The sequence below is a fragment of the Actinomadura sp. 1N219 genome, assembly GCF_044326405.1.
In the GTDB taxonomy this organism is placed as follows: Bacteria; Actinomycetota; Actinomycetes; order Streptosporangiales; family Streptosporangiaceae; genus Spirillospora.
Map to the genome: position 1 here is coordinate 56,870 of NZ_JBIRAY010000021.1, position 53,558 is coordinate 110,427.

At 73.7% G+C, this 53,558-nt stretch carries 55 protein-coding genes and 2 pseudogenes (1 of these 57 cut by a window edge); 22 read left to right on the top strand and 35 right to left on the bottom strand.

Annotated features, from left to right (window positions below; all coding sequences use genetic code 11):
* From ruvB to pgsA, 13 genes are all read right to left on the bottom strand, one after another.
* Positions 1-965 carry the 5' portion of a Holliday junction branch migration DNA helicase RuvB gene (gene ruvB / locus ACH35V_RS38805; RefSeq protein ID WP_395979877.1) on the bottom strand. Its footprint begins 112 nt before the window's first position, so only the first 965 of its 1,077 coding nucleotides appear in the window; its start codon is at positions 963-965; its stop codon lies off the left edge, out of view.
* Entirely contained in the window at positions 962-1,567 is a 606-nt protein-coding gene (gene ruvA, locus ACH35V_RS38810) for a Holliday junction branch migration protein RuvA (RefSeq protein WP_395979878.1), read from the bottom strand. Before ruvA ends, ruvB begins: the two co-directional genes overlap by 4 nt.
* Complete coding sequence (gene ruvC, locus ACH35V_RS38815) at positions 1,564-2,139, bottom strand: crossover junction endodeoxyribonuclease RuvC (RefSeq protein ID WP_395979879.1); 576 nt, start codon at positions 2,137-2,139, stop codon at positions 1,564-1,566. Before ruvC ends, ruvA begins: the two co-directional genes overlap by 4 nt.
* A gap of 100 nt (positions 2,140-2,239) precedes the next feature.
* On the bottom strand, positions 2,240-3,391 hold the full coding sequence (eis, locus tag ACH35V_RS38820; protein ID WP_395979880.1) for an enhanced intracellular survival protein Eis: 1,152 nt from the start codon (positions 3,389-3,391) through the stop codon (positions 2,240-2,242).
* Positions 3,392-3,429: 38 nt separating this feature from the next.
* Positions 3,430-4,182: a YebC/PmpR family DNA-binding transcriptional regulator gene (locus tag ACH35V_RS38825; protein ID WP_395979881.1), complete on the bottom strand. Its 753-nt coding sequence runs from the start codon at positions 4,180-4,182 to the stop codon at positions 3,430-3,432.
* 4 nt (positions 4,183-4,186) lie between these two features.
* Positions 4,187-4,804 (bottom strand): pyridoxal 5'-phosphate synthase glutaminase subunit PdxT, encoded by a 618-nt coding sequence (gene pdxT, locus ACH35V_RS38830; protein ID WP_395979882.1) that lies wholly within the window; start codon positions 4,802-4,804, stop codon positions 4,187-4,189.
* 107 nt (positions 4,805-4,911) lie between these two features.
* The gene (locus ACH35V_RS38835; RefSeq protein WP_395979883.1) at positions 4,912-5,526 is read right to left on the bottom strand and encodes a DUF6928 family protein; all 615 of its coding nucleotides are present in this window, start codon (positions 5,524-5,526) and stop codon (positions 4,912-4,914) included.
* 142 nt (positions 5,527-5,668) lie between these two features.
* The gene (pdxS, locus tag ACH35V_RS38840) at positions 5,669-6,592 is read right to left on the bottom strand and encodes a pyridoxal 5'-phosphate synthase lyase subunit PdxS (protein ID WP_395979884.1); all 924 of its coding nucleotides are present in this window, start codon (positions 6,590-6,592) and stop codon (positions 5,669-5,671) included.
* Positions 6,593-6,652: 60 nt separating this feature from the next.
* On the bottom strand, positions 6,653-7,693 hold the full coding sequence (locus ACH35V_RS38845) for a DUF3048 domain-containing protein (protein WP_395979885.1): 1,041 nt from the start codon (positions 7,691-7,693) through the stop codon (positions 6,653-6,655).
* 133 nt (positions 7,694-7,826) lie between these two features.
* Positions 7,827-8,363: a hypothetical protein gene (locus ACH35V_RS38850; protein WP_395979886.1), complete on the bottom strand. Its 537-nt coding sequence runs from the start codon at positions 8,361-8,363 to the stop codon at positions 7,827-7,829.
* Positions 8,364-8,373: 10 nt separating this feature from the next.
* A complete protein-coding gene (locus ACH35V_RS38855; RefSeq protein ID WP_395979887.1) occupies positions 8,374-9,552 on the bottom strand; it encodes a glycosyltransferase family 4 protein in 1,179 nt (392 codons plus the stop codon).
* Between the two features lie 16 nt (positions 9,553-9,568).
* Positions 9,569-10,495 (bottom strand): phosphatidylinositol mannoside acyltransferase, encoded by a 927-nt coding sequence (locus ACH35V_RS38860; protein ID WP_395979888.1) that lies wholly within the window; start codon positions 10,493-10,495, stop codon positions 9,569-9,571.
* The gene (gene pgsA, locus ACH35V_RS38865) at positions 10,492-11,199 is read right to left on the bottom strand and encodes a phosphatidylinositol phosphate synthase (protein WP_395979889.1); all 708 of its coding nucleotides are present in this window, start codon (positions 11,197-11,199) and stop codon (positions 10,492-10,494) included. Before pgsA ends, ACH35V_RS38860 begins: the two co-directional genes overlap by 4 nt.
* Positions 11,200-11,501: 302 nt before the next feature.
* On the opposite strand from pgsA, the gene ACH35V_RS38870 reads away from it, so the two are divergent.
* The 4 genes from ACH35V_RS38870 (at position 11,502) to ACH35V_RS38885 (ending at position 16,101) form a co-directional block, all read left to right on the top strand.
* Entirely contained in the window at positions 11,502-13,667 is a 2,166-nt protein-coding gene (locus ACH35V_RS38870) for an elongation factor G-like protein EF-G2 (RefSeq protein ID WP_395979890.1), read from the top strand.
* Positions 13,668-13,832: 165 nt separating this feature from the next.
* Entirely contained in the window at positions 13,833-14,693 is an 861-nt protein-coding gene (locus tag ACH35V_RS38875; RefSeq protein WP_395979891.1) for a polysaccharide deacetylase family protein, read from the top strand.
* Complete coding sequence (locus ACH35V_RS38880) at positions 14,693-15,148, top strand: hypothetical protein (RefSeq protein ID WP_395979892.1); 456 nt, start codon at positions 14,693-14,695, stop codon at positions 15,146-15,148. The genes ACH35V_RS38875 and ACH35V_RS38880 overlap by 1 nt, the downstream gene beginning before the upstream one ends.
* Positions 15,145-16,101, top strand: a complete 957-nt coding sequence (locus tag ACH35V_RS38885; RefSeq protein ID WP_395979893.1) for a hypothetical protein — start codon at positions 15,145-15,147, stop codon at positions 16,099-16,101. Before ACH35V_RS38880 ends, ACH35V_RS38885 begins: the two co-directional genes overlap by 4 nt.
* Here ACH35V_RS38885 and ACH35V_RS38890 read toward each other — a convergent pair.
* The gene (locus ACH35V_RS38890; RefSeq protein WP_395979894.1) at positions 16,077-16,508 is read right to left on the bottom strand and encodes a thiol-disulfide oxidoreductase DCC family protein; all 432 of its coding nucleotides are present in this window, start codon (positions 16,506-16,508) and stop codon (positions 16,077-16,079) included. The two genes, ACH35V_RS38885 and ACH35V_RS38890, sit on opposite strands and share 25 nt — an antisense overlap.
* The gene (locus tag ACH35V_RS38895; RefSeq protein WP_395979895.1) at positions 16,505-17,074 is read right to left on the bottom strand and encodes an HIT family protein; all 570 of its coding nucleotides are present in this window, start codon (positions 17,072-17,074) and stop codon (positions 16,505-16,507) included. Before ACH35V_RS38895 ends, ACH35V_RS38890 begins: the two co-directional genes overlap by 4 nt.
* Positions 17,075-17,253: 179 nt before the next feature.
* Here ACH35V_RS38895 and ACH35V_RS38900 point away from each other — a divergent pair, with 179 nt between their 5' ends.
* Entirely contained in the window at positions 17,254-17,859 is a 606-nt protein-coding gene (locus tag ACH35V_RS38900) for an Asp23/Gls24 family envelope stress response protein (protein ID WP_395979896.1), read from the top strand.
* Here the strand turns inward: ACH35V_RS38900 and ACH35V_RS38905 are convergent.
* The 4 genes from ACH35V_RS38905 to ACH35V_RS38920 form a co-directional block, all read right to left on the bottom strand.
* Positions 17,838-18,515 (bottom strand): hypothetical protein, encoded by a 678-nt coding sequence (locus tag ACH35V_RS38905; protein WP_395979897.1) that lies wholly within the window; start codon positions 18,513-18,515, stop codon positions 17,838-17,840. The genes ACH35V_RS38900 and ACH35V_RS38905 overlap by 22 nt on opposite strands.
* Positions 18,516-18,536: 21 nt before the next feature.
* The gene (thrS, locus tag ACH35V_RS38910) at positions 18,537-20,513 is read right to left on the bottom strand and encodes a threonine--tRNA ligase (RefSeq protein WP_395979898.1); all 1,977 of its coding nucleotides are present in this window, start codon (positions 20,511-20,513) and stop codon (positions 18,537-18,539) included.
* Between the two features lie 309 nt (positions 20,514-20,822).
* Complete coding sequence (locus tag ACH35V_RS38915) at positions 20,823-22,286, bottom strand: sugar porter family MFS transporter (protein ID WP_395979899.1); 1,464 nt, start codon at positions 22,284-22,286, stop codon at positions 20,823-20,825.
* Between the two features lie 54 nt (positions 22,287-22,340).
* Positions 22,341-22,973, bottom strand: a complete 633-nt coding sequence (locus tag ACH35V_RS38920; RefSeq protein ID WP_395979900.1) for a class I SAM-dependent methyltransferase — start codon at positions 22,971-22,973, stop codon at positions 22,341-22,343.
* A 217-nt stretch (positions 22,974-23,190) separates the two neighbouring features.
* On the opposite strand from ACH35V_RS38920, the gene ACH35V_RS38925 reads away from it, so the two are divergent.
* Positions 23,191-24,447, top strand: a complete 1,257-nt coding sequence (locus ACH35V_RS38925) for a sensor histidine kinase (RefSeq protein WP_395979901.1) — start codon at positions 23,191-23,193, stop codon at positions 24,445-24,447.
* 23 nt (positions 24,448-24,470) lie between these two features.
* Positions 24,471-25,145: a response regulator gene (locus tag ACH35V_RS38930; RefSeq protein ID WP_395979902.1), complete on the top strand. Its 675-nt coding sequence runs from the start codon at positions 24,471-24,473 to the stop codon at positions 25,143-25,145.
* Positions 25,146-25,166: 21 nt separating this feature from the next.
* Here ACH35V_RS38930 and ACH35V_RS38935 read toward each other — a convergent pair whose 3' ends face one another.
* Both ACH35V_RS38935 and ACH35V_RS38940 read right to left on the bottom strand, forming a co-directional pair.
* On the bottom strand, positions 25,167-26,123 hold the full coding sequence (locus ACH35V_RS38935) for a zinc-binding alcohol dehydrogenase family protein (RefSeq protein ID WP_395979903.1): 957 nt from the start codon (positions 26,121-26,123) through the stop codon (positions 25,167-25,169).
* A 37-nt stretch (positions 26,124-26,160) separates the two neighbouring features.
* Complete coding sequence (locus tag ACH35V_RS38940) at positions 26,161-26,907, bottom strand: SDR family oxidoreductase (protein ID WP_395979904.1); 747 nt, start codon at positions 26,905-26,907, stop codon at positions 26,161-26,163.
* Positions 26,908-26,953: 46 nt separating this feature from the next.
* Between ACH35V_RS38940 and ACH35V_RS38945 the strand changes: the two genes are divergently transcribed.
* Complete coding sequence (locus ACH35V_RS38945; RefSeq protein WP_395979905.1) at positions 26,954-28,177, top strand: acyl-CoA dehydrogenase family protein; 1,224 nt, start codon at positions 26,954-26,956, stop codon at positions 28,175-28,177.
* On the top strand, positions 28,174-28,875 hold the full coding sequence (locus ACH35V_RS38950) for a TetR/AcrR family transcriptional regulator (RefSeq protein ID WP_395979906.1): 702 nt from the start codon (positions 28,174-28,176) through the stop codon (positions 28,873-28,875). Before ACH35V_RS38945 ends, ACH35V_RS38950 begins: the two co-directional genes overlap by 4 nt.
* Here ACH35V_RS38950 and ACH35V_RS38955 read toward each other — a convergent pair.
* Complete coding sequence (locus ACH35V_RS38955) at positions 28,872-29,885, bottom strand: ROK family transcriptional regulator (RefSeq protein ID WP_395979907.1); 1,014 nt, start codon at positions 29,883-29,885, stop codon at positions 28,872-28,874. The two genes, ACH35V_RS38950 and ACH35V_RS38955, sit on opposite strands and share 4 nt — an antisense overlap.
* A 73-nt stretch (positions 29,886-29,958) precedes the next feature.
* On the opposite strand from ACH35V_RS38955, the gene ACH35V_RS38960 reads away from it, so the two are divergent.
* Positions 29,959-31,140 (top strand): MFS transporter, encoded by a 1,182-nt coding sequence (locus ACH35V_RS38960; protein ID WP_395979908.1) that lies wholly within the window; start codon positions 29,959-29,961, stop codon positions 31,138-31,140.
* 6 nt (positions 31,141-31,146) lie between these two features.
* Here the strand turns inward: ACH35V_RS38960 and kynU are convergent, their stop codons facing one another.
* The 7 genes from kynU to ACH35V_RS38995 all read right to left on the bottom strand — a co-directional run bounded on the left by kynU (position 31,147) and on the right by ACH35V_RS38995 (position 37,539).
* Positions 31,147-32,400, bottom strand: coding sequence for a kynureninase (gene kynU, locus ACH35V_RS38965; RefSeq protein ID WP_395979909.1), 1,254 nt, complete (start codon positions 32,398-32,400; stop codon positions 31,147-31,149).
* 16 nt (positions 32,401-32,416) lie between these two features.
* Complete coding sequence (locus ACH35V_RS38970) at positions 32,417-33,451, bottom strand: amidohydrolase family protein (protein ID WP_395979933.1); 1,035 nt, start codon at positions 33,449-33,451, stop codon at positions 32,417-32,419.
* A gap of 13 nt (positions 33,452-33,464) precedes the next feature.
* A complete protein-coding gene (locus ACH35V_RS38975) occupies positions 33,465-34,037 on the bottom strand; it encodes a 3-hydroxyanthranilate 3,4-dioxygenase (protein WP_395979910.1) in 573 nt (190 codons plus the stop codon).
* Positions 34,034-34,489, bottom strand: coding sequence for a RidA family protein (locus ACH35V_RS38980; RefSeq protein WP_395979911.1), 456 nt, complete (start codon positions 34,487-34,489; stop codon positions 34,034-34,036). Before ACH35V_RS38980 ends, ACH35V_RS38975 begins: the two co-directional genes overlap by 4 nt.
* Positions 34,486-35,229, bottom strand: coding sequence for a 2-keto-4-pentenoate hydratase (locus ACH35V_RS38985; protein ID WP_395979912.1), 744 nt, complete (start codon positions 35,227-35,229; stop codon positions 34,486-34,488). The genes ACH35V_RS38980 and ACH35V_RS38985 overlap by 4 nt, the downstream gene beginning before the upstream one ends.
* Before the next feature lie 76 nt (positions 35,230-35,305).
* A complete protein-coding gene (locus tag ACH35V_RS38990) occupies positions 35,306-36,091 on the bottom strand; it encodes a 2-keto-4-pentenoate hydratase (RefSeq protein ID WP_395979913.1) in 786 nt (261 codons plus the stop codon).
* A gap of 11 nt (positions 36,092-36,102) precedes the next feature.
* The gene (locus ACH35V_RS38995; protein ID WP_395979914.1) at positions 36,103-37,539 is read right to left on the bottom strand and encodes a 2-hydroxymuconic semialdehyde dehydrogenase; all 1,437 of its coding nucleotides are present in this window, start codon (positions 37,537-37,539) and stop codon (positions 36,103-36,105) included.
* A gap of 110 nt (positions 37,540-37,649) precedes the next feature.
* On the opposite strand from ACH35V_RS38995, the gene ACH35V_RS39000 reads away from it, so the two are divergent.
* Positions 37,650-38,585: a LysR substrate-binding domain-containing protein gene (locus ACH35V_RS39000; protein ID WP_395979915.1), complete on the top strand. Its 936-nt coding sequence runs from the start codon at positions 37,650-37,652 to the stop codon at positions 38,583-38,585.
* On the opposite strand, the gene ACH35V_RS39005 is transcribed toward ACH35V_RS39000, so the two are convergent.
* Both ACH35V_RS39005 and ACH35V_RS39010 read right to left on the bottom strand, forming a co-directional pair.
* Positions 38,586-39,449, bottom strand: coding sequence for an alpha/beta hydrolase (locus ACH35V_RS39005; protein WP_395979916.1), 864 nt, complete (start codon positions 39,447-39,449; stop codon positions 38,586-38,588).
* Between the two features lie 75 nt (positions 39,450-39,524).
* Complete coding sequence (locus ACH35V_RS39010) at positions 39,525-41,120, bottom strand: ABC-F family ATP-binding cassette domain-containing protein (protein WP_395979917.1); 1,596 nt, start codon at positions 41,118-41,120, stop codon at positions 39,525-39,527.
* A 75-nt stretch (positions 41,121-41,195) separates the two neighbouring features.
* Here ACH35V_RS39010 and ACH35V_RS39015 point away from each other — a divergent pair, with 75 nt between their 5' ends.
* Complete coding sequence (locus ACH35V_RS39015; RefSeq protein WP_395979918.1) at positions 41,196-41,855, top strand: TetR/AcrR family transcriptional regulator C-terminal domain-containing protein; 660 nt, start codon at positions 41,196-41,198, stop codon at positions 41,853-41,855.
* 8 nt (positions 41,856-41,863) lie between these two features.
* Here the strand turns inward: ACH35V_RS39015 and ACH35V_RS39020 are convergent, their stop codons facing one another.
* The 4 genes and pseudogenes from ACH35V_RS39020 to ACH35V_RS39035 form a co-directional block, all read right to left on the bottom strand.
* A complete protein-coding gene (locus ACH35V_RS39020) occupies positions 41,864-42,334 on the bottom strand; it encodes an NUDIX domain-containing protein (protein ID WP_395979919.1) in 471 nt (156 codons plus the stop codon).
* Complete coding sequence (locus ACH35V_RS39025) at positions 42,331-42,969, bottom strand: response regulator (protein ID WP_395979920.1); 639 nt, start codon at positions 42,967-42,969, stop codon at positions 42,331-42,333. The genes ACH35V_RS39020 and ACH35V_RS39025 overlap by 4 nt, the downstream gene beginning before the upstream one ends.
* Positions 42,957-43,259: a sensor histidine kinase gene (locus ACH35V_RS39030; RefSeq protein WP_395979934.1), complete on the bottom strand. Its 303-nt coding sequence runs from the start codon at positions 43,257-43,259 to the stop codon at positions 42,957-42,959. The genes ACH35V_RS39025 and ACH35V_RS39030 overlap by 13 nt, the downstream gene beginning before the upstream one ends.
* Before the next feature lie 87 nt (positions 43,260-43,346).
* A pseudogene (locus ACH35V_RS39035) lies at positions 43,347-43,991 on the bottom strand (sensor domain-containing protein); the annotation flags it as partial.
* Positions 43,992-44,029: 38 nt separating this feature from the next.
* Here ACH35V_RS39035 and ACH35V_RS39040 point away from each other — a divergent pair.
* From ACH35V_RS39040 to ACH35V_RS39085, 10 genes and pseudogenes are all read left to right on the top strand, one after another.
* Positions 44,030-45,520 (top strand): FtsX-like permease family protein, encoded by a 1,491-nt coding sequence (locus ACH35V_RS39040; RefSeq protein ID WP_395979921.1) that lies wholly within the window; start codon positions 44,030-44,032, stop codon positions 45,518-45,520.
* 26 nt (positions 45,521-45,546) lie between these two features.
* On the top strand, positions 45,547-45,717 hold the full coding sequence (locus tag ACH35V_RS39045; protein ID WP_395979922.1) for a hypothetical protein: 171 nt from the start codon (positions 45,547-45,549) through the stop codon (positions 45,715-45,717).
* 138 nt (positions 45,718-45,855) lie between these two features.
* Positions 45,856-46,692, top strand: a complete 837-nt coding sequence (locus tag ACH35V_RS39050; RefSeq protein ID WP_395979923.1) for a DUF4253 domain-containing protein — start codon at positions 45,856-45,858, stop codon at positions 46,690-46,692.
* A gap of 190 nt (positions 46,693-46,882) precedes the next feature.
* Positions 46,883-47,761, top strand: a complete 879-nt coding sequence (locus ACH35V_RS39055) for an STAS domain-containing protein (RefSeq protein WP_395979924.1) — start codon at positions 46,883-46,885, stop codon at positions 47,759-47,761.
* Positions 47,761-48,204: an STAS domain-containing protein gene (locus ACH35V_RS39060; protein ID WP_395979925.1), complete on the top strand. Its 444-nt coding sequence runs from the start codon at positions 47,761-47,763 to the stop codon at positions 48,202-48,204. Before ACH35V_RS39055 ends, ACH35V_RS39060 begins: the two co-directional genes overlap by 1 nt.
* Positions 48,201-48,683, top strand: coding sequence for an anti-sigma regulatory factor (locus ACH35V_RS39065; RefSeq protein ID WP_395979926.1), 483 nt, complete (start codon positions 48,201-48,203; stop codon positions 48,681-48,683). The genes ACH35V_RS39060 and ACH35V_RS39065 overlap by 4 nt, the downstream gene beginning before the upstream one ends.
* A complete protein-coding gene (locus tag ACH35V_RS39070; RefSeq protein ID WP_395979927.1) occupies positions 48,671-49,741 on the top strand; it encodes an ATP-binding protein in 1,071 nt (356 codons plus the stop codon). The genes ACH35V_RS39065 and ACH35V_RS39070 overlap by 13 nt, the downstream gene beginning before the upstream one ends.
* Entirely contained in the window at positions 49,738-51,525 is a 1,788-nt protein-coding gene (locus ACH35V_RS39075; RefSeq protein WP_395979928.1) for an ATP-binding protein, read from the top strand. The genes ACH35V_RS39070 and ACH35V_RS39075 overlap by 4 nt, the downstream gene beginning before the upstream one ends.
* A gap of 5 nt (positions 51,526-51,530) precedes the next feature.
* A complete protein-coding gene (locus tag ACH35V_RS39080) occupies positions 51,531-53,111 on the top strand; it encodes a SpoIIE family protein phosphatase (protein ID WP_395979929.1) in 1,581 nt (526 codons plus the stop codon).
* Between the two features lie 107 nt (positions 53,112-53,218).
* A pseudogene (locus ACH35V_RS39085) lies at positions 53,219-53,558 on the top strand (hypothetical protein); the annotation flags it as partial.

A 53,558-nucleotide genomic window follows, 5' to 3' on the forward strand; every position in this document is an offset into this window, starting at 1 on the left:
GTGGCGACCCGTCCGCGCGGCGTCCTGGCCAGCAGGCCCTGCCGGACGAGGAACGGCTCGGCGACCACTTCCACGGTCTCCGGCTCCTCCCCGACCGCCACGGCCAGCGTCGACAGGCCGACCGGACCGCCGCCGAACTTGCGCAGCAGCGACCCGAGCACGGCCCGGTCGAGCCGGTCCAGGCCCCGTTCGTCCACCTCGTACAACGCCAGCGCGGCCTGCGCCGATTCCCTGGAGACCGTCCCGTCGCCGCGGACCTCCGCGTAGTCGCGGACGCGGCGCAGCAGCCGGTTGGCGATGCGGGGGGTGCCGCGGGAGCGCCCGGCGACCTCGGCGGCGCCGTCGTCGCTGATCTCCACGTCCAGCAGCCGCGCCGACCGCCGGACGATGATCTCCAGCTCGGCGGGCTCGTAGAAGTCCATGTGCGCGACGAACCCGAACCGGTCGCGCAGCGGCCCGGGCAGCATCCCCGCCCGGGTGGTGGCGCCGACCAGCGTGAACGGCGCGATGTCCAGGGGGATCGCGGTGGCGCCGGGGCCCTTGCCGACGACGACGTCGACGCGGAGGTCCTCCATCGCCATGTAGAGCATCTCCTCGGCGGGACGCGCGAGGCGGTGGATCTCGTCCAGGAACAGCACCTCGCCCTCGGCGAGCGTCGACAGCACCGCCGCGAGGTCGCCGGCCCGCTCGATCGCGGGCCCGGACGAGATCCGCAGCGGCTGCCCCAGCTCCGCCGCGATGATCATGGCGAGGGTGGTCTTGCCGAGGCCGGGGCCGCCGGACAGCAGCACGTGGTCGGGCGTACGGCCGCGCCGCAGCGCGCTGTGCAGGACCAGCGAGAGCTGCTCGCGGACGCGTTCCTGCCCGATGAAGTCGTCGAGCTTCTTGGGCCGGAGCGCGGCCTCGATCACCTGCTCCTCTGGCCCGCCCGCGTCCGCCGCCACCAGCCGCTCGGGTTCGCTCATTTGCTGAGCTTCTTCAGGGCGGACCTAAGGAGGGTCGCGACGGGGGGCGTCTCGGAGCCGTCGAGGTCGGCGGCGACGGCGGTCACGGCGGCGTCGGCGTCCTTGGCGGACCAGCCGAGATTGATGAGGCCCATCTGGACCTGCTCGCGCCACGGCTCGGCGCGGGCGGGCGCGCGGACGTCGGCGGCGCCGTCCCCGACCGGGCCGCCGAGGCGGTCCCTCAGCTCCAGGACGATGCGCTGCGCGCCCTTCTTGCCGATGCCGGGCACCTGGGTGAGGGCGGTCACGTCCTCGGTGGCCATGGCGCGGCGCAGCGAGTTCGGGGTGTGCACGGCGAGCATCGCCAGCGCGAGGCGCGGCCCGACGCCGCTGGCCGTCTGCAGCAGCTCGAAGACGGATCGCTCGTCGTCGTCGGCGAAGCCGAACAGGGTGAGGGAGTCCTCGCGGACGACCAGCGACGTCGGCACCTTCGCCTGCTCGCCGACCCGCAGCCCCGCGAGCGTGGCGGGGGTGCACTGCACCGACAGGCCGAAGCCGTGCACGTCGATCACCGCCCCGTCGGGCCCTGCGGCGGCGACCCTGCCGCTGACGAAGGCGATCATTCGCTGGCTCCTCCTTTACTCCGGGCGGCGAGGCGTTCCCGCTCGGCCCGCGCCGCCTCCTCGATTCGCGACCGCTGGGCGTGCGCGAGGCGCTGCTGGGCGCCGCCGCGCCATACGTGGCAGATGGCGAGCGCGAGGGCGTCCGCCGCGTCCGCGGGCTTCGGCGGCGCGTCCAGGGACAGCAGCCGGGTCACCATCCTGGTCACCTGGGCCTTGTCGGCGCGGCCGTTCCCGGTGACGGCGGCCTTGGCCTCGCTCGGGGTGTGCAGCGCGACGGGCAGCCCGCGGCGTGCCGCCACCAGGAGCGCGACCCCGGCGGCCTGCGCGGTGCCCATCACGGTGCGGACGTTGTGCTGGGAGAACACGCGCTCGACGGCGACGGCGTCGGGGCTCAGCTCGTCCATGAGCGACTCGATGCCCGTCTCGATGCCCAGCAGGCGCAGGGCGATGTCGTCGTCGGGGGCGGTCCGCACGACGGACACGTGCACCAGATGGAGCCGCTTGCCCGGGTCGCCCTCGACGACCCCCACCCCGCACCGGGTGAGCCCGGGGTCCACCCCCATCACCCGCACGGCCACTCCTTCGATCATCTGTTCGGTCGAACACGCTACCAAGTCAGCATGCACCGTTCACGTGCGCCCAGGGTGTGTCCTTGGGAAGCAGGGCGTGTCCCTAGAAGTAGTCGAGGGTGAAAGGTGTGGCGGCGAACGCGGGTGACAGGGCGTCGGCGTCCCCGCCCTGGAGGAGGCCGGTGCGGCGGAGCGTGGCGACCGGGACGCCCGCGTAGAGCGCCGCGAGGCCGCGGGGGCCGAGCCGGACGGCGTCCGCGTTCTCGGCGGCGCGCTCCAGGCGTCCCTCGCCGTCCTTGATCTCCAGCCGCCAGTGGCCCGAGTTCGCGGGAAGCTGCGGATCGTCGATGAGCAGGGACGCCCCGGCCGTCACTCCGGACGGGTAGCCGCGCGCCTCGATCGCGGCGGGAGCGTCCACCAGCCGCAGCATCCACTGGCTGCGGTGGACGTACTCGGTCTCGCGTTCCCGGAGCAGCCACAGCACCGGGTCGAAGGGCCCGACGCACGCCCGGACGGTCTCGGCGGTGGACGACCCCGACCCGACGAGCGCCCACAGCGCCCGCAGCGTCCGCTCCGAGGACGCCACGAGCCGGAGCACCTCCAGGCCGGTGGCGGTGTCGTTCCACTGGTAGGCCAGGAACCCGTCCTCGGCCAGGTAGCAGAAGTGCTCGCCGGATTCGAGCATCGAGCGCCACATCGGTTCGTCCCAGCCGACGGGCCCGCAGTCCCGCGCCGCGCGGTGGGCGCGGCCGATCACGGCGGCGACCTCGGCGGCGTCGTCCGGGCCGGCCCTGCGGAGGGGGACGCGGCCGGCGGCGACCGTGCGCAGCGCCTCGGTGGGGATCTCGACGTGGTGCTCCGCGCCCGCGTGCTCCCAGCCGACCGAGCGGTAGAGGGTCGTGGTGGCGGGATACAGCACGGCCAGCGGATGGCCGAAGGCGGCGGCCCGCTCCAGCAGGTCGAGCATCAGCTCGCGCCCCACCCCCCGGCCGCGCTGCTCGGGCGCGACCGTGATCCCGCTGACGCCCGCCAGGGACACGGCGCGCCCGTGCCACCACTGCGTCATGTCGTACAGCGTGCCGGTGGCGATGATCTCGCCGCGGTCGAACCCGGCGAAGTTCCGTCCGGCCTCCAGCGTCGGCTGAGCGCGCCGGATGCGCTGCCGCCACGCCTCGTCCGGCACCGGCCCGAAGGCGCGGGCCCGGATGTCGCGGACGCCGTCGAACTCGTCCGGCCTGAGCGCGCGGATCTCCATGATCCCGACCGTATGCCCTCCCGGTGACGCCCGCGCGGCTAGTCCAGTGTGGCGAGCACCTCGTCGCTGACGTCGAAGTTGGCGTAGACGTCCTGGACGTCGTCGGAGTCCTCCAGCGCGTCGAGGAGGCGGAAGACCCTCTTGGCGTTGTCCTCGTCGAGGGGGACGGTCACGCTCGGCAGGAACTTGCTCTCCGCCGAGTCGTAGTCGATCCCGGCGTCCACCAGGGCGGTGCGGACCGAGACCAGGTCGCCGGCCTCGCTGACGACCTCGAAGTTCTCCTCGTCGAGCTCGTTGACCTCCTCGGCGCCCGCGTCCAGGACGGCCATCATCACGTCGTCCTCGCTGGTGCCGGACTTGGGGACGATCACCACGCCCTTGCGGTTGAACATGTAGGAGACCGAGCCCGGGTCGGCGAGGGAGCCGCCGTTGCGGGTGAGCGCGACGCGGACCTCGGAGGCGGCCCGGTTGCGGTTGTCGGTCAGGCACTCGATCAGAACGGCCACACCGCCGGGCGCGTAGCCCTCGTAGGTGATGTTCTGCCAGTCGGCGCCGCCGGCCTCCTCGCCGGCGCCGCGCTTGCGGGCGCGCTCGATGTTGTCGTTGGGGACCGAGTTCTTCTTCGCCTTGTAGATGGCGTCGTAGAGGGTCGGGTTGGCGTCGGGATCGCCGCCGCCGGTCCGGGCCGCCACCTCGATGTTCTTGATGAGCTTGGCGAAGAGCTTGCCCCGCTTGGCGTCGAGGGCCGCCTTCTTGTGCTTGGTCGTCGCCCATTTGGAATGGCCGGACATTCTGTCATTCCTCCTCTGTCGTCCGGCGCACCAGATCGGCGAAGTAGTGGTGCACGCGGAAATCGCCTGTCAACTCCGGGTGGAACGCGGTCGCCACGAGGCGCCCCTGGCGGACGGCGACGATCCTACCGGCGTTCGGGCCCCCCTCGGCGCGTCCGAGCACCTCGACGGCGTCCCCGGTGGACTCCACCCAGGGCGCGCGGATGAAAACGGCGTGGTACGGCGTGTCCCCCATACCGGTCAGCACGACGTCGGACTCGAACGAGTCGACCTGGCGTCCGAAGGCGTTGCGGCGGACGGTCATGTCGATCCCGCCGACGGTCTCCTGGCCGGCGGCGCCGTCCCGGATCCGGTCCGCCAGCATGATCATGCCGGCGCAGGAGCCGTAGGCGGGCATCCCGGCCTCGACCCGCTTGCGCAGCGGTTCCAGCAGGTCGAACGAGCGCGCCAGCCGCCACATCGTGGTGGACTCTCCGCCGGGCAGGACGAGCCCGTCGACCCGCTCCAGCTCGTCGGGACGGCGCACGGTGAGGGCGCGCGCCCCGGACGCCTCCAGCGCGTGCGCGTGCTCGCGCACGTCGCCTTGCAGGGCGAGGACACCGATCGTCGGCACAGCAGTCACGAAGAACCTTCCGGGGGTCGAGCAGCCTTTGGACGTTCCGTACAACGCCGTATGACCTGGCGCGTCTTCCCCAGGCCCCTGGCGCGCCCGCCCAGGGCGGGCGCCGGTCAGGCGTGTTTGAAGCGGCGGAGCGGGAGCTCCAGCGGCAGGAAGCCGTCCTTGCCGCGGTCGGCGATGCCGCGGCCGAACATGTGCGCCTCGGCGAGCGCGAGCCCGAACTCCTCGGGGTCGAACGGCAGCGGCACGTCGGGGGCGCCCGCGTCGATGGCCCGCCAGAACGGCCGCTCGGCGGGGAGCCGTTCGCCCAGGTTGACGACGACGCCGTCCTCGGCGGTGACGAACACGTCGCGGCGCAGCTCGCCGTACTCGTACCAGCGGAACCAGCAGCCGCGGATCACCGTGTGCAGGACGAGGACCCCGCAGCAGGAGTCGGGCAGCGCGGCCGCGGCGGTGTCGGCGATCCGGCGGGCGTCGTCGTCCAGGCAGAACAGCCGCCGGTCGCACAGCAGCAGCGCCCGCTCGAACGCCCCGACGAACAGCTCGTCCTCGTACGGCCAGAGCGCGAAGTCCAGGACGGTGTCGCCGGTCTCCATGAGGGTGTCCGCCGGGTAGAGGCCGCGGGCGATCTCCGCGGCGGCGTCCGGATCGGGCACGAGGCCCGGCCGGAACACCTCGGCGGGCTCACCCGCGCTCGCGCACGCCAGCGCGACCGACCAAGCCATGCTCTCCCCTCCCGCGGCCGGGCGCCGCCCGAGGAACCTTCCGTTCCGGGGGACGCCCCCAGCCCCCCGGGAAAGCCTCTTTGACCGGCCGCGCCGCCAGCGTAAACCCTGTAAGGGCGCGCTGTGGAGTGGGGGCGCCCGTTTACCAGCCGCGGCCGGCGAACTTCTGGTCCTCGCCGAGGGAGGCGGCGCTGATGCCGACCATGGCCTCGCCGAGTCCGCGGGACACCTTGGCGATGACGCCGGGGTCGTCGTGGAAGGTGGTGGCCTTCACGATCGCCTCGGCGCGCTGGGCCGGGTTGCCGGACTTGAAGATCCCGGAGCCGACGAAGACGCCCTCGGCGCCGAGCTGCATCATCATGGCCGCGTCGGCGGGGGTGGCGATGCCGCCGGCGGTGAACAGCACGACGGGCAGCTTCCCGGCCTCCGCGACCTCCTTGACCAGCTCGTAGGGGGCCTGGAGCTCCTTGGCGGCGACGAACAGCTCGTCCTCGGGGAGGTTCTGGAGCCGCCGGATCTCCTGCCGGATCTTGCGCATGTGGGTGGTGGCGTTGGAGACGTCGCCGGTGCCGGCCTCGCCCTTGGAGCGGATCATCGCCGCGCCCTCGGTGATGCGGCGCAGCGCCTCGCCGAGGTTGGTGGCGCCGCAGACGAACGGGACGGTGAACGCCCACTTGTCGATGTGGTTGTCGTAGTCGGCGGGCGTGAGCACCTCGGACTCGTCGACGTAGTCGACGCCGAGCGCCTGCAGCACCCGCGCCTCCACGAAGTGGCCGATGCGGGCCTTGGCCATCACCGGGACGGACACCGCGGAGATGATCCCGTCGATCATGTCGGGGTCGCTCATCCGGGAGATGCCGCCCTCGGCGCGGATGTCGGCGGGGACCCGCTCCAGGGCCATGACGGCGACCGCGCCCGCGTCTTCGGCGATCTTCGCCTGGTCGGGCGTGACGACGTCCATGATCACGCCTCCCTTGAGCATCTCCGCCATACCGCGCTTGACGCGGGCGGTCCCGGTCTCGGGCGCGGCGTTCTCAGGGACGGGAGTGGAAGTGGGCACGGGCATTCCTCACGTGACGGGCGATAAGTCACCTTCCATGATATTCCCTGCTCGGAGGGAAGGCGCTTACGGGGTGTAGGGCTTGCCGTCGTTGACGAGGACCACCCAGACCTGGCCGGGCGCGAAGTTCATCGGCTCGCCCGCCTCGGTGGTGAACGTGGTGCCCTCGTCCTCGGACGTCCGGGACCACTTGGAGTTGTAGGCCTTCCCGTCGCGCAGGACGACCGCGCGCCCGGTGCCGGTAGTGTCGATCAGCGGGGTGTAGCTGCCGAGGAAGTCGTGGAACTTCGACCGGGTGGTCTTGGCGTACTGGACGACGACCGTCTTCCCGCCGAGCCGCCCGCCCTCGGCCGCGCGGCTCGGGCTGCCGCCCCAGCTCGCGAGCCACCGCTTGTGCCTGGCCGACCAGGTGAACCCCATCCTCGCGGACGGCCACCTGGCGTTGAACGACTTGACCGGCTTGCCGCCCGCCGCCGGGGCGTCCCCGAAGCGGAAGCCGACGTCCTGCGGCGGCGTGGCCTTCGGCGCCCGCTTGAGCAGGGCCTTCGGGTCGGCGTACAGGTTGTACGGGGCGGGCTTGCCGCCGAACCGGTAGTAGGCGCCGCCCGCCTTCTCCTGGGAGACCTCGTACGCGGGCGACTTGCGGACGTACTTCTTCATCTTGCTCTGGACGCCGGAGAACGCGAAGGCGGGCCGGCCGAACTGCGGCAGGATGTGCAGGTCGGAGATGCGGGCGCTGCGGACGGGCCCGACCCGCTTCGGCAGCCGGGACGAGTACACCGCCATCAGCCGCGTCTCGCCGCCCTCGACCTGCTCGACGTACACGATGTCGGCGGCCGACACCCCGCTCTGCGGGAACGCGGGCCGGGTGTTCTCGATCTTGACGGCGAGGACGGGGTTGGTCACGCCCTTCGTGCCGCCGGTGAACGGGTGCGTCGCGGGTGCGGGCGTCCCGGACTCCGCCGGTCCGCCGGTGCTGCGCGGCGGCGGCGCCGACGTGGGGTCGCCGGAGTCAGAGCAGGCCGGCAGGACGGCCCCCGCGACGGCGAGGACGCCGAGCCACGCCGCCGTCCGGCGCCGGCCGGTGGTGCCCCAAACGGATCGCACGATGTGCCCCTCCCTTGGACGGTCTGCCAGAGGGTAGCGAACACGGCCGGGTGCGCCCGCCCCCGGCAGCGGTACGGTCCAATGGGCTGGAACCGCTCAAATCCCGGGCTCGGACGCCGGGCGGGGCTGCGCCTCAGATGCCGGGCGGGTCGTCGTCGATCTCGAAGAAGTCCGGGAGCGGCGCGCGGCCGGCGAGCGGCAGGATCCGGATGAGGGGCTTGCGGCGCGCGATCCGGGCCTGGGCGACGGCGTCGTTGTAGAAGCGGCGCGCGTAGGCGACCTTCGCGGCGGAGGAGGACAGCTCGTCCAGCACGGCCTCGCCGGCGCCGCGGGCGGTGAGGGTCCCGACGAACTCGGGCTGGTCGACGACGGCGCGCAGCGCCCGCGACAGGTCGCTCTCGGAGAACTCGCGGTTGTCGGCGTCGGCGGTGCGCGCCTCGTGCGCGGCGGTGGCCAGCACGAGGCTGGCGGCCGGGTCCAGCAGCCGGGACGCGGCCAGCTCCAGCGCGGCGGCGGCGCGCCTGACCAGCGCGGCGTCCAGCGCGGCGCGGGCGGTCTCGACGCGGACGTGCAGCCGGTCGAGCCGGGTGGCGCGCCACGACACGTACACCGCGATCAGGAACGCGACCGCGACCCAGAACAGGACGTCGATGATCCAGTCGTAGGACATCGGCGTGCCCCTACGCGCCGAGGCCGGACTCGACGACGCCCGCGCCGGCGTCGGTGACCGTCTCGTACACCCTGAGCACGTCGCGGGCCACCGACGACCAGTCGTAGGCGCGCACGGCGGCGCGCGCCTCCGCCGACAGCTGCTTGCGCCGGGCCGGGTCGTCGAGGAGCTCGCCGGCGGCGGCCGCGAGGGCCTCGTGGTCGCCCGCCGCGAACAGCGCCCCGGCGCGCCCGCCGAGCAGCACCCGGTCGAACGCCTCGATGTCGCTGGCCAGGATGGGCGCGCCCGCCGACATGGCCTCCACCAGGACGATGCCGAAGCTCTCGCCGCCGAGGTTCGGCGCGACGAACACGTCCACCGAGTGGTAGGCGCGGACCTTGTCCGCCTCGCTGACCAGGCCGAGGAGGACGACCCGGTCGCGCAGGCCGGGCGAGACGCGGGCGGCCACGTCGTCGGCGTCGCCGGGCCCGGCGAGCAGCAGCCGCAGGCCGGGGCGGCGCCGTCCGAGGATCTCGAAGGCGCGCAGCAGGACGTCCAGGCCCTTGCGCGGCTCGTCCATCCGGCCGAGGAAGCCGAGCGCGCCGCCGCCGTCGCCGGGACCGCCCGGCACGGCGCCGGCGGACGGGACGCGGCCGGGCCAGCCGGGCAGCGGGTCCGCCATCGCGTACCGTTCGGTCGCGACGCCGTTCGGGATCAGCACGGCGTCGCCGCCGAGATGGTCGACGAGGCTGGTGCGGGCGGCCTCGGACACGGCGATCCGGCCGGTGATCTTCTCCAGGGCGCTGCCCAGGATCGGCGACATGACCGACAGCGCCCGCGACTTCACGAACGAGGCGTGGAAGGTGCCGACGATCGGGCCGTCCGCCGCCCAGCAGGCGAGCAGGCCCAGCGACGGCGCCGCGGGCTCGTGGACGTGCAGGACGTCGAAGCCGCCCTCGTTGATCCAGCGCCGGACGCGTCCCGCCGACAGGAACCCGAACGCCAGCCGGGCGACCGAGCCGTTGTAGGGGACGGGGACCGCGCGCCCGGCCGACACCGCGTACGGCGGCAGGCGCGCGTCGTCGTCCGCGGGCGTGATCACCGACACCTCGTGGCCGAGCGCGATCAGCGCCTCGGCGAGGTCGCCGATGTGCTGCTGGACGCCGCCCGGCACATTCCACGTGTACGGGCAGACGATCCCGACTTTCATAGCGTGCCGACTCTCATCAGGGCCCGTCCGCCAGGTCTTCCACCCAGACCTTCTGCAGCATGTGCCAGTCTTCCGGGTGGGCGGCGATGCCGTCCTCGAAGACCCCCGCGAGCTCCTGGGTCATGGCCTGGATCTTCTCCTGTCTGCCGCCCTCGTCCGGCGCCCGGATCTCCTCGTGGACGCGCGCCGCCCAGTACTCGCCCTCATACCAGAGTGTCACGGGAATGAGCGCGGCGCCGGTCTGGAGCGCGAGCGACGCCGGAACGGCGGGCATCCGGGCGGTGGCGCCGAAGAAGCGGACGTCGATGCCGCTCTCGGTCAGGTCGCGGTCGACGACGAGGCAGACCGGCCTCCCGGCGCGGAGCCGCTGGGCCATCCGGCCGTACGCGGACGCGCCCCGGTGCGCGAGGACCTCCATGCCGAGGCCCTCCCGGAACTCGACGAACCGGTCGAACAGCGACTCGGGCCTGAGCCGCTCGGCGACGGTGGTGAAGGGGTACCCGCAGTGCACCAGCCATGCGCCGGCGTGCTCGTAGTTGCCCATGTGCGGCAGGGCGAGGATGACGCCGCGGCCGGAGTCGAGGCTGGTGAAGATCTTCTCCTCGCCGGTGACCCGCATCCGGCCGAGGATCCGCGCCCGGTCGTACTCGGGCAGCCGGAACACCTCCAGCCAGTACCGGAAGTAGGACCGCAGGACCTTCTTGCTGAGGACGCGGACCTCGTCGTCGACGGCGTCCTTGCCGAGGACGCGGCACAGGTTCTTCTCCAACTGCCGGACGCCCCCGCCGTGGCGGTGCCAAGTGCGGTCGGCGAGGGCGGCGAACGCGAGCCGGGCCGCGCGCTCGGGCATCTTCCGGACGACCGTCCAGCCGAACGCGTAGGCGGCGTCGGTCACCTCGTCCCGCAGCACCGCGGCGCGTTCCCGCGGGCGGGCGGCGGTCACGGTCTCGGCTCCGCCGCGGAGTCCCTCGCCTGCGCGGCGTCAGCGGCCTCATCGGACTTGGCGTCATCGGACCCGGCGGCGTCCCCGGCGACGTCCCCGGCCTGGGCGGCGTCCCTCGCCTGGACGTAGACGGTCGCGAACCGCTGCCCGATCGTGATCGTGCTCAGCGCGGCGAGCGCCCACAGCGCGACCGCGAGGATGAACGGCACGCCGAGCCCGTCGAACCCGGCGGCGACCAGCGCGACGATGAGGCGCTCGGCGCGCTCGGCGATGCCGACGTTGCAGGTGTAGCCGAGCCCCTCCGCGCGGGCCTTGGCGTAGGACACCACCGCCCCGGCGACCAGGCAGTACAGCGCGACCCAGGCGAGCGTCTCCTGCCCGTCCCGGTACAGCCCGATCATCAGCCCGCAGAAGATCGCGGCGTCGGCGACCCGGTCCATCGTGGAGTCCAGGAACGCGCCGAACTTGGAGATCTTGCCGGTGACGCGGGCGACGGCGCCGTCCAGCATGTCGAACAGCACGAACGCGGTGATGACCATCGTGCCCCAGAAGAACTCGCCGCGCGGGAACAGCACCAGCGCGCCGGCGGCGACGCCCAGCGTCCCGACCACGGTGATCGCATTCGGCGACGGCCCGATCCGCGCGACCGCGTGTCCGACGGGCGTGAGGACGCGTTCCAGTCCGGGCCTGATCTTGTTGAGCATCGCCGTCCGTTCTGCTGGTCTCGGGGCGCCAATCGTAGTGCGGCCGGCACGCACCGGTGGTCAGGGCCGGGTTTGCGGCCGCCGCGCCGCGGACAGATCACGGTTGATTGTCCTTCACCTCTTGTGGTCCCGCTCGCCACGGGAAAAGGTGGTGGTACGGGTGTGACGTCGGTCACGCACGTTGGACGAGGTCGGACGCCGCACTCGGACGTCAGGGCCGGACCGCCGCGAGGTCCGGGCCCCAACCGCACGCGGGCCCCGCACGTGCGCGCACGCGCGGAGACCCCTCCGAGGAGGTAGTCATGGCGGACAAGGGAGGCCACCCGGGAGCCCCCGGCAGGGCACCGGAGGCCGGCGGGTGCGACAAGGTGCGCAATGTCGCGCTGGTCGGCCATTCAGGGGCCGGGAAGACGACGCTGGTGGAGGCGCTGCTCGCCGCCACGGGCACGCTGCAGCGGGCGGGGAAGGTCGAGGACGGCACCACCGTCAGCGACTACGACGAGGTCGAGGTGCGCCAGCAGCGCTCGGTGAACCTCGCGCTCGCCCCGTTCGAGCACGGCGGCGTCAAGATCAATCTCATCGACACCCCGGGCTACGCCGACTTCGTCGGCGACCTGCGGGCCGGGCTGCGCGCCGCCGACGCGGCGCTGTTCGTGATCTCGGCGGTGGACGGCATCGACGGCCTCAGCCGGATGCTGTGGGAGGAGTGCGCCGCCGTCGGGATGCCCCGCGCGGTCGTCGTCACCAAGGTCGACCAGCAGCGCGGCGACTTCGACGACGTGGTCCTGACCTGCCAGGACGTCTTCGGCGAGGGCGTCGCTCCGCTGTACTTCCCGGTGAGCAACGGGGACGGGCTGAGGGGACTCATCGGGCTCCTGACGCAGCGGTGCCTCGACTACTCCACCGGGAAGCGCGCCGAGTGCGACCCCGACCCGGAGTACGTGGACCAGATCGCCGAGCAGCGCGCGGCGCTGATCGAGGGGATCATCCAGGAGAGCGAGGACGAGTCCCTCATGGACAGGTATCTGTCCGGTGAGGACCTCGACGTCAAGGCGCTCATCGGCGACCTGGAGACCGCGGTGGCGCGCGGCAGCTTCTACCCCGTCCTCGCGACGTCGGTGCCGCACGGCGACCACCCGGGCCCGGTCGTCGGCATGCTGGAGCTGCTGGAGATCATCACGCAGGCGTTCCCGTCCCCGCTCGAGCACGGCATCCCCTCCGTGACCCCGGTGAAGGGCGGGCCGCCGGAGGAGGTCGCCTGCGACCCGGACGGGCCGCTGATCGCCGAGGTGATCAAGACCACGTCCGACCCGTACGTCGGGCGGATCTCGCTGGTCCGGGTGTTCTCCGGGACGCTGCGCCCCGACACGACCGTGCACGTGTCCGGGCACGGCATGGAGGACCGCGGCCACGAGGACCACGACGTCGACGAGCGCGTCGGCGCGCTCACGTCCCCGATCGGCAAGGCGCAGCGGACGGTCTCGTCCTGCATCGCGGGCGACATCTGCGCGGTCGCCAAGCTCACCCGCGCCGAGTCGGGCGACACCCTCTCCGACCCCGGCTCCCCGATGGTGATGGCTCCCTGGACGATGCCCGACCCGCTGCTGCCGGTGGCGATCCGGGCGAAGTCCAAGGCGGACGAGGACAAGCTCAGCCAGGCGCTCGGCAGGCTCGTCGCCGAGGATCCCACGCTGCGGCTGGAGAACAACTCCGAGACGCGGCAACTCGTGCTGTGGTGCATGGGCGAGGCCCACGCCGACGTGCTGATCGACCGGCTCAAGACCCGGTACGGGGTCGAGGTCGAGCGGGTCGACCTGCGCGTCCCGCTGCGGGAGACGTTCGGCGGGGCCGCCAAGGGCCTCGGCCGGCACGTCAAGCAGAGCGGCGGGCACGGCCAGTACGGCATCTGCCACATCGACGTGGAGCCGCTGCCGTCCGGCGAGGGCTTCGAGTTCGTCGACAAGATCGTCGGCGGGGTGGTGCCCCGGCAGTTCATCCCGTCGGTCGAGAAGGGCGTCCGGCAGCAGATGGCGCGCGGCGTGTCCGCGGGGTATCCGCTGGTGGACATCAAGATCACCCTGCGCGACGGCAAGGCCCACTCGGTCGACTCGTCCGACATGGCGTTCCAGGCCGCCGGGGCGCTCGCGCTCAAGGACGCGGCGAGCCAGGTGCCGGTCCTGCTGCTGGAGCCGGTCGACGAGGTGGACGTGCTCATCGCCGACGACTACGTGGGCCCGATCATGTCCGACCTGTCGTCGCGGCGCGGCCGGGTGCTCGGCTCCCAGGCGGTGCCCGGCGGCCGCACGATGATCAAGGCGGAGGTGCCGCAGCTGGAGATCGTCAGGTACGCGATCGACTTGCGGTCGATGTCGCAGGGCACCGGCACGTTCAGCCGGACGTTCCTGCGCTACGAGCCGCTCCCGTCGCATCTGGCGGAGAAGGTCGCCGAGGAGTCCAAGGACGGCTGACCGGCAGGCGGAGGGAGGGGCGGCCCGGCTCGGACGGGCCGCCCCTCCCCGGCGTCCGGCGGCGAGTTCATCCTTTCGTCATCCGCCCCTCATCCCAGAGGTTGAGAGCAGGTCGGCCGCCGGGGCGATGATCTTCCCGGATCGCCGTGGCACGCTGATTTCGCCATGGAAAAATCGGGGGAAGAACGGCGGCGCGAAGGGCCGGGCAGGCGCCGTTTCGTCAAGAGCGTCGGGCTCGCGGCCGGCGGCCTGCTCGCGGGCGGCGCGGGCGTCGTGACCGAGCAGGCGTGGCAGGACAAGCCCGTCCCGGCGTCGGCCGCCTCGGTGGAGTCCTGGCGGCCGCCCGGCTGTCAGGTCGACGTGTTCTGGTCGGCCGACACCAGGCGCCGCCTCGTCGCGCTCACCTTCGACGACGGCCCGATGGAGCGGTGGACCCCGCAGGCCCTCGACACGCTGGACGCCGAGAAGGTGCCCGCGACGTTCTTCGTCGTCGGGAGCAGGCTCCGCCGCAACGCCGACCTCGTCCGCGGCAGGTTCGGCCGGCACGAGATCGGCAACCACACGTGGAAGCACGACGACCTGTCGAGGATGAGCCACGCCAGCGCCTACCGGTCCATCCACCGCACCCACGAGGCGATCAAGGAGGTCACGGGCCGGGCGCCGACGCTGCTGCGCCCGCCGTGGGGCCGCCTCGGCGGGACGACCCTGCACGTCGCCGCCGAGCACGGCTACGACATCGCGCTGTGGTCGCTGCTGGTGCAGGACCGCCGGTTCGCCGACCGGCCGGCCGCGCTGGTGGACGCCGTCGTGGACCATGCCAGGCCCGGCTCCATCGTGCTCGCCCACGACGTCGGCGCGCCGAGCCGGAAGGTCGCCGTGCAGGAGCTGCCCGCCATGATCCGCGGGCTGCGAGAGAAGGGCTTCGAGTTCGTCACCGTGTCGCAGCTGCGGGAGGCTGCGACAGGCGGGGCCGGAGAGAAGGGGATCTTCCTGCCGGAGCGGGCGCGCGGCTCTAGGGTTGGATGATGCACACCCCGGCCCACCGCCTGGGTCTCACTTCGAGACTCTGGCGGTCCGTCGTCGCCGCGTCCCTTGTCGGGACGCTCCTCTACACCAGTTCGTACGGGGACAACGACGCCTTCCCGCTCGGTCCGATGACGCAGTTCGCGTTCGCGGTGAAGGACGACGGCGGCACGATCAACTCGTTCTGGCTGGAGGCCGACACCGCGGCCGGCGTGCACGTGAAGCTGTCCATGGACGCCGTCGGGACGGGCATGAAACGCGCCGAGATCGAGGGGCAGATGAGCCGGATCGTCCGCGACCCGTCGCTGCTCCAGGGGATCGCCGAGGGGCACCGCAGGCTGAATCCCCGCGAGCCCGGGCTGACCAGGGTGTACGTCGTTCAGGAGATCAAGACGCTGAAGCGGGGGAAGGTCGTTTCGGTGACGAAGCAGAACCGCGTCGTCTGGGACGTGCGATGACGGCCGCGGCGGCGCCGGAGGCGCCCCGTCCGATGGAGGCCGAAGGGTCCGGGGACTCCCCCGCCCGCACCGCCTGGGACCGCTGGTGGTTCTCGCCCGTCCCCCGCGCCCGCGTCGCCTGGCTGCGGATCCTCGCCTACGCGTTCCTGCCGTTCGACATGCTGCTGCTGACCGGCAGTTCCCTCGCGCACGCGCGGCTGCCCGCCGACTTGTACCAGCCCGTCCTGCTCGCGCGGCTGCTGCACATCCCCGCGCCCACGCCGTGGTCGATGTACACGCTGCTGGTGGTGACGATCGCGGCCGGGCTGGTCGCCGCGACCGGACGGGTCCTGCCGAGGGCGACCGGGTACGTCGCCGCGTGCGGCTACCTGTGGTGGGTCACGATCAGCATGTCGTACGGGAAGGTCGACCACGACCATCTGGCGCTCGTGGTGGCGCTGTTCGCCCTGCCGAGCGTCGGACGCGCGAGGATCGGCGACGCGCGGGGCTGCGAGGCGTCGGCGTGGTCGGTGCGCTGCATCCAGATCGGCGTCGTCGCGGCGTACTTCCTGTCCGCGTGGGCGAAGGTGCGCATCGGCGGGTTCCCCGCGTGGCCGAACGGCAACACCGTCCAGTGGGCGCTGAGCCGGCGCGGGACGCCGTTCGGGCGCAGCCTCATCGGCTACTCGCCGGTGCTCAAGGCCAGCCAGTGGATCATGTTCGTGGCGGAGGCGGTCTCCCCCGTGATCCTGTTCCTGCGCGGACGCCCGCTGTACCTGATGGTGCTGTTCTTCGCGGGCTTCCACGTCGTCACCTACGCGCTGATGACGATCCACTTCCTGCCGCACGCCATCTGGCTGGCGGCGTTCCTGCCCCTGGAACGCCTCACGGGCCTGCTGCCCGAGCGGCTGCGCGGCCGGACGGCGGCGGACGAGACGACCGCGTCCGGTCAGCGCGAACCGCTGCCCTCCTGACGGGCGCCGCCCGGACGCTGCGCCGCCGGGAGCCTGCACGCCGCCGTCCCGCCCGGCATGCGGTGCCGGTTGATCGCGACGAGCCGGTAGACGGCCTGCGCGGCCCAGCTCACCGGCGCGATCCGGACCGCCACGCCGAGCGCCCGCCAGGCGCCGCCGGCCTCGGTCAGCAGCCGTCCGACCGCGTCCGCGCCGCCGCTGACCCGGCCGAGCCGGTCGACCCACAGCACCTCGTGCTCGGCGCGCTCGACCGTCGTGCCGAGATCGTCCAGGTCGGCGAACTGGAACGGGACGACGTCCGCCCGGACGGGCACGTGCCGCTCCAGGAACCGCGCCGACGTCGTGCAGAAGCCGCAGTCGCCGTCGTACACCAGCACCGGCTGATCACGCCGCTTCGGGGGGCTCATGACACGGGCCAGGCGTCGGCGAGCATCTGCCGGGTGTCGCGCAGCAGCTGCGGCAGCACCTTGGTGTGCCCGACGACCGGCATGAAGTTGGTGTCGCCGCCCCAGCGCGGGACGACGTGCTGGTGCAGGTGCGCCGCGATCCCCGCGCCCGCGACGAGCCCCAGGTTCATGCCGACGTTGAAGCCCTGCGCGCCGCTGGCCTTGCGCAGCGCGGTCAGCGAGTGCCGCGTGAACACCGCCAGCTCGGTGTACTCCGCCTCGTCGAGGTCGGCGTAGTCGGCGACGTGCCGGTACGGGACGACCATGAGGTGCCCCGAGTTGTACGGGTACAGGTTCAGCACCGCGAAAACCGACGCGCCGCGCGCGACGACGAGGCCGTCCTCGTCGGGCATCTTCGGGATCTCGCAGAACGGGCAGCCGTCGCCCGAGCCCGCCCCCGTCGGCTTGTTCTCGCCCTTGATGTAGGCCATCCGGTGCGGGGTCCACAGCCGCTGGAATCGGTCGGGCTCGCCCGCGCCGCCCCGCTCCTGCTCGAAGCGGGGCCCAGGCTCGTTCTCTGCGCTCAAGGCGGCGGTCTCCTTTTGTTCACGGCCTGACCAGCAGCATAGAGAGAGATGCCCCGGATGCTGTAGCCGGGATCCCCGGCGGGCGCGCGCACGGGACGCGCCCGCGATCACATCCGTGCGTGACGTCCCGAGGGTCCCTCCGCCACCATGGTCATTCCACCGACCCCCAGGGAGCGATCATGACCGGGCTCGACAAGGGCTTCACCGGAAGTGGCGAGCCGAGGCCGGAGCCCGGTGCCGGGACGTTCTTCCCCGGCCCGGCGGCGCGGCGGGGGACGGTGCCGCCGCCGAGACCGCCGCTGCCCGCGCCGTCCGCGTCCGCGGTGACCTCGGGTGCGAACGCGCTGCCGATGACGCTGCAGGGCACGCCCGGCGACATCACCACCGCGGTGGACGGCCGCATCACGATCGAGAACGGGGTCATCGGGAAGATCGCCGCGCTGGCCGCGCTGGAGGTCGGCGGGGTCGCCGCCCTCGTCCCGCGTCCCGGCGCTCCGGGCCCCGACGGGCAGGGCCCGGGCGCGCACGGCCCCGGCGCGCACGGCCCGGACGCGGCGCGGGCGCGGGCGGGCGTGCGCGTCGACCTGGACGAGCACGCGGACGAGGTCGCCCTCGACGTCGCGATCGCGGTCGAGTACGGCACCGTCATCAAGGACGTGGCGCGGCTGGTGAAGGCGAACGTGGCGCGGGTCGCGGGCATGATGCTGGGGATGCGGATCGCCGCGGTGAACGTGTCGGTGGAGGACGTCCGCATGCCCGGCGATCAGGCCGCGACGCGGGCGTAGCACGTCTGCATGGCGACGCCGACCGACACCGTGGTGACCTTGACGCGCTGGACGAGCCCCGGCGGGACGCCCCTGAAGTGGAACGTGTGCGGCCCGCCGCCCTTGACGGTGGTCTGCTGCGACGCCGGCCGGCGCCCTCCGTCCAGGGACATCTCGGCCCGGATCGCCCCGCTGGAGGAGACGGTGATCACGACGTCGACGCCGTCGGGGGCGGCGCGGTAGTACGCCGTCCCCCGCGGGCACCACGACAGCTGGGCCGGGCCGTTCTGCTCGGGGATCTCGGGCCCGCCGCCCTGCCCGCCGGGGTAGGGCTGTCCGCTGCGGTTCTCCTGCGGCGCGGGTCGCGCCGGGGACGCGGGAAGGCTCGCGCGGCCGGGCTCCCCGCCGGTCGGCGCGGCGGACGGGCTCGCCGGGCCCAGGGCGCCGGCCGCCCCGGCGCCCTGCCCGTCGTCCATCAGCGGCATGAGGAGCACCACGACGGCGGCGGCGGCCAGCAGCGCGGCGCCGCCGTACCCGCCGAACCGGACCCAGGGCGACCGGGGCCGCCGGGACGGCCGCGTCCACCGCGCCGGCCAGGGCAGCCTCGCCGACCAGGCCGGCAGCGGCGACCGGGGCCGCCGCGCCGGGCGCCCGCCCTTCATCCGCCGTCTGCTCACACCGGGCCCTCCAGCCGCCCGTCAGATCTGCACGCGGGCCTCGACCGCCCTGGCGATCTCGTCGGCCGCCTCGGCGATCGGGACCCCGTTCTTCTGCTCGCCGTTGCGGTACCGGAACGACACGGCGTCCTTGGCCACGTCGTCGTCGCCCGCCAGCAGCATGTACGGGATCTTCTGCTTCTGCGCGTTGCGGATCTTCTTCTGCATCCGGTCGGACGAGGCGTCCACCTCGACCCGGATCCCGCGCTCGCGCAGCGCGGCGGCGGCCTTCTCCAGGTGCGGGACGTGGGCGTCGCCGATCGGGATGCCGACGGCCTGCACCGGCGCCAGCCACGGCGGCATGGCGCCCGCGTAGTGCTCCAGCAGGACGCCGAAGAACCGCTCGATCGACCCGAACAGCGCCCGGTGGATCATGACGGGCTGCTGCCGGGTGCCGTCCGCCGCCTGGTACTCCAGGCCGAACCGCTTGGGCTGGTTGAAGTCGACCTGGATGGTGGACAGCTGCCAGGTGCGGCCGATGGCGTCCTTGGCCTGGACGGAGATCTTCGGGCCGTAGAACGCGGCGCCGCCCGGGTCGTCGACCAGGTCCAGGCCGGACTCCTCGGCGGACTCGCGCAGCGCGGCGGTGGCCTCCAGCCATTCGTCGTCGGAGCCGATGAACTTCTCGGAGTCGTCCTTGGTGGACAGCTCCAGGTAGAACTCGTTCAGCCCGTAGTCGCGGAGCAGGTCCAGGACGAAGGCGAGCAGCTTCTTGATCTCGTCGACCATCTGCCCGCGGGTGCAGTAGATGTGCGCGTCGTCCTGGGTCATGCCGCGGACGCGGGTGAGGCCGTGGACGACGCCGGACTTCTCGAACCGGTACACCGACCCGAACTCGAACAGCCGCAGCGGCAGCTCCCGGTAGGACCGCCCGCGCGCCCGGAAGATCAGGTTGTGCATCGGGCAGTTCATCGGCTTGAGGTAGTAGTCGCCGCCGTCGACCTCCATGGGCGGGAACATGTCGTCCTTGTACCAGCCGAGGTGCCCTGAGGTGTCGAACAGGTCGCCCTTGGTGATGTGCGGGGTGTTGACGAACTCGTAGCCGCTCTCCTCGTGCCGCCTGCGCGAGTAGTCCTCCATGACCCGGCGGACGACGCCGCCCTTCGGGTGGAAGACGGCGAGTCCGCTGCCGATCTCCGGCGGGAACGAGAACAGGTCGAGCTCGGCGCCGAGCCTGCGGTGGTCGCGCTTCTCGGCCTCCGCCAGGAACGCCAGGTACTCGTCCTGCTTCTCCCTGGACTCCCACGCGGTGCCGTAGATCCGCTGGAGCTGCGGGTTCTTCTCGCTGCCGCGCCAGTACGCGCCGCCGGACCGCATCAGCTTGAACGCGGGGATGACCCGGGTGGACGGCAGGTGCGGGCCGCGGCACAGGTCCTTCCAGCGCAGCTCGCCGGACTTGGCGTCGAGGTTGTCGTAGATGGTCAGCTCGCCGCCGCCGACCTCGACGCTCGCGCCCTCGGCCGCGTCCTCTGCGCCCCCCGCGCCCTTCAGGCCGATGAGCTCCAGCTTGTAGGGCTCGTCGGCCAGCTCGGCGCGGGCGTCGTCGTCGGAGACGGGGCGGCGGGAGAACCGCTGCCCCTGCTTGACGATCTCGCGCATCCGCTTCTCGACGCGCTTGAGGTCGTCGGGGGTGAACGGCTCGGCGACGTCGAAGTCGTAGTAGAAGCCGTTCTCCACGGGCGGGCCGATGCCGAGCCTCGCCTCGGGGAACAGCTCCTGGACGGCCTGCGCCATGACGTGCGCGGCGGAGTGCCGCATGATCGCCCGTCCGTCGGCGGAGCCGATCTCGACGGGCTCGACGGCGTCGCCGTCGCGGAGCCCGGCCGCGAGGTCGCGCAGCTCGCCGTTGACCCTGGCCGCGATCACGGTGCGGCCGTCGGCGTCCAGCGCCTGGCCCGCGGTGGCGCCCGCCGGCACCGCCCGCTCGCCGCCGTCGACGGTGATGCGCAGCTCGGACACGGATTCTCCTCGTGGTGATGGGCCGGGATCAGCGGGTTCCGATGGTATCGACTCGGGGTGGGCCCCGGACGCGTCCGCCTTCATCTCTGGCCGCTCCTCTCGTCGGGGAGGGCCCGGCGGCGATCCCGGACTGCGGCCCTGAAACGCGAGGGGCCCCGGGATCGCTCCCGGGGCCCCACCGCGTGCAATGTCAGGACATGCCGCCGTCGCGCCGGGAGTGACCCGGCGTCGTCGTCTCGAAATCGAACACATGCGGCATGCGTCCAGCGTAACCGATGGGACGAGCCGGTGCACGGCGGCGAAAGGCGCTCAGGGGCGGGCTCGGGGGGCGGCGAGCTCGTCCATGTCCTCCAGCTCGCGGCCCTTGGTCTCGGGGACGGCGCGGATCACGAACACGAACGCCAGGACGGACGCCGCCGTGTAGATCCCGTACGCCAGCCCGAGCGAGAACCCGGAGATGCCGGGGAACGTCGTGGTGATCACCCAGTTGGCGAGCCACTGCGCCGCCGCGGCGACGGCGAGGGCGGACGCCCGGATGAAGTTGTTGAACATCTCGCCGAGCATCACCCAGACCACCGGGCCCCACGTCGCGGCGAACGAGGCGACGAAGACGTTGGCGGCGACCAGCGCGACCGGCCCGGCGAGGTCGCCGAGCCGCGGCTCGCCGTCCACGACGGGGGCGGTGGCGAAGCAGACCGTCAGCAGGCCGAGGGAGACCGCCATCCCGGCGGCGCCGCCGAGCAGCAGCGGCCGCCGCCCGACCCGGTCGACGAGCGCGATCGCGACCAGCGTGAACACGACGTTGACCAGCGAGTTGATCACCGAGGTGAGCATCGCGTCGTCCTCGGAGAAGCCGACCGCCTGCCACAGCGAGGACGAGTAGTAGAAGATCACGTTGATGCCGACGAACTGCTGGAACACCGACAGCAGGACGCCGACCCAGACGATCGGCAGCAGCCCGAGCCGGGGGCCGCGCAGGTCGCCCAGCCGGACGGGCCGGTCGCTGGCGATCGACCGCTCGATGTCGCCGATCTTGGCGTCCACGTCGCCGTGGCCCATCACGCGGGCGAGGACCTGCCGGGCGCGGGCCGTCTCGTGCTTCTTCACCAGGTACCGGGGCGACTCGGGGATCGCCGTGGCGATGAGGCCCCACAGCACGGCCGGGACCATGGCGCTGGCGAACATCCACCGCCACGCGCCGCCGCCCCAGGGGAACGTCCCGGTCGCGCCGCCCTCGGACACCTGGGCGATGACGTAGTCGACGACGAGCGCCGCGAAGATGCCGAGGACGATCGCCATCTGCTGGAGCGAGCCGAGCCGTCCGCGCAGCGCGGCGGGCGCGATCTCGGCGATGTAGGCGGGCGCGATGACGGACGCGGCGCCGATGGCGACGCCGCCGACCAGCCGCCAGAACGTCAGGTCGACCGGGTTGAACGCGAGCGCCGAGCCGAGCGAGCTGATCACGAACAGCAGGGCGGCGACGTGCATCACCCGCACCCGGCCGATCCGGTCGCTGAGCGGCCCGGCGAACCAGGCGCCCGCGGCGCAGCCGAGCAGCGCGGCCGACACGACGAACCCGACGATGAAGCCGCTCAGGTCGAACGTCTCCTTGAGCGCGTCGACGGTCCCGTTGATGACCGAGGAGTCGTAGCCGAACAGGAACCCGCCGAGGGCGGCGGCGCCCGCCAGGAGCACGGCGGTGGCGACGGAGTGGGACGGCGCGTCCGGCCGCCGGTCCTGCGCGGGTCTCGGTCCGCTATCCGGTGTCGTCATGCGGCCTGATCTTCCCCGGAAGGCGGACCTTAGTCGCGGCCGGGAGGCCGGCCCTCAGTCGCGGACGGCGACCCCGATGACGTGCGGCGATGCGGGATTGGCGCGGGCGGACGCGGGGAACTCGAAGTGCCGCTCCCGCTGGACGGTGAACCCGGAGCGGGCGATCCACTCGTCCGTCGGGCGGGTCAGGCGGCAGCCTGCGGCGAAGAACGGCCACACGAGGTCGGCGTAGCGCTGGAACCGCACCTTCCGCGGCGTCCTGCCCCGGACGTGCTCGTAGTACCGCAGCTCCCCGCCGGGCCTGAGGACGCGCCGCAGCTCGGCGAGCGCGCGGACGGGGTCGCGCACCGAGCACAGCACGAGGGACGTCACCGCGACGTCGAACGAGGCGTCGTCCACGTCGAGGTCCTCGGCGAGGCCGGGCCGGACGGTGACGGGGACGGGCACCGCGGCGGCGGCGCGGGCGGCCTTGGCGCGCAGCAGCGGCTCGGGTTCGACGGCGACGACCTCGGTGACCTCGGGCGGGTAGTGCGCGAAGTTGGCCCCGTACCCGGCGCCCACCTCCAGGACGCGGCCGGACGCCCCGGCGAGCAGCTCGGCGCGGTGCGCGTCGCCGCCCGCCTTGGCGCAGCCGGCGGCGAGGCGCGGATAGAGGCGGGCGAAGATCGGATGGCTGAGGTCGCTCATTCCCGCAGTCTCCGTCGCCCCGGCGATCACCGCAAGATCACTTCCTGCCGGACGGGAGCGGGCCGGCCCCCCGGAAGCGGGCCGATCCGCCGGAAGCGGGCCGGCCTCCTGGAAGCGGGCCGGAGCCCCGGGAGCGGGCTGATACCCAGGGTGCGGGTCGCATCTCCCTCCGCCGGGTCAGGCCGTTCCGGCGCCGGTGGATCTAGGCTCGACCCAAATGAACCATCCAGATCACGTCGCGCCGGGGGCCCGGAACCGGCTGATCGCCGGCGTCCGCGCCGCCGTCGTGCCCGGCCGCGACGACCACCCGGCCGTCACGCTGCTGCCGGGGAACCTCTCGCTGCGCATCCCGATCCTGGCGCTGATGCTCGCGATGACGATCGGCTTCACCGCCGGGTCGATCGCGATCGCGATCGTGGAGTACCACGTGAAGCCGGGGCTCGCCTGGCCGCTCGGCGTGCTGCAGGCGACGCCGCTGATCTTCGCGGCGCGGTGGCCGCTCGCGGCGTTCCGGGTCGCGGCGGCGGGGCTGCTGCTGACCGTCGTCGTCCGGCACGGGACCGGGTTCATGCCGTGGCCGGTCACCGCGATCCTGGCCCTGATCGTCATCCTGTTCTTCACCGGGGTCGGCTCCGACCGGCAGACCACCGTGGGCGTCGGCACGGTCACGATCGCCGGGGTGCTGCTGCCCGCCGTCGCGTTCGGGATGCCCGGCTGGTTCGGGATGATCCTCGCCGGGATCTTCGCGGTCGCACTGACGTTCGGGGACGCCGTCGGCGGCCGGCACTCTGCGGTGGAGGAGCTGCGCCGCCGCGAGGAGCAGCACCGGCAGGACCTCGCCCGGCAGGCGGTGCTGGAGGAGCGCGCCCGCATCGCCCGCGAGCTGCACGACGTGGTGGCGCACCACATGTCGGTGATCGCGATGCAGGCGGAGGCCGCCCCCTACAAGATCCCCGACCTGCCGGACGCGGCGAAGCAGACGTTCGGGGTGGTGCGGGACGCGGCGCGCGAGGCGCTCACCGAGACCCGCCGCGTCGTCGGGCTGCTGCGCTCCGACGACGAGGGCGCCGAGCGGGCCCCGCAGCCCGGCCTGGACCGGCTGGACGACCTGGTCGCGGCGGCCCGCCGCTCCGGGCTCTCGGTCGCGAGCGTCGTCGTCGGGATGCCGCGGCCGCTGGACACCGGCGTGGACCTGTCGGCGTACCGGATCGTCCAGGAGTCGCTGAGCAACGCGGCCCGGTACGCGCCGGGCGCGCGGGTCCACATCGAGATCAAGTACGGCGCCGAGGCGCTTGCGGTAGCGGTCACCGACGACGGGCCGCGCAGCACGCCCGCGGAGTCGCACGGCGGCGGGCACGGCCTGGTCGGGATGCGCGAGCGCGTGACGATGCTCGACGGCCGCTTCGACGCGGGCCCGCGCGAGGAGGCCGGCTGGTCGGTCGTCGCGGAACTGCCGTACGGGGACACCGACTGATCTACGGCCCGTACTGTTGACGCGTGACGATTCGGGTGCTGATCGCCGACGACCAGGTGATGATCCGCGACGGGCTCGCGGCGCTGCTGTCCTCCGATCCGGGGATCGAGGTGATCGGGCAGGCGGGCAACGGCCGCGAGGCGGTGGAGATGGCCCGGCGGCTCGACCCGGACGTGATCGTCATGGACATCCGGATGCCGGAGATGGACGGCCTGGCCGCCACCGCGGAGCTGGTCGGCGAGCCCGCCGCGGACGCAGACCTGGCCGGGGCGCGGCCCAAGGTCCTCGTGCTGACGACGTTCGACCTGGACGAGTACGTGTACGAGGCGCTCGGCTCCGGCGCCAGCGGGTTCCTGCTGAAGGACGCGTCCGCGGCCGACCTGGTGAACGGCGTGCGGATCGTGGCGGCCGGGGACGCGCTGCTCGCGCCGTCCATCACCCGGCGGCTGATCGGCGACTTCGCGCGGCGGCGCCGCCACCAGCGGCCGAGCCCGAAGGCGACCGCGGCGCTGACGCCGCGGGAGCTGGACGTGCTGCGGCTGATCGCGCGCGGCCTGTCCAACGCCGAGATCGCCGGGGAGCTGGTGCTGGCCGAGCAGACGGTCAAGACGCACGTCGGGCACGTGCTGACCAAGCTCGCGCTGCGCGACCGCACCCAGGCCGTCGTCTACGCCTACGAGAACGGCCTCGTCGGCTGATCCTCGTCGGCTGACCCTCCTTCAGCGGGACGGGTCCAGGACGAGTTTGCCGGTGGTGCGGCGGGCGCGCATGTCCTCGTGGGCGCGCCTGGCCTCGGTGAGCCCGTACTCGCCGCCCGCGACGACGCGGAGCCGTCCGTCCACGGCGAGGCCGAACAGGTCGTCCAGCGCGGTGCGCATCACGTCGCCGGGAAGCCGGAAGACGTGCGCCAGCCACATGCCCGCGATCGTCGTCGAGTGCGCCATGAGCGTGGCGGGCCGGACGGGCGTCGGCTCCGTCCGCGACGCCATCCCGTAGAACGCGAGGCGTCCGAACGGCGCGAGGGCGCGCAGGCTCTGGTCGGTGACGGTCCCGCCCGTCATCTCCAGGACGGTGTCCACGCGCCGCCCGCCGTTGGCGTTGATCAGCGCCGCCGTGAGGTCGGGCTCGTTCGCGTCGACGGCGGCGTCGGCGCCGAGTTCGAGCGCGAGGTCGCGCTTGTCCCCGGACGAGGCGGTGGCGATGATCCGTCCGGCGCCCCAGGCCTTGGCGAGCTGCACGGCGATGGACCCGACCCCGCCCGCGGCGGCGTGCACGACGACCGACTCGCCCGGCTCCAGGTGGACGCTGCGGCGCAGCAGCACCCACGCCGACGCGCCCTGGACGATCATGGCGAGCGCGGTGACGTCGTCGACGGCGTCCGGGACGTCCCACGCCAGCGCCTCGGAGGCGACGGCCTTCTCGGCGTAGCCGCCGGTGCCGACGAGCGCCACGACCCGCCGTCCGCCCCCGGTCGTGCCGACGACCTCGCCGCCCGGCACCATCGGCAGCGTGGACTCCGACAGGTAGCTGTCCTCGGCCTGGTGGGTGTCGGCGTAGTTGACGCCCGCCCGCGAGACGTCGACGAGCAGGTGCCCGGGCCCGGCGGACGGGTCGGGCAGCTCGGTGACGGTCAGGACCTCGGGCCCGCCGAACTCGGTGATCTGGATCGCGCGCATGACTCTCCTGTCGGGCTGCCGGTTGCGGCTCGTGTGCTCAGCGCGGGCCGGGGACGCCGCGGAACCTGAACGGCTCCGGCGGGCGGCCCGGCACCACGTACCACGCCTCACCGGTGCCGTCCCCGTCCAGGACCTGCATGAACGCGGTCACGACGTCGTCGACGTCCAGGATCGGGAACCCCGTCTCCTGGAGGTGCCCCTTCATCGGGACGAGGATGCCGGTGTCGGCGAACGACGGGCACAGGGCGTTCACCCGGACGCCCTCGTCCGCGAACGCGGGCCCGAGCGCGCGGACGAGCCCGACCACGGCCGCCTTGTTCGCGCCGTAGACCGGGTCGAACGGCGTCGCGGTGAGCGCGGCCATGCTCGCGGTCGCGACGATGTCGCCGCCGCCGCGGGCGCGGATCGCGGGCAGCGCGGCGTGCACGCCGAACACGACGCCGTCGAGGTTGACGCCCATGGCCCGCCGGTACGCGGCGAGGTCGAAGTCGTCGCCGACTCCCCCGCCGCCGGCCACGCCGGCGTTGAGGAAGGCCACGTCCAGGCCGCCGAAGCGGTCCACGGCCGCGGCGACGGCGGCCTGGCTGTCGCCGGGCTCGCGCACGTCGCAGCGGACGAACGCGCCGTCCAGCTCGTCCGCGAGCGCCGCACCGGCGTCCGCGTCGACGTCGGCGAGGACGACCCGGGCGCCGTCCCGCGCGAGCCGCCGCGCCACAGCGGCGCCGATGCCGTTGGACCCGCCCGTGATCAGCGCGACCTTCCCGGACCCGTCGAACGCCTGCATGGGGGCTCCCTCATGAAGTAACTGACTCGTCAGTTACCCTAATGGAATGGACTTCGGTTTGAGCGAGCGGGCCCTGGAGTACCACGGCCGCCTCCAGGAATTCATGGACGCCCACGTCTACCCGGCGGAGCCCGTCTACGCGGCTCAGCGGGCGGAGCTGCGGGCGGCGGGCAGGGAGCACCACGTCCCGCAGGTCGTCGAGGACCTCAAGGTCGAGGCGCGCGAGCGCGGCCTCTGGAACCTGTTCCTCCCCGACAGCGAGGACCCGGCGCACGGGCTCTCCGTCGTCGACTACGCCTCGCTCGCCGAGACACTGGGCCGCTCCCCCGAGCTCGGGCCGGAGGCCGCCAACTGCGCGGCGCCCGACACCGGGAACATGGAGGTCCTGCACCTGTTCGGCACGCCCGAGCAGAAGGAGCGGTGGCTCGCGCCGCTGCTCGACGGCAAGATCCGGAGCGCGTTCGCGATGACGGAGCCGGACGTCGCCAGCTCCGACGCGACCAACATCTCCACCAGCATCGTGCGCGACGGCGACCATTACGTGATCAACGGCCGGAAATGGTGGATCACCGGCACCGCCGACCCGCGCTGCAAGATCATGATCGTGATGGGCAAGACCGACCCGGACGGGCACCCGTACCGGCAGCAGTCGATGGTGCTGGTGCCGATGGACGCGCCAGGCGTGGAGGTCGTCCGGCCGCTGCCCGTGTTCGGCTACCAGGACCAGCACGGCCACTGCGAGATCACGTTCACCGACGTCCGGGTCCCGGTGGAGAACCTCGTCGGCGAGGAGGGCGGCGGCTTCGCCATCGCGCAGGCCCGGCTCGGCCCCGGCCGCATCCACCACTGCATGCGCGCGATCGGCGTGGCGGAGCGGGCGCTGGAGCTGATGTGCGAGCGGGCCGTGTCCCGCGAGGCGTTCGGCGGGCCGCTCGCCAAGCAGGGCGTGGTGCGGGCGCAGATCGCCGAGTCGCGGATGGCGATCGAGCAGGCCCGGCTGCTCACGCTCAAGACCGCGTGGCTGATCGACAAGCAGGGCGTCCAGGCCGCCAGGTCCGAGGTCGCGGCGATCAAGGTGATCGCGCCGCGGGTGGCGCTGGACGTCGTCGACAAGGCGATCCAGGTGCACGGCGGCGCCGGGGTCAGCGGCGACACCCCGCTCGCCGCCATGTGGGCGGGGCTGCGCACGCTGCGCCTGGCGGACGGGCCCGACGAGGTCCACGTCCGGTCCGTCGCGCGCGCCGAACTTGGCAAGCACACCGGCACATGACCGACGCCGAGGCGGGGGCCGGGGCGGGGGCCGGGGCGGGCGCGCGGCGGCGGATGCCGCACGCGCGGCGGCGCGAGCAGCTGCTCCGGATCGCGCTGGAGGAGTTCGGCAGGCGCGGCTACCACCTGACGCAGATGGAGCACGTCGCGGCGGCCGCGCAGGTGTCCAAGGCGCTCCTTTACCAGCACTTCGCGTCCAAGGAGGAGCTGTTCGCCGAGGTCACCGAGGCGATCGTGGCCGAGCTGACCGGACGGCTCAACGCGGCGGTGCTCGCCGCGCACGGCTCCGCGGGCGGCATCCGCGCCATGATCCGGGTGCTGTTCGACTACGCCACCGAGGAGCCGGACGCGTGGGCGCTCGTCGTGCGGCATCTCGACAAGCCCGAGGTGGGGCTTGAGCTGCGCGAGCTCCGCGAGCGGCTCGGCACCGCGTTCGCCGACCTGCTGCTGCGCCGCCGCCGCGCCGACCCGAAGCTGTCGCGGGCGGCGCTGGAGGTGAACGAGCGGCGGGCGCGGCTGCTCGTCCCGCTGATGTACGGGTCGATGCTGTCGATGGTCTCGTGGTGGCTGGAGCACCCCGACACCCCGCGCGACGTCGCCGAGCAGATGGCCGGTGAGTTCATCTGGCTCGGCCTCGACCGGCTCCGCACCGGCGAGCGGCTCCCGAAGGAGCCGGAGACCGGTCCGGTGGAGGGCTAGCGGAAGACGTCGTCGCGGGCCAGGTCGAGGGCGGTCAGCACCGCGCCGCGCAGCACGGTGTCGCCCTCGACGCCGCTGGGCCGCACCTCGGTGGACGCCGGTGACATCCGGCCGAGCCGCTCGGCGACCAGCCCGGCCAGCCGGTCGCCGCCCGCGCGGCCCAGGTCGCCGCCGAGGATGACGAGGCCCGGGTCCAGGACGGCGACCAGCGCGAACACGCCCTGGACGATCCGGTCCGCGAACTCCTCCGGGGCGAGGTCGCGGACGCTTTCCATCAGGTCGCAGAAGTCCATGCCGCCGAATTTGAGCAGGCCGACCTCGCCCGCTCCGCCGGACGCGCCGCGGCGGAGCCGTCCGTCCAGGAAGACGGCGGCGCCGATGCCGTCGGCCATCCACAGCAGGGCGAAGTCGTCGCGTCCGGCCGCGGCGCCCGTCCGGTGCTCGGCGACGGCCGACAGGTTGACCTCGTTCTCCAGGGTGACCGGCGCGCCCAGCCGGTCCGCCAGGGCCGGGCCCAGGTCGGGACGCCAGCCGGGGACGCCGCTGTCGGTGGCGAGCCCGGTGCGCGGATGGATCAGGCCGGGCGTCCCGAGCACCATCGTGTGCGGGACGCGCCCCCCGGCGGCCTCGGCGACGGCGTCGGCGATGAGCGCGACCAGGTCGGGCGCCGCGGGAAGCGGGCGCGACACGGCGCCGGTCTCGTTCCCCGCGATGTCGGAGACGACCACATGGACGGCGTCCCGGCGCAGGTCCACCCCGGCCACGTGGGCGCGGCCCCCCACGAGGCCGTAGAGGCGCGCGTTCGGGCCGCGCCGGTCGGCGCCCGTCTCCCCGGCGACCTCGATCAGCCCGCCGGCGCGGAGCCGCTCGATCAGGTCGGACACGGTCGGGCGGGACAGCCCGGTCAGCGCGCGGAGCTGCGGGGCGGTCAGCGGGCCTCGCTCCAGCAGCAGGTCGAGCGCGAGACGGTCGTTGATCGCGCGGGCCATCGTCGGGTCGGCGGTCTTCACGCTCCCATAATAATCAGGGTTCCTGCCTGTTTTCACTTTTCATCAGGAAGCCTGCCTGTTAGTTTCTGTGACCATGAACCCTCAGCACCGCGCCATCGGCGTCGTGTTCGCCGTCCACGGCGCCGTGGCCGGGACGCTCGCCACCCGCATCCCGTGGATCCAGGACAGGCTCGACCTCTCCCCCGCCGTCCTCGGCCTCGCCCTGCTGTGCCCGTCCATCGGCGCGTTCTCCGCCATGCCGACCGCGAGCCGGCTCGCGCACCGGATCGGCGAGCGGCGGGCCATCCGCATCCTGGCGGCGGCGTGGTGCGCGGTCCTCGCGCTGCCCGCGCTCGCGCCCGCGCCCGCCTGGCTGTTCGCGGCGATGCTGCTGTACGGGGCGGCCTCCGGCATGTGCGACGTCGTCATGAACGGCCACGGGGTCGCCGTCGAGCGGCACCTGCGGCGGCCGATCATCTCCGGGCTGCACGGCCTGTGGTGCGTCGGCAGCCTGGCCGCGGGCGGCGTCGGCATCCTCGCCGCGCACGCCCGCGTGGACGCCCGGCTGCACCTCGGGCTGGTCGCGGCCGTGCTGCTCGCCGCGGCCCTCGCGGCGGGACGCGGGCTGCTCGCCGACCGGTCGACCGAGGGCGTCCCGGCGCCGCGCCGGTTCGCGCTGCCGACCCGGGCCGTCCTCGCCATCGGCCTCGTCGGGTTCTGCGGCACCTTCGCCGAGGGCGCGAGCGCCGACTGGGCCGCCGTCTACCTCACCGAGGTCGCGGACGCGGGCCCCGGCCTGGCCGCCGCCAGCTTCACGATCTTCATGTCGTGCATGGCGGGCGCGCGGCTGGTGGGCGACCGGCTCGTCCGGCGGCTGAGCGCGGCGAAGGTCGTGCGGTGCGGGGGCTCGGTCGCCGTGGTCGGCGGCGTCCTGGTCGTGGCGTCCCGCGCCCCGCTGCCCGCCATGGCCGGATTCGCGCTGATCGGCATCGGGATCGCGACGGTCGTGCCGCTGGTCTTCGCGGCCGCCGCCGACACCGGCGCGACCCCCGGCGAGGGCGTGGCGGGCGTCGCGACGATCACCTACCTGTCCGGGCTGACCGCGCCCGCCGTCACCGGCTGGACGGCCGGCGCCCTCTCCTACCCGGCCGCGTTCGGCATGATCACCTGCGTGGTCGCGATCATGACGCTCTCGGCGGGTGCCCTGCGTCCCCGCACCGCGAACACGGCGACCGCCCCGGCCACCGAGACCGCCGCCGAAGGCGCCGTGCGCTGAGGCGCGCTACCGCAGGGCGGCGAGGGCTTCGGCGGCGCGGTGGCAGTCGTGGAAGGTGCAGTACAGCGGGACGGGGGCCAGGCGGACGACGTCGGGTTCGCGGGCGTCGGCGATCACGCCGTGCCTCTCGGCGAGGCGCTGGACGAGGGCGCCCGCGTCGTCCACCCGGAGGGAGAGCTGGGCGCCGCGTGCGGCCGGGTCCGGCGGGGTGATGATCTCCACGCCGTTGCCGGCGGCGAGCCGCGACGCCAGGTAGGCGGTGAGGCGCTCGCTCTTGGCGCGCAGCGCGTCCATGCCGACGCGGTCGAAGATCTCCAGCGAGGCGAGCACGGGCGCCAGCGCCAGGATCGGCGGGTTGGACAGCTGCCAGGCGTCGGCGGACGCGGGCGGCGCGATGTCCGGATCCATCCGGAACCGGACGGACGGGTCGGTCCCCCACCAGCCCGACAGCTTCGGCACGGACGCGTCCCGGACGTGCCGCTCGTGGACGAAGCACCCCGCGACCGCGCCCGGCCCGGAATTGAGGTACTTGTAGGTGCACCAGGCCGCGAAGTCGACGTCCCAGTCGTGCAACCGCAGCGGGACGTTCCCGGCCGCGTGCGCGAGGTCCCAGCCGACGACGGCGCCCGCGGCGCGGCCCGCCTTGGTGATCGCCGGCATGTCCATGAGCTGCCCGGTCAGGTAGTTGACGCCGCCGAGCAGCACGAGCGCGACCGTGTCGCCCTCGCGTTCGAGGCAGCCGAGGACGTCCTCGGTGCGCAGGTTCTCCTCGCCCGGACGCGGCCTCAGCCGGACCACCGTCGCGGCCGGGTCGAGCCCGTGGTGGACGGCCTGGCTGGCGACCGCGTACGAGTCGGACGGGAACGCCGCGTCCTCGATGACGATGCGGGTGCGCGTCCCGGCGGGCCGGTAGAAGCTCGCCATCAGCAGATGCAGGTTGACCGTCAGCGAGTTCATCGCGACGACCTCGTGGGGCAGCGCGCCGACGAGGCGGGCCGCGGGCTCGCGGGCCAGCTCGTGGTAGTCCACCCAGGGGCGGCGGCCCTGCGTGTGGGCCTCGACGGCGAGCCGGGCCCAGTCGTCCAGCTCCTCGCGGAGCAGTCCGGCGGCGGCTCTCGGCTGGAGGCCGAGGGAGTTCCCGGCGAAGTACGCCGCCTCCTCGAACACCCCGCCGGGCGCGGGCGGGACGAGGAACTCGCCGCGCAGCGTGGGCAGCGGGTCGCTCGCGTCGAGCCGCCGCGCCTCTTCTTCGAGGTTCACGGTGCTTCTTCGAGGTTCACGGTGCGCTTCCTTCGGTGGTCACGAGTGCTTCCTCGGCAGGGGCGGCGGCGAAGAACGTCTCCGCGTTGCCGCCGAGCAGGAGGGCGCATTCGGCGTCGTCCAGGCCGGGGCAGTCGCGGATCGTCGTGCCGGGTTCCATCTCGCCCAGCGGGAACGGGTAGTCGGTGCCGAGCATCACGCGTTCGGGGCCCATCACGTCCACGAGGAGGCGGAGGGCGCGTGGGTCGAACACGGCCGAGTCGACGTAGAACCGGTCGACGTACTCCGAGGGCGGGCGCGGCGACCCCGCGCGGACGATGTCGCGCCGGTGCCAGGCGTTGTCGGCCCGTCCGAGCAGGAACGCGAAGCTGCCGCCGCCATGGCAGAAGCACAGCCGCAGCGACTCCGGGATCCGCTCGAACGCCCCGGACAGCATCAGCCCGAGGATGCTGAGCTGCGTCTCCGCGGGCATCCCGCACAGCCACGGCAGCATGTGGCCGCGCATCCGGTCCGCGCCGAGCATGTCCCACGGGTGCGCCAGCACCGGCAGCCCGAGCCGGGCGCAGTGCGCGAGGAACGCGGTGATGCCCTCGTCGTCGAGGTTGCGGTCGCCGACGTGGTTGCCGATGTGGACGCCGCGGTGCCCGGCCGCCTTCGCGCGGGTCGCGACGTCGCAGGCGAGCGCCGGGTCCTGCAGCGGGACCTGGCACAGCGGGAGCAGCCGCTCGGGCGCGTCCGCGCAGAACGCGAGGATGCGCTCGTTGACCAGGTCGCACCAGTCGGCGGCGCGGCCCGGCTCGGCGGCGTAGCCGAACATCAGCGGGGTGGACGAGACGGCCTGGACGTCCACGCCCGCGGCGTCCATGTCGGCGAGGCGGCGGGCCGGGTCCCAGAGCGCCTCCCCGACCGGCCGGTACTCCTCGTCGCCGCTCATCATCATTCCGGCGCCGCCGCCGTCGACGCGCAGCCACGGCTGCCCGGCGCCGGTGAGCAGGGCGCCTTCGCGCCGGGTGATCTGGGGGAAGACGTGCGTGTGGACGTCGATGACCATCACGGGACCCTCGTCACGCCCGCGGCGCGGTGGCCGGGGTCATCGTCTGCGGCCACGTCTTGCCCGGGTGGACGGCGCCGCAGTGCGGGCATTTGCGGTCGCCGTCGTAGAAGCTCTGGAACACGGGCGGCAGGTCGTCCACGATCGAGCGGACCTGCAGGTCGACGCGGTGGACGAGGCGGTGGCACTCGGTGCAGTACCACTCGAACGCCTCCCGCTGGCCCTCCGGCCGCGGGATCTCCACGACGAGCCCGATCGACCCGACCTCGGGCCGCTGCGGCGAGTGCCGGACGTGCGGCGGCAGCAGGAAGATGTCGCCCTCGTTGATCTGCAGGTCGACAGGCGGACGGCCCTCCTCCTCCATGACGCGCAGCACCATGTTGCCCTTGAGCTGGTAGAAGAACTCCTCCTGCGGGTCGTCGTGGAAGTCGGTCCGCTGGTTCGGGCCGCCGACCACCATGATGATCAGGCCCGCGTCGTCGAACACCTGGACGTTGCCGACCGGCGGCTTCAGCAGGTCGCGGTGCTCGTCGATCCAGGACTCGAAGTTGAACGGCCGTCCGAACGAGAGCTGCGGCAGGGTCATGCTCCGGCCTCCTTATCGGTGCTGCGGGCTGCGGGGATGTGCGCGACGCACGAGATCTCGATGAGCAGGTGCGGGTGCGGGAGCTGGTGCACCGCGACGGTGGTCCGGGCGGGACCGGTCTCGTCGAAGTACTCGGCGTAGACCTCGTTGTACCCGCCGAAGTCGTTCATGCTCACCAGGTACGCGGTGACGTTCACGAGGTCCGGCAGGTCGCCGCCCGCGGCCTTGAGCAGGTCGCGGACGTTCTCGATGACGGCGCGGGTCTGCGCGCGGATGTCGAGGTCGGTGACGCCCATCGGGTCGGCGCTCGCCCCGGCGAACGTCCCGTCCGGGCGGCGCGAGCTCGTCCCGGACACGAACACGAGGTCGCCGGCCCGCTTCACGTGCGGGAACCGTCCGCGCGGGGCGGCCTTCCCCTCGACGAGGATCGCGTCGTCGCCCAGGCCCGTCATGCGGTGACCTCCACGCTGCCCAGGCCCGCGCCGGTGACCCGCACGTGCGCGCCCTTCGGGAGCGGGACGGCCGCCGTCGCCGCGCCCGCGAGGACGATCCACCCGGGTTCGAGCTTCAGCCCCGCGCCGAGCGCGAGCCGGGCCGCGGCCCGCAGCGACCGCGCCGGGTCGCCGAGGATCGCCGCGGACGAGCCCGTCTGCACCGGACGCCCGTCGATCTCCATCAGCAGGCCGACGTTCGACACGTCGTGCGGCGGGCGCCAGGCCCCGAAGCCGAACCGGGCGGCGGACGCGTTGTCGGCGATGACGTCCGGGAGGGTGAACTTGAAGTCCCGGTACCGGGAGTCGAGCACCTCGAACCCGACCGCGACGCCGGTCACGGCCGATTCGACCTCCGCGGCCGAGCGGACCTCCCGGCCGATCAGGTACGCGATCTCCGGCTCGATCCGCGGATGGATCAGGCGGGACACGTCCACGGCCGACTCGGTGAGCATCGCGTCGGTGAGCAGGCCCCAGATGACGTCGTCCACGCCCATCTGCGCCATCTTCGCGCGGCTGGTGAAGCCCATCTTCACCCCGGCGAGCCGCTCGCCTCGGCGGCGGCGCCGCTCGATCCCGGCGCGCTGGACCGCGTAGGCGGTCGCGACGTCGAACGGCGTCCGCTCGGTGAGCTTCGCCACGGGGAGGACGTCCCGGGCGGCCTTGTCGAGCCGCTCCGCGAGCATGTCGACGTCCACCATCAGCCCTCCCTGCCTTTCTGGGGGGCAACCCCCAGACCCCCGGGGAGTCGGCCCGAAGATCCTCGCTTCGCTGCGGTCATCGGGCCTCCTTCCCGAAGGCGGCGCGGACGTCGCCGAGGCCGTCGATGCGGGCCTCGAACACGTCGCCGGGCGCGGCCGGGACGACGGGGCCGAGCGCGCCGGTCAGGACCGTGTCGCCCGCGCGCAGCGGGCGCCCGACGCGGACGAGCGTGTCGGCGAGCCACAGCGCCGCGTTCAGCGGATGGCCGAGGCAGGCGGCGCCGGTGCCGGTCGAGACCTGCTCGCCGCGGCGCTCCATCACCATCCCGCACAGGCGCAGGTCGACGTCCTTGAGCGGGACGGGACGGCTGCCCAGCACGAACAGGCCGGACGAGGCGTTGTCGGCGACCGTGTCGGCGAGGGTGATGTCCCAATCGCGGACGCGGCTCCCGACGACCTCGATGGCGGGCAGCGCGAACGCGGTCGCGCGGATCACGTCGGCGACGGTGTGCCGCTCGTGGGTCAGGTCGTGCTCCAGCACGAGCGCGACCTCCGCCTCCGCGCGGGGCTGGAGGACGGCGCCCGGGGGGATCTCCGCCCCGTCCGGGACGGCCATGTCGGCGAACAGCATCCCGAAGTCGGGGCTGTCCACGCCGAGCTGCTCCTGGACGGCCCGCGACGTCAGGCCGATCTTGCGTCCGGCGAGGCGGCGTCCGTCGCCGAGCCAGCGCTCGGTCAGCCGGTCCTGGACGGCGTAGGCGTCGTCCGCCGTCGTGATCAGGTCGCGGACGGGCGCGCACGGCACGCCGTCCGCGTGGGCGCCGAGGAGCCGCTCGGCCGCGGCGTCGATATTCGTTGTCACTGGGCTCGCCTTCAGATCTGGATGCACACGTTCACGGGCTCGGAGAAGAAGTCCAGGGAGTACTCTCCCCCCTCCCGCCCGATCCCCGACGCCTTGACGCCGCCGAACGGGGTGCGCAGGTCGCGGAGGTTCCAGCAGTTCACCCAGACGATCCCGGTCTCGACGCGCGGCGCGACCCGGTGCGCCCTGGACAGGTCGCGGGTCCACAGCGTGGACGCGAGGCCGTAGGGGCTGTCGTTGGCGAGCGCGAGCGCCTCGTCCTCGGTGTCGAACGGCGCGACGTGGCAGACCGGGCCGAAGATCTCCTCCCGGACGGCGCGGGCCGTCTCGGGAAGCCCGGTCAGGACGGTCGGCTCGACGTGGAAGCCGCCGTCCCGCTCGTCCCCGAAGGCCGGGGCCCCGCCGCCCGCGACGACCGTGGCGCCCTCCTCGCGAGCGAGCCGGTAGTACGCCAGGACCTTGTCGCGGTGGGCGGCGGAGATCATCGGGCCGTAGCCGTCCAGGGCCGAGGCCCGCTCGCCGAGCCGGACGACGAACTCGTCGAACACCGGCCGCTCGACGTAGACGCGCTCGGTGCACAGGCAGATCTGGCCGGAGTGGGTGAACGACGAGCGGACGGTCCCGTCCACGGCGGCGTCGAGGTCGGCGTCGGCGAACACCACCGCCGGGTTCTTGCCGCCCAGCTCGAAGGAGACGGGGGTGACGTGGTCGGCGGCGTTGCGCATGATCGCGGCGCCGGTGGCGGACTCGCCGGTGAACGCGATCGCGTCGACGCCCGGATGGCCGGTGAGGAACTCCCCCGCCGCGTTCGGGCCGTGCCCGTGGACGAGGTTGAACACGCCGTCCGGGAGCCCGGCGCCGTCGATCACGCGGGCGAGCAGCGTCGCGGTGGAGGGCGTCTCCTCGGACGGCTTCAGCACGACCGCGTTGCCGCAGGCGAGGGCGGGCGCGATCTTCCACGTCGACAGCAGCAGCGGGAGGTTCCACGGCGAGATGATCGCCACGACGCCGAGGGGCCTGCGGACCGTGTAGTTGAGCGCCTGGCCCGCTCCCGCGCTCCATCCCGGGATCTGCGTCGTGTAGGCCCGTTCGGGACGCCCGTACAGCAGATCGGCGTACGAGCGGAAGTTGCCGATCGCGCGCGGGACGTCGACGGTCCTGGCGAACTCGCGGGACCTGCCGGTGTCGGCGACCTCCGCCTCCACGAACTCGTCGAACCGCGCCTGGATCCCGTCGGCGACGGCCCTCAGCGCGGCGGCGCGCTCCTCGGCGCCCGTCGTCCCCCAGGGGCCGCGAAGCGCGGTCTGAGCCGCGGTGACGGCGTCGTCCACGACCTCCCGCGTGGCCTCGGGGACGGCGCCCAACTCGGAGCCGTCCGCGGGCGCGATCAGCGGGAAGGACGGTCCGTCCGAACGGAACACGCCGCCGACATAGTGCTCAGCCTTCATCGCTCTCCTCCCGCGGCCTCTCCGCCACCTCGATCCTCTGCCCACGAAGCTATGCCTGGCAAATACCAATCGACCATGGAGCTATCACGGTTCTGTGATAGTAAGGCGGCATGCGCGCGATCGACCTGCTGAACGGGCGGCTGAAGCTCCGCCACCTGGTCCTCGTCGTCGCCATCGCCGACCAGGGCAGCGTCCTGCGGGCCGCCGAGCACCTCCACCTCGCGCAGCCCGCCGTGACGCGCAGCCTCCGCGAGGTGGAGAACATCCTCGGCGTGGAGCTGTTCACCCGCGGCCCGCGCGGCGTGACGCCGACGATGTTCGGGGACGCCTTCGTCGAGCACGCCCGCGCCGTCCTCGCCGAGCTGCGCCGCGCGGGCGAGCGCATCACCGGCCTCGCGGACGGCGAGGTCGGCACCGTCACCATCGGAACGCTCCTCGCCGGGTCCAACGTGCTGCTGCCGCGCGCGATCGCCGCCCTGAAACGGGACCGTCCCGGCATCACGGTGATCGTTCGGGAGGCCACGTTCGACGCCCAGGTCCCGCGCCTGCTCGACGGCGAGATCGACCTGATCCTCGGCCGCCTCAACCCGATCGGCGACCTGCGCGGGCTCCGCCAGATCACCCTCTACGGCGAGCCCGTCCGCCTCGTCGCCCGCCGCGGCCACCCGGCCCGCGACCGCCAGAACCTCGGCCTGGCCGACCTGCTCGACTACCCGTGGGTGCTGCCGCTGGAGCAGACGGCCCTGCGCGCCGAGCTGGAGCAGGTCTTCCGCGCGGAGGGGCTCGTCCCGCCGGACAACCTGGTCGAGTGCACCTCGGTGCTGACCGTCCGGACGCTCGTCCGCGACACCGACATGATCGCCGCGCTGCCCGAGCTGGTGGCCAGGACCGACGCCGACATCGCGCCGCTGCCCGTGCCGCTGGAGACCGTCCGCCGCCAGGTGGGCGTCACGCTGCCCGCGCACCGCGCCCCGACGCCGTCCGCCCGGCTGATGCTCGACCACCTCCGGCACGAGGCCGCCGAGATCGCCGGCGCGGCGACCTGATCAGACGGAGCGGATGAGGTCGACCAATGCCCTGCCGAGCGTGGACTCCGCGGCGCCGAGGTCGAGCACGACGTCGAAATGGTCCCGATCCGGGACGATCATCAGGTCGCCTGCGTCCCACTGCGGCTGGAACCGCCGGGACTGCGCCAGGAAGCCGGCGCCGTCGTTCTCCGCCACCGCGAACACGGCGGGGCACCGCCGGCCGGCGGGCAGCAGGGCGGGGCTCAGCGCCGCCGCGCGCTCCTCGTCCAGCCGCAGGTAGTCGTTCACGTAGATGCGGGTGATCGGGCGGATGTCGAACAGGCCGCTGACCGGCATCGCCGCCTTGACGACGTCCTCGGGGAGCCCGGAGCGCTGCTGCCAGCGTCCGGCCATCGTCATCGCGGCCAGGTGCCCGCCGGCCGAACTCCCGCCGACCACGATCCGCTCCGGGTCGAGCCCGTGCTCGCGCCCGTGCCGGTGCACCCACGCGACCGCTTCCCGCGCCTGCCGGACGATCTCCTCCAGCGTCGCCTTCGGAGCGAGCGTGTAGTCGGGGACGACGGTCGCGATGCCCTGCTCGTGGAGCATCCGCGCCATGAAGGACGACTCTTCCCGCGAAAGCGCGAACCAGTATCCGCCGTGGAAGAAGACGAATACCGGTCTGAGGCCGTCGCCGTCGACGCCCCAGACGTCCAGCCGCTCGCCGCTCGCCTCGTCGTAGACGACGCCGGGATGCCCGGGAAGGCCCGCGACGGCCTGCTCGGACTCGGCGCGGTACCGGGCGAGATGCCGTTCCAGCAGTTCCGTTCCGGCCTTCCGCCGCACGTTGTAGGCGACGTCGAGTTCCTCGTCGCTCAACTCGCTGCCCGGCCAGTCGCCCATCTCGTCCCCCTCGCGGTCAGGCCAAGCCTCTCCCTTCGAGGAGGGACGATCAAATACCGTTCCTTTCGTCCGCTATCACAATCCGGCCATGTCGGGGCGCCAGACGGGGGTGTCCGACTCGTGGACCTCGCCGTCGGAGCCGAAGACGAGGTAGCGGTCGAATTCGGCGGCGAACCAACGGTCGTGGGTCACCGCCAGGACGGTGCCCGAATAGGACGCCAGTCCCTCCTGCAACGCCTCGGCACTGGCCAGGTCGAGGTTGTCGGTCGGCTCGTCCAGGAGCAGCAGGGTCGCGCCCGACAATTCCAGCAGGAGGATCTGCAGCCGGGCCTGCTGGCCTCCCGACAGGGTCTCGAACGGGCGGGAGCCCGCGGGGGCCAGTTCGTAGCGGGCGAGCGCCGCCATCGCGTCGTTGCGGGTCAGCGCGTTCTCCGACATGAGGATCTGCGCTGGCGTGCGGCCTTGCAGGTCGGGCCGCGCATGCGTCTGGACGAAATGGCCCGGGACGACCCGCGCCCCCAGCCGGTGAACGCCTTCGTGAGGAATGTCGTCACCGGCGAGCAGGCGCAGGAATGTCGACTTGCCGGAGCCGTTCGAGCCGAGAACTGCGACACGCTCGCCGTACCAGACTTCGAGGTCGAAAGGACGCGTCAGCCCGGTCAATTCGAGCGACTGGCAGATCAGGGCACGTTTTCCAGTGCGACCGCCCCTTAGGCGCATCCGCACGTTCTGTTCCTTGGGGGCGCTCTGCGGCGGTCCCGCCTCCTCGAAGCGCTGCAACCGGGTGCGAGCGGCCTGATAGGACGAGGCGACCGCGTCATTGTTGGTGGCGCGCTGGCGGAGCGTGTGGACGAGCCGTTTGAGGCGCGCGTGCTCGTCGTCCCAGCGGCGGCGCAGTTCGTGAAGGCGGTCGGTGCGGTCGCGGCGGGCCTGCGCGTAGCCCGCGAATCCGCCGCCGTGGACCCAGACGTCGCGTGATTCCACGGTGACGATCCGGTCGGCCGTGTCCGCGAGCAATTGCCGGTCGTGGGAGACGAGCAGGACGGTCTTGTTCGCGCCGCGGAGTCTCTCGGCCAGCCATTCCTTGCCGGGCACGTCCAGGTAGTTGTCGGGCTCGTCCAGGAGGAGGACCTCGTCCGGGCCGCGCAGGAGGGCCTCCAGGACGAGGCGTTTCTGCTCGCCGCCCGACAGCGTCGTCACCGGCCGGGTCTTCGCCTCGTCGAAGCGGAGGCCCAGCGCGGCAGTCGTGCACGTGTCCCAGACGATCTCGATGTCGTAGCCGCCCGCGTCCGTGTAGGCGGTGATGGCCTGGGCGTAGGCGAGCTGGCTCCGCTCGCTCTCGTCCAGGGCGGACTCTGCCTCGGCCAGCTCGTCGGCCGCCTTTCGCACACGCGCGGGCGCCACTGAGAGCAGCAGGTCGTGGACGGTGCGGCCGTCGCGGATGCCGCCGATGAACTGGCGCATGACGCCGAGGCCGCCGGAACTCGTCACGACGCCGTCCGACGGACGGACGTCGCCCGCGATCAGCCGCAGCAGCGTGGTCTTTCCCGCGCCGTTCGGGCCGACGAGCGCCGCCTTGGCTCCGGCTCCGACGCGGAAGGAGACGTCGTCCAGCAGGAGCCGGCCGCCGGGCGGCGCGTAGGTCAGGCGGCTCACCTCGATATGCCCCATGGCCCTCCTCTCGTACGCTGTTCGAGAAACTCGACCATTGATCTGGTTCCCGTCCAATGTACTAGCCTGGCGCGCATGACCGAGAGCGTGTGGCTGCGGAAGGACCGTCCACGGCGGGAGGCGCCGCCCCTGAACCGCGAGCGGATCGTCGCCGAGGCCGTCGCGCTGCTGGACGAGGAGGGCGCCGGGCGGCTGACGATGCGGCGCCTCGCCGAGCGCCTCGACACCGGGTCCACGACCCTGTACTGGCACGTCGAGACGAAGGACGACGTGCTGGAACTGGCGCTCGACGCCGTCTTCGGCGACGTCCCGATACCCGGCGCGGGAAAGAACTGGCGGGCCGACGTGGTCGCGCTGATGTCCGGCTGGCGGCGCGCGATGCTCGACCATCCCTGGTCGGCGTCGATTCTCGGCGGACGCCCGCTCCTCGGCCCCAACGTCCTGGCCCGCACCGACTTCCTGTACGCCGCGCTGGCCGGCGCGGGCGTGACCGGGCGCGAACTCGCCGCCGCCGCGTACGCGGTCGCCAACTACGTCATCGGCTCGGCGCTCATGCAGATCGGCGGCCAGGACGACGACGAGCCCGCGGCGCGGAAGACGGCGGAGCATCTCGCCCGCAACCGCGACCGATATCCGGCCCTCGCCGCGCACGGGCATCTGCGGGGCGGCGACTGGGACGCCGCCTTCACGCAGGGCCTGGACTACATCCTGGACGGCCTGGCCCGCCGCCCCTGACGGCTCCGCTAGGGAACCAGCCCCAGGAGATCGGCGGCATGGTCGTGGAGGTAGGCGGCGAGCGTCTCGGGGATGAGGGTGACGGACGCCAGCTCGCCGGGCGTGCAGGGAACGAGGTCGACGTCGTAGCGGCCCTTGGCGGGGTCGTCGAACTCGGGGCCGTGCCTGCGGGACAGGTCCATCGTCGCCAGGCGGCACACGTAGAAGGTGTTGAGCCGGCGCAGGCCGGGGCTCTGCTCGCCGCAGGCGAAGACCTGGCGGACGGGCCCGGCGGTGGCGCCGAGCTCCTCGTCCAGCTCGCGCCGCAGGGCCGCCTCGGGGCTCGCGTCCGTGGGTTCGATCTTGCCGCCGGGGGTCGTCCAGTACACGGGACGCCCCGGACGCGTGCGGCGCAGCAGGACCAGCGCGTCCCCGTCCAGCAGCAGGGCCCGCACCGCCCGCCGGACCCGCGGAGCCCCGCCCGCAAGTTCAGGGGTCACGAGTTCAGATACGCCAGGACGGCCAGGACGCGGCGATGGCCGCTGTCGCTGGGCGGGAGGCCGAGCTTGGCGAACACCGCGCCGATGTGCTTGCTGACGGACCGCTCGGTGATGACCAGGGTCGTGGCGATGGTGGCGTTGTCGAGGCCCTGCGCCATCAGGCCGAGCACTTCGCGCTCGCGGGGCGTGAGGGCCCGCAGCGGGTCGTGCCGGGACGTCATCAGCTGGGACACGACCTCGGGGTCGAGCGCGGTGCCGCCGGAGGCGACGCGGGCCAGCGCGTCGAGGAACTCGCCGACGCGGCTCACCCGGTCCTTGAGCAGGTAGCCGACGCCTTCGGCGCCGCCCGCGAGCAGCTCGGCGGCGTAGGTCTCCTCGACGTACTGGGACAGCACGAGGACGGGCAGCCCGGGCAGCCGCTTGCGGGCCTCGACGGCTGCGCGCAGGCCCTCGTCCCGGAACCCGGGCGGCAGCCGGACGTCGAGGACGGCGGCGTCCGGACGGTGCTCCAGCAGCGCAGGCAGCACGTCGGGGCCGCTGCCCGCGACGGCGACGACCTCGTGGCCGTCCGAGGTGAGCAGCAGGACGAGGCCCTCGCGGAGCAGCACGTTGTCCTCGGCGATCACGATCCGCACGGCAGCTCCACTTCGAGCGTCGTCCCTCCCCCGTCGGGGCTGTCGATGCGGGTGGCGCCGTCGAGCGCGGCCACCCGGCGGCGGATCCCGGCGAGGCCGCTGCCGCGGTCCGGGTCGGCGCCGCCCTTGCCATCATCCCGCACGGTGATCGTCAGCCGGGCGGGTTCGCGGCGGACCGTGACCAGGCCGCTGCGGGCGCCGCTGTGCTTGGCGATGTTGGTGAGCGCCTCGGCGACGACGAAGTAGGCGGCGGCCTCGACGGCGGCGGGCGCGCGGTGATCGATCTCCATGCCCAGGTCGATGGGGATCGGCGCGGCGGCGGCGAGCGCGCCGAGCGCCCCGGCGAGGCCGCGGTCGGACAGGATCGGCGGGTAGATGCCGCGGATCACCGTCCGCAGCTGGGTGAGGGCCTCCTCGACGCCGTCCCTGGCCTGCAGGAACAGCTCGCGGGCCGCGTCCGGGTCGGCGTCGAAGCGGCGGTCGGCGAGCCCGAGGCGGAGCGCGGCGGCGACGAGCTGGGCCTGCGTCCCGTCGTGCAGGTCGCGCTCGATGCGGCGGAGCTCGGCGCCGTGCGCCTCCAGCGCCTCGGCGCGGGTCTCGGTGAGCTCCTCGACCCGTTCGGCGAGGCTGCGGCGGCGCGTGGGGCGCAGGAGCGCCTCGGCGAGGCGGGCCTGCCAGCGGGCGAGCCGCGGCACCAGCCACAGCAGGACGACCAGGTTGAAGGCGCCCTGGAGGAACGGCATCGTCAGCGCCTTCGGCCAGCTGTCCAGGACGATGAACGCCGACGTGGACCCCTCGGGCGCGGCCCACCACCACAGCGGCAGCGACAGCGTGTACGGGATCGCCGGCCAGATCATCACCCCGATCGCGGCGGCCTGCAGGCCGGTGAACCCGTGCGCGGCCATCCAGGCGACGTCCCGCCAGGTGTCCGGCGACCGGACGAGGCGGCGCGCCTCGCTCGCGCCCTCCCCGCGCATCGGCGGGTACGGCCGAGACAGCGAGGATCGGGGCCCCGGCCGCGCTCGCGGGCGGGATCCTGTCCCTGGGGCTCGGCGCGGCGATGCACGGCGCGATGGTGCGCGAGGGCGTCCTGCCGGACGGGTTCGGCCTGTCCCTCAGCCTGCTCCCGGTACTGGCCGCGTTCGCGGTGACGCTGCTCGCCGCCGTCGCCACCGCGTTCGTCGCCTCGTTGCGGGTGTCGCGGATCCGTCCGGTGGAGGCGCTCGGGGAGGCGGCGGTCGAGCCCGCCCGGCTGCCGCGGTGGCGCGTCATCGCCGGCGTGGCGTTCCTCGTCCTCGGCCTGAACGCCCTGGGGTTCTCGACCACGGCGACCGGGCCCGACGCCGCCGCGTCGGTGGGCGGCCTGGTCATGGCGCTGATCGTCGCGACGGCGCTGCTGGGCCCGCTGGTCGCCCGGTTCGGCAACCGGGTGCTGGGCCGCGCGGCCCGGACGGTCGCTCCGATCGCCGGACCGATGGCGCAGCACTCCGCCGAGTCGGCCGCCCTGCGCGCGGGGTCGCTCATCACGCCGGTGGCGCTGGCCGTGGCGTTCGCGAGCGTCCAGTTGTTCGCGCACTCGACGGTCGCGCACGCGACGCGCGGGCAGGCGGAGGCCGGGAACCGCGCGGACCAGATCATCGTGCCGGCCGGTCCCGGGCTCCCCCGGGGCGTCGCGGAGGCGGCGCGCCGGACGCCCGGCGTGACGGCCGCCACCCCGGTCAAGCGGACCACCGTGATCATGCCGGTCTCGGCGCTCGGTGAGCAGAGCCTCCAGTCGCTGAGCGCCCGCGGCGTCGGCGCGGACGCCGCCGCGACGATGGACCCGAAGGTGACGTCCGGCCGGCTCGGCGACCTGCGGGGCGACGCCGTCGCGCTCAGCCGGGACGTCGCGGGCGGGCACGGCGTCGGCTCCACGGTCTCGCTGTCGCTCGGGGACGGGACGGCGGTCAAGGCCAGGGTCGTCGCCGTCTACGACCGGGGGCTCGGCTTCGGCGACGTGCTCCTCCCCCGTGACCTGGTGGCGGCGCACGCGTCGGCGCCGCTGGACGATCACGTCCTCGTCCGCGGGAAGGGCGCTGACCTGCGGGCGCTCGCCGCCGCCCACCCCGGCGCCCGCGTGGTCACGCCCGATGCGTTCGGCGCAGGCCTGTCGCGGGAGATCCGGCTCCAGGGCTTCGTCAACCAGGTGGTCGTCGCCGCGATCACGGGGTTCATCCTGATCGGCCTCGTCACCACGCTGGCGCTGGCGACGGCGGCGCGCCGGCGCGAGTTCGCGCTGCTGAGGCTGGTCGGCGCGACCCGCGGCCAGGTGCTGCGGACGCTGCGGCTGGAGGCGGCGATCGTGCTCGGCACCGGTGTCGCGGCCGGGGCGCTCATCGCGGCGGTGACGCTGCCCGCGTTCGCCGCCGCGGTCACCGGCGTCCCGCTGCCGTGGGTCCCGCCGCTGACGGCCGCGGCGATCGTCGCCTGCGTGGCCGGGTCCGGCGCCGCCGCGATCCTCGTGCCGGCGCGGCTCGTCCTGCGCCGCCGCACGTCCCCGGCCCTCTCCTGACCCACCTTCCAGAAAGGCACGAGACCATGAGCAACTCCACCCGCTGGACGACGGCCGGCATCCTCATCGCCGTCAACGTCCTGTCGAACGTGGCCCTGCGGGACACCTGGATCGAGATCGTCGTCAGCACGGTCACCGGGCTCGCCGTCGTCGGCCTGGTGATCGACTACCTGGTCCGGGGCCGCCGTGAGGGCTGAGACCGGCGAGACCGGCGAGACCGGGCCCGTCCGCGGGGACCGAACCGCACGGGTCGGCCACCCGGGCGGGCCCGACGCCGTTACCATCGACCATTGCCAAGAACCTTTTGGCAATGCTCTGTACCGGAACGGCGTGAAATGGATGATGTCGAGGTCCGGCGCCTGCCGGGCGATCTGCCGCAGCTGTTCGACCCGTCGCCGGACGGCGAGGCGGAGCGGACGCTGTCGGTGCCGCTGCCCGACGGGGACCTGGTCTGGCCCGACCCCGGATACCCGCAGCGGCGGCCGCTCCTGCGCCCCGCGTTCTGGCTGAGCGACGAGCCCGTCCGCGGCGAGCTGTGGGGCAGGCTCCGCGCCGAGCACGCCCGGTCGGGCCTCTGGCCGCTGCTGATGGACGAGACCGACCAGCCGTGGGCGTCGGGCCAGATCGCCCCCGAGCCGGTGGCGGAGATCGGGAACTACGTCCCGCAGGCGTTCATGTCCGAGGTGTGGTCGGACTGGGCGGAGCAGGCCGCCCGCGAGGACCACGACGACCTCGCCCCCTTCGGGCGGCACTGCCCCGGCCCGGCCGCGTCCGGCGTCCCGGTCGACGACCCGGACGCCATGGCGGACCGGTACGCCCGCGTGCTCGCGGGCCGCGGCCTCTCGCTGGGCCTGGCCGCCGTCGACCGCGGCGCCGACACGCTCGCCGCCGTCGGCTGGCAGGGCGCCCTCAACCACAACGAGTGGACGGCGCCGCTCGCCGCCGTCCTGCGCGGCTGGGAGGAGCGCTTCGGCGCCCGCGTCGTCGCGATGGGCTTCAACACGCTGGAGCTGAGCGTCGCCGCCCCGCCGATCACGACCCGGCACGCCGTCCACGTCGCGGCCGAGCACTGGACGTTCTGCCCCGACATCCTCTTCCAGGGCCCGGGCACCCTCGCCGGCTACGCCGAGGAGATCCGCGGCAAGACGAATTGGTCCTTTTGGTGGGATTGACGCCGGTGCGGCAAAGCCAAAAAAGCGGTCATCCCACGTAAACGTCCAGGTCATCCAGGGTGGGGCGCGCCCATCGGCGGGTTACGGTTGGGCGGGTGAGCACCGGGCGGCGCGACCAGGACGGACGCCCTGAGCGACCCGCGCGGACGGATCCCGCGCCGCCGTGGGGGCACGGATGGGAGCGCCGCACATGACCGACGGCCCGGACGACACGAGCATCACGGAGCTGCTGGGCTCCTGGCGGGAGCCGGTGCTGAGCCGGTGGATCGAGCTGGTCGGCGAGAGCGTCCGCGGCCGCCTCACCGAGGGCGAGGTCCGCTCGGAGCTGGCCGAGATCTACGGGCTGGTCGAGCGCGCCTTCGGCGGCGACGACACCGCGGCGGGCGAGCTGCGGGCGACGCTGGCGGAGATCTCCCGCGGCCGGGCCCGGCAGGGGTTCAGCCCGACCGAGACCGCGATCGGCGTGTTCGCGCTGAAGCAGTCGCTGTACGAGCAGGTCAGGGCCACCCGGAACCAGCGCGCCTACAGCGAGCTGATCGACTTCTCCTCCTACGTCGACGAGCTCGGGCTGGCGACGTTCGAGACCTACATGTCGGCCCGCGAGCAGGTCATCGCGGACCAGGCCGAGCAGCTCCTCGAACTGTCGACGCCCGTGGTGAAGATCTGGGACGGCGTCCTCGGCGTCCCGCTGGTCGGCACGCTGGACTCGGCCCGCACGCAGGTCGTCATGGAGACGCTGCTGCAGACGCTGGTCGACACCCGCTCCCGGTACGCGGTGATCGACATCACCGGCGTGCCCGCCGTGGACACCGAGGTCGCGCAGCATCTGATGAAGGCGGTGATGGCGGCCCGGCTGATGGGCACGCACTGCGTGATCTCGGGGATCCGGCCGCAGATCGCGCAGACGATCGTGACGCTCGGCATCGAGTTCGGCGACATCGTGACCAAGTCGAGCCTGGCCGACGCGCTCGCCTACGTCCTCGAACGCAGCGGCCTGCGCGTGGTCTCCAGCTCGGCCCCTCGTGGGGGGACGACCCCCCACACCCCCCGGAACACCCCGGAGGTGTGATGGAACGGGTGCCGATTCTCAAGATCGGAGACGTCCTGCTGGTGTCGATCCAGGTCGACCTCCAGGACCAAACCGTCCTGGCGCTGCAGGAGGACCTCGCCGACCGGATCGTCGCCACGAGCGCGCACGGCGTGATCATCGACATCACCGCGGTGGACATCGTCGACTCGTTCATCGGCCGCATGTTCGCCACCATCGCCGCCATGTCCCGGCTGATGGACGCCGAGACGGTCGTCGTCGGGATGCGCCCGGCGGTGGCGATCACGCTGGTCGAGCTGGGGCTGTCGCTGGGCGGCGTCCGCACCGCGCTGGACCTGGAGGAGGGCATGCGGCTGCTCGGTGCCAGGCCGCCCGCCGCCGGGCTGCCGCACGCCGATCCGCCGGCCGGTCCGCAGGCGCCGGGGCCGAACGGCGCGGGCTCCGCCGTGGCGGGCGCCCCATGACGATCCCGCCCGGCGACGGAACGTCCGGCGGCGGGACGCCCGGGGAGGAGCCGCACGGCGAGGCGGTGCCGGGCGAGGAGATGCCGGGCGAGGAGGTGCCCATCGCGTCGAACGACGACGTCGTCCGCGTCCGGCAGCTCGTGCGGGCCGCCGCGGCGGCGGCCGGGCTGTCCCTGGTCGACCAGACCAAGATCGTCACCGCGGCGAGCGAGCTGGCGCGCAACACCTACGCGCACGGCGGGGGCGGCACGATGCGGGTGGAGCAGGCCGGCGAGCGGGACCGCCGCGGCGTGCGCATCGTCTTCACCGACGAGGGCCCCGGCATCGCGGACGTGGAGCGCGCGCTCGGCGAGGGCTGGACGAGCGGCGCCGGCCTCGGCCTCGGCCTGTCCGGGGCGCGCCGGCTGAGCGACGAGTTCGACCTGCGGAGCGAGCCGGGAAAGGGCACCACGGTGACGGTGGCCAAATGGAGCCGCTGAGCGGCGGGTGGACGACGAGCCCGCACGCCGGCGAATCGCTGCGGGTGCGGGTGGAGGAGCAGAGCGCCGCGGCGGGCGTCCGGCGGCGGATCACCGCGCTCGCCGAGCGGCTCGGGTTCGGCGGGGAGCGGCTCGGCCAGATCCAGCTCGCGGCGACCGAGGCGGCCGTGAACCTCGCCAGGCACGCGCGGCAGGGCGAGATGCTGCTGCGCATCGTGCGGGACGGCGGCGCCGCCGCGCTGGAGTTCGTCTGCGTCGACCACGGGCCCGGCATCGCCGACGTGCCGGTCTCCCGGACGGACGGCTACTCCACCGGCGGCACGCTCGGTCTCGGGCTCGGCTCGATCGAGAGGCTCGCCGACCACAGCGGGCTGTATTCCCGTCCCCGGATCGGCACCGTCCTGTACGCGCGGTTCCAGCCGCCGCCCGCCGGACCGGCGGCGCCCGCCGGCGGGGAGATGCCGCCGATCGCGGGGCTGACGGTGACGCTCGACGGCGAGGAGGAGTGCGGCGACGCGTACACGGCGCGGCTGGTGGACGGCGCCGTCTACGCGATGCTCTGCGACGGGCTGGGGCACGGCCCGCTGGCCGCGCGGGCGGCGTGGTCCGCGGTCCGGGCCACGCACGAGGTCGCGGCGCCGTCCCGTCCCGCGGACGTCCTCCGGTGCGTTCACCGGCGGCTGGCGTCCACCCGCGGCGGGGCCGTCGCGGTCGCCGCCATCGAGCCCGCGGAAGGACGGGTCCGGTTCGCCGGGGTCGGGAACGTGGCCGCGTGGATCGTCGGGCCGGAGCGCCGGCACGGCATGGTCTCCGTCCCGGGGATCGTCGGCGCGCACGCCGAGCGGATCCGGGAGCACGCCTACCCCCTGCCCCGGGGCGCGGTGGTGGTGCTCCATTCGGACGGCCTCACCGGCCGCTGGCGGCTCGCCGACCAGCCGGGGCTGCTCGGCCGCGACCCGCTGCTGATCGCGGCGACCGTCCTGCGCGACGCGGGGTCCCGCCACGACGACCGGTCCGTGCTCGCCGTCACGACGTCCGGCTGGGGGGTGACGGCGTGACCGCGGACGCGTCCGGCGAGCTGCTCCGGATCGAGATCACCGACGAGGACGGCGTGTTCGCCGTCCGGCAGGTGGGCCGGCGCGTCGCCGCCGAGGTCGGCCTCCCCTACCAGGACCAGGTCCGCGTCGCCACCGCGCTCAGCGAGGCCGGACGGGAGCTGTACGCCTGCTCGGGCCGGGTGTCGGTCGCGTTCGCCCTCGCCCGCGAGCGCCCGCCCGGCCTGGTGATCGAGCTGAACCTGGTGCCCCGGACCAGCATGGACGGGGCGGCGGAGTGCGAGGCCGCGATCTCGCGCCTGCTGAGCAGGGTCGAGCACGAGGCCACGGACGACGGCGTCCGCGTCCGGCTCCGCAAGGACCTGCCCGCGGGCGCGAGGCCGCCGCCCGGCGACGCGGAGCTGCGCGACCGGCTCGGCCGCCTGACGCCCGTCCCCGCGCTGGAGGAGCTGCGGACGCAGAACTCCGACCTGATCGCGGCGCTGGCGGACCTCCAGCGGCAGCAGGAGGAGCTGCGGTCCCTCAACGCCGAGCTCGAGGCGACGAACGAGGGCGTGATGGCGCTCTACAGCGAGATCTCCGAGGAACTGGAGGAGACCAACCGCGGCGTCGTGGCGCTGTACGCGGAGCTGGAGGAGAAGTCCGACCAGCTGCAGGACCTGGCCGAGGTCAAGAACCGGTTCTGGGCCACCGTCAGCCACGAGCTGCGGACCCCGGTGAACAGCGTCATCGGGCTCGTCCGGCTGCTGCTGGACCCCGCCGCCGAGCCGCTCACCGCCGAGCAGCGCCAGCAGATCACCCTGATCGGCGACACCGGCGAGACCATGCTGGCGCTGGTGAACGAGCTGCTGGACATGGCCAAGGCCGAGCGCGGCGGGCTGGAGCCGCGCCGCGCGCCGGTGCGCGTCCCGGCACTGCTGGACGAGCTGTCGGAGCTGATGCGCCCGATGGCGGAGCAGGCCGGGCTGACGCTCACCGTGGACGCCGCCGCCGCGCCGCCCGTCGTCGTCACCGACGCGGAGATGCTCACCCGCATCCTGCGGAACCTGGTGAGCAACGGGGTGAAGTTCACCGCGGCGGGCGGCGTGCGGGTCGCGGCCCGCGCGGCGCCGGAACACGTCGAGTTCGCCGTGTCCGACACGGGCCCGGGCATCGCGCCCGCCGACCAGGCGCGGCTCTTCGAGGAGTTCTTCCGCGTGCCCGGCAGCGAGGCGGGCGGGACGGGCCTCGGCCTGCCCTACGCGCGCCGCCTCGCCCGCGCGCTCGGCGGCGACCTGTTCGTGGACAGCGCCGTCGGCGCGGGCACGACGGTGACGCTGCGGCTGCCGCCGTACGAGAGCCTGGACGACCTCGGCCCCGGCCACGTGCTGATCGCGGACGACGACGACGTGACCCGCCGCGTCCTGCGGGGCCTGGTGGAGGACGCCGGCGGCCGGGTCACCGAGACCGCCGACGGCCGCGCCGCCCTGGAGTCCGCCGCGGCCGACCCGCCCGACCTCGTCCTGCTGGACCTGCGGATGCCGGGCATGGACGGCTACGACGTCCTCGCCCGGCTGCCGCGGGACGTGCCGGTGGTGCTGGTGACCTCGTCGGACGTGACCGTCGAGGGGGCCGGCGGGGGCGCCGACCCGCGGCTCGGCCGCGCGGGCGCTGTGCTGAGCAAGGACCGGCTCGGCCCGGAGACGCTCGCCGAGGCGGTCCGCATCGCCCGCCGGGCCGTGCGCGCAGCGGACGGCGCCGGGGACGGGACGGCGGACGGGGCGGGCGACACCGGGGACGGGGGGTGACGGCCGTGGCCACGACGCTGGTCGTCGACGACAACGACACCAAGCGGTACATCATCGGCAGCTGGCTGCGGCGCGCGGGCCACACCGTGGTGGAGGCCGCGTCGGCGGCGGAGACCTGGATCCGGCTCGTCGAGCACCGCGTCGACCTGGTGGTGCTGGACGTCAGGCTCCCGGACATGAGCGGGATCGAGGTCTGCGAGCGGATCAAGGCCGCGCCGGACACCAGGTCGCTGCCGGTGATCCACATCTCGGCGCAGGCCGTGGACGTCGCCGACCGCACCGCGGGCCTGCGCCGCGGCGCCGACGCCTACATGACCGACCCGATCGACCCCGGCGAGTTCCTCGCCACCGTCGAGGCCGTCCTGCGCTACTACCAGGCCCGCCGCCGCGCCGAGCGGATGGCCGCCCGCATGGCCGAGCTCACCCGCACGTCCCTGGCGATCAACGCGGCCGCGTCCTTCGAGGAGCTGGCGGCGGTCGCGGCCCGCGGCGCCTTCACGATCTTCGGGGTGCCCGCCTCGGTGTTCGTGCTGCCGCCGGACGGCCGGGTGCGGCGGACCGCCGAGCTCGGCATCGGCCCGTGGCGCCGCGACTGCCCGCCGGACGCGCCCGCGCGGATGGCCGAGCTGGCCAGGCTGGGCGACGACACCGGCACCGAGGTCACCCGGGTGCCGCTGGACGAGTGGCTGGAGCTGCTGCCCGACAGCGTCGTGGACAGCGACGTCACGCTCGCGGTGTCGCGGTTCAAGCACGGCCGCCCGCCCATCGGGATCGCGCTCGGGGGCAGCGTGCGGCGCTCGGAAGACGACATCAACCTGCTGCGCCAGCTCGGGCAGGCGGTGGCGCTCGCGATGGAGGCGCTGCGGTCCTACACGGAGGAGCACACGACCTCCCTCACCCTCCAGCACAGCCTGCTGCCCGCGTCGCTGCCGTCCGTGCCGGGCTGGTCGCTGGCCGTCCGCTACGAGCCCGCAAGCGACCAGGCGGAGGTCGGCGGCGACTTCTACGAGGTCCTCGACCGCGGCGACCGGGTGCTGGTGGCCATCGGGGACGTGCAGGGGCATTCGCTGCACGCCGCGACCGTCATGGCGGAGATCCGGCACGCGCTGCGGGCCTTCGCCGCCGAGGGCCACGACTCCGTCACGATCCTGCGGCTGCTGAACGGCGTGATGGAGCGCTACCACGACGACCAGACGGCCACGATGTGCCTGATGACGCTGGACCCGCTGAGCGGCGCCGCGCAGGTCGCCAGCGCCGGGCACCTCCCGGCGCTGCACATCTCCGGCGGCGGCGCCCGCTACGGCGAGGGCGGCGGCGTGCTCCTCGGCTTCCCGCGCGACGCGCGCGACATGAGCGGGGTGGCGGTCGAGAAGACGCAGGTGCCGCCGGGCGGCACCGTCGTGCTCCTCACCGACGGGCTGATCGAGGACCGCGGCATCCCGCTGGCCGACAACCTGGAGCGGCTGCGGCTCGTCGCGGCCGACGTGGACGACGAGCTCGAACGGTTCGGCGACCGCGTCATCGCCGAGTTCGGCCCCCGGGAGGACGACGTCGCCCTCGTCGTCCTGCGCCGCGACGGGGTCTGACGCCGCGCGCGTCCGGCGTTGATGCCGGGACCCGCCGTCCTCGCCTACGATGCGGCGAGGACGACGGACGGGATCGGGCCGGGATCGGGGCCGGGATCGGGGTCGGGATGCGACGGCGCGGCAGGGCGCTCTCCGCGGTCATCGCGGCGGGCATCGTGTGCACGCTGGCCGCCGACGTCGTCCTGGTGGTGGCCGACCGGCCGGGCGAGAAGCCGGCCCGCGCCGACGACCTGGTGTCCGTCGACCGGGGCTCCGCGCCGCAGGCCCCGGCGGTCGCGCCGCTGACCCGCCGGTACACGCCGCACCTGCTCGTCGCCGGGACGGCGTCGCTGCCGCCCGAGGCCGTCGAGCGCGCGAAGGGCCTGAAGGGCGTCGCCGGGATCACGGTCGTGGACGCGGCCCGCGCGCAGGTCGGCGGGCGGCGGCTGGGGCTGCTCGGCGTGGACC

What these genes read in the sequence shown, in the direction of transcription:
- ruvA (WP_395979878.1), bottom strand. Translation starts at nt 1,567, where the DNA reads ATGATCGCCTTCGTCAGCGGCAGGGTCGCCGCCGCAGGGCCCGACGGG.
- eis (WP_395979880.1), bottom strand. Translation starts at nt 3,391, where the DNA reads ATGGAGATCCGCGCGCTCAGGCCGGACGAGTTCGACGGCGTCCGCGAC.
- ACH35V_RS38825 (WP_395979881.1), bottom strand. Translation starts at nt 4,182, where the DNA reads ATGTCCGGCCATTCCAAATGGGCGACGACCAAGCACAAGAAGGCGGCC.
- ACH35V_RS38835 (WP_395979883.1), bottom strand. Translation starts at nt 5,526, where the DNA reads ATGGCTTGGTCGGTCGCGCTGGCGTGCGCGAGCGCGGGTGAGCCCGCC.
- pdxS (WP_395979884.1), bottom strand. Translation starts at nt 6,592, where the DNA reads ATGCCCGTGCCCACTTCCACTCCCGTCCCTGAGAACGCCGCGCCCGAG.
- ACH35V_RS38850 (WP_395979886.1), bottom strand. Translation starts at nt 8,363, where the DNA reads ATGTCCTACGACTGGATCATCGACGTCCTGTTCTGGGTCGCGGTCGCG.
- ACH35V_RS38855 (WP_395979887.1), bottom strand. Translation starts at nt 9,552, where the DNA reads ATGAAAGTCGGGATCGTCTGCCCGTACACGTGGAATGTGCCGGGCGGC.
- pgsA (WP_395979889.1), bottom strand. Translation starts at nt 11,199, where the DNA reads ATGCTCAACAAGATCAGGCCCGGACTGGAACGCGTCCTCACGCCCGTC.
- ACH35V_RS38870 (WP_395979890.1), top strand. Translation starts at nt 11,502, where the DNA reads ATGGCGGACAAGGGAGGCCACCCGGGAGCCCCCGGCAGGGCACCGGAG.
- ACH35V_RS38875 (WP_395979891.1), top strand. Translation starts at nt 13,833, where the DNA reads ATGGAAAAATCGGGGGAAGAACGGCGGCGCGAAGGGCCGGGCAGGCGC.
- ACH35V_RS38880 (WP_395979892.1), top strand. Translation starts at nt 14,693, where the DNA reads ATGCACACCCCGGCCCACCGCCTGGGTCTCACTTCGAGACTCTGGCGG.
- ACH35V_RS38885 (WP_395979893.1), top strand. Translation starts at nt 15,145, where the DNA reads ATGACGGCCGCGGCGGCGCCGGAGGCGCCCCGTCCGATGGAGGCCGAA.
- ACH35V_RS38890 (WP_395979894.1), bottom strand. Translation starts at nt 16,508, where the DNA reads ATGAGCCCCCCGAAGCGGCGTGATCAGCCGGTGCTGGTGTACGACGGC.
- ACH35V_RS38900 (WP_395979896.1), top strand. Translation starts at nt 17,254, where the DNA reads ATGACCGGGCTCGACAAGGGCTTCACCGGAAGTGGCGAGCCGAGGCCG.
- ACH35V_RS38915 (WP_395979899.1), bottom strand. Translation starts at nt 22,286, where the DNA reads ATGACGACACCGGATAGCGGACCGAGACCCGCGCAGGACCGGCGGCCG.
- ACH35V_RS38920 (WP_395979900.1), bottom strand. Translation starts at nt 22,973, where the DNA reads ATGAGCGACCTCAGCCATCCGATCTTCGCCCGCCTCTATCCGCGCCTC.
- ACH35V_RS38925 (WP_395979901.1), top strand. Translation starts at nt 23,191, where the DNA reads ATGAACCATCCAGATCACGTCGCGCCGGGGGCCCGGAACCGGCTGATC.
- ACH35V_RS38935 (WP_395979903.1), bottom strand. Translation starts at nt 26,123, where the DNA reads ATGCGCGCGATCCAGATCACCGAGTTCGGCGGGCCCGAGGTCCTGACC.
- ACH35V_RS38940 (WP_395979904.1), bottom strand. Translation starts at nt 26,907, where the DNA reads ATGCAGGCGTTCGACGGGTCCGGGAAGGTCGCGCTGATCACGGGCGGG.
- ACH35V_RS38945 (WP_395979905.1), top strand. Translation starts at nt 26,954, where the DNA reads ATGGACTTCGGTTTGAGCGAGCGGGCCCTGGAGTACCACGGCCGCCTC.
- ACH35V_RS38950 (WP_395979906.1), top strand. Translation starts at nt 28,174, where the DNA reads ATGACCGACGCCGAGGCGGGGGCCGGGGCGGGGGCCGGGGCGGGCGCG.
- ACH35V_RS38960 (WP_395979908.1), top strand. Translation starts at nt 29,959, where the DNA reads ATGAACCCTCAGCACCGCGCCATCGGCGTCGTGTTCGCCGTCCACGGC.
- ACH35V_RS38970 (WP_395979933.1), bottom strand. Translation starts at nt 33,451, where the DNA reads ATGGTCATCGACGTCCACACGCACGTCTTCCCCCAGATCACCCGGCGC.
- ACH35V_RS38975 (WP_395979910.1), bottom strand. Translation starts at nt 34,037, where the DNA reads ATGACCCTGCCGCAGCTCTCGTTCGGACGGCCGTTCAACTTCGAGTCC.
- ACH35V_RS38980 (WP_395979911.1), bottom strand. Translation starts at nt 34,489, where the DNA reads ATGACGGGCCTGGGCGACGACGCGATCCTCGTCGAGGGGAAGGCCGCC.
- ACH35V_RS38985 (WP_395979912.1), bottom strand. Translation starts at nt 35,229, where the DNA reads ATGGTGGACGTCGACATGCTCGCGGAGCGGCTCGACAAGGCCGCCCGG.
- ACH35V_RS38995 (WP_395979914.1), bottom strand. Translation starts at nt 37,539, where the DNA reads ATGAAGGCTGAGCACTATGTCGGCGGCGTGTTCCGTTCGGACGGACCG.
- ACH35V_RS39000 (WP_395979915.1), top strand. Translation starts at nt 37,650, where the DNA reads ATGCGCGCGATCGACCTGCTGAACGGGCGGCTGAAGCTCCGCCACCTG.
- ACH35V_RS39005 (WP_395979916.1), bottom strand. Translation starts at nt 39,449, where the DNA reads ATGGGCGACTGGCCGGGCAGCGAGTTGAGCGACGAGGAACTCGACGTC.
- ACH35V_RS39010 (WP_395979917.1), bottom strand. Translation starts at nt 41,120, where the DNA reads ATGGGGCATATCGAGGTGAGCCGCCTGACCTACGCGCCGCCCGGCGGC.
- ACH35V_RS39015 (WP_395979918.1), top strand. Translation starts at nt 41,196, where the DNA reads ATGACCGAGAGCGTGTGGCTGCGGAAGGACCGTCCACGGCGGGAGGCG.
- ACH35V_RS39030 (WP_395979934.1), bottom strand. Translation starts at nt 43,259, where the DNA reads ATGGAGATCGATCACCGCGCGCCCGCCGCCGTCGAGGCCGCCGCCTAC.
- ACH35V_RS39040 (WP_395979921.1), top strand. Translation starts at nt 44,030, where the DNA reads ATGCACGGCGCGATGGTGCGCGAGGGCGTCCTGCCGGACGGGTTCGGC.
- ACH35V_RS39045 (WP_395979922.1), top strand. Translation starts at nt 45,547, where the DNA reads ATGAGCAACTCCACCCGCTGGACGACGGCCGGCATCCTCATCGCCGTC.
- ACH35V_RS39050 (WP_395979923.1), top strand. Translation starts at nt 45,856, where the DNA reads ATGGATGATGTCGAGGTCCGGCGCCTGCCGGGCGATCTGCCGCAGCTG.
- ACH35V_RS39055 (WP_395979924.1), top strand. Translation starts at nt 46,883, where the DNA reads ATGACCGACGGCCCGGACGACACGAGCATCACGGAGCTGCTGGGCTCC.
- ACH35V_RS39060 (WP_395979925.1), top strand. Translation starts at nt 47,761, where the DNA reads ATGGAACGGGTGCCGATTCTCAAGATCGGAGACGTCCTGCTGGTGTCG.
- ACH35V_RS39065 (WP_395979926.1), top strand. Translation starts at nt 48,201, where the DNA reads ATGACGATCCCGCCCGGCGACGGAACGTCCGGCGGCGGGACGCCCGGG.
- ACH35V_RS39070 (WP_395979927.1), top strand. Translation starts at nt 48,671, where the DNA reads ATGGAGCCGCTGAGCGGCGGGTGGACGACGAGCCCGCACGCCGGCGAA.